Annotated in this window: 58 protein-coding genes, 1 tRNA gene and 1 riboswitch (1 of these 60 running past the window's edge); of the genes, 18 read left to right on the top strand and 41 right to left on the bottom strand. The window is 69.8% G+C overall.

Annotated features, from left to right (window positions below; all coding sequences use genetic code 11):
* From AC1DU4_RS03060 to AC1DU4_RS03050, 3 genes are all read right to left on the bottom strand, one after another.
* Positions 1-44 carry the beginning of an MDR family MFS transporter gene (locus AC1DU4_RS03060; protein ID WP_477837626.1) on the bottom strand. It extends 1,666 nt beyond the left edge of the window, so the window shows 44 of its 1,710 coding nt (coding positions 1-44); the start codon lies at positions 42-44; its stop codon lies beyond the left edge, outside the window.
* A complete protein-coding gene (locus AC1DU4_RS03055; protein ID WP_477837625.1) occupies positions 41-559 on the bottom strand; it encodes a MarR family winged helix-turn-helix transcriptional regulator in 519 nt (172 codons plus the stop codon). Before AC1DU4_RS03055 ends, AC1DU4_RS03060 begins: the two co-directional genes overlap by 4 nt.
* Positions 560-755: 196 nt before the next feature.
* On the bottom strand, positions 756-1,583 hold the full coding sequence (locus tag AC1DU4_RS03050) for a crotonase/enoyl-CoA hydratase family protein (RefSeq protein WP_477837624.1): 828 nt from the start codon (positions 1,581-1,583) through the stop codon (positions 756-758).
* 193 nt (positions 1,584-1,776) lie between these two features.
* Here AC1DU4_RS03050 and AC1DU4_RS03045 point away from each other — a divergent pair, with 193 nt between their 5' ends.
* The gene (locus AC1DU4_RS03045) at positions 1,777-2,289 is read left to right on the top strand and encodes a 2-oxo-4-hydroxy-4-carboxy-5-ureidoimidazoline decarboxylase (RefSeq protein WP_245709110.1); all 513 of its coding nucleotides are present in this window, start codon (positions 1,777-1,779) and stop codon (positions 2,287-2,289) included.
* A 9-nt stretch (positions 2,290-2,298) separates the two neighbouring features.
* Here AC1DU4_RS03045 and AC1DU4_RS03040 read toward each other — a convergent pair whose 3' ends face one another.
* Complete coding sequence (locus AC1DU4_RS03040; RefSeq protein WP_072845552.1) at positions 2,299-2,868, bottom strand: TetR/AcrR family transcriptional regulator; 570 nt, start codon at positions 2,866-2,868, stop codon at positions 2,299-2,301.
* Positions 2,869-3,001: 133 nt separating this feature from the next.
* Here AC1DU4_RS03040 and AC1DU4_RS03035 point away from each other — a divergent pair, with 133 nt between their 5' ends.
* From AC1DU4_RS03035 to AC1DU4_RS03025, 3 genes are read left to right on the top strand one after another with little or no spacing between them, the layout of a single operon-like run.
* The gene (locus tag AC1DU4_RS03035; protein WP_477837623.1) at positions 3,002-4,132 is read left to right on the top strand and encodes an ABC transporter permease; all 1,131 of its coding nucleotides are present in this window, start codon (positions 3,002-3,004) and stop codon (positions 4,130-4,132) included.
* 56 nt (positions 4,133-4,188) lie between these two features.
* Positions 4,189-4,662, top strand: a complete 474-nt coding sequence (locus AC1DU4_RS03030) for a YbaK/EbsC family protein (protein WP_477837622.1) — start codon at positions 4,189-4,191, stop codon at positions 4,660-4,662.
* 43 nt (positions 4,663-4,705) lie between these two features.
* Positions 4,706-5,173, top strand: a complete 468-nt coding sequence (locus tag AC1DU4_RS03025) for a flavin reductase family protein (RefSeq protein WP_083577391.1) — start codon at positions 4,706-4,708, stop codon at positions 5,171-5,173.
* Between the two features lie 18 nt (positions 5,174-5,191).
* Here AC1DU4_RS03025 and AC1DU4_RS03020 read toward each other — a convergent pair whose 3' ends face one another.
* Positions 5,192-5,821, bottom strand: a complete 630-nt coding sequence (locus AC1DU4_RS03020) for a hypothetical protein (RefSeq protein ID WP_477837621.1) — start codon at positions 5,819-5,821, stop codon at positions 5,192-5,194.
* Between the two features lie 156 nt (positions 5,822-5,977).
* Positions 5,978-7,270: an aminotransferase class V-fold PLP-dependent enzyme gene (locus tag AC1DU4_RS03015; protein ID WP_477837620.1), complete on the bottom strand. Its 1,293-nt coding sequence runs from the start codon at positions 7,268-7,270 to the stop codon at positions 5,978-5,980.
* A gap of 101 nt (positions 7,271-7,371) precedes the next feature.
* A riboswitch (SAM riboswitch) is annotated at positions 7,372-7,487 on the bottom strand.
* A gap of 199 nt (positions 7,488-7,686) precedes the next feature.
* Here AC1DU4_RS03015 and AC1DU4_RS03010 point away from each other — a divergent pair.
* From AC1DU4_RS03010 to AC1DU4_RS02995, 4 genes are all read left to right on the top strand, one after another.
* A complete protein-coding gene (locus AC1DU4_RS03010; protein ID WP_477837619.1) occupies positions 7,687-8,307 on the top strand; it encodes a LysE family translocator in 621 nt (206 codons plus the stop codon).
* 167 nt (positions 8,308-8,474) lie between these two features.
* Positions 8,475-9,707 carry a L,D-transpeptidase gene (locus AC1DU4_RS03005; RefSeq protein WP_477837618.1) on the top strand — a complete coding sequence of 411 codons (1,233 nt, stop codon included), beginning with the start codon at positions 8,475-8,477 and terminating at the stop codon, positions 9,705-9,707.
* Between the two features lie 117 nt (positions 9,708-9,824).
* A complete protein-coding gene (locus tag AC1DU4_RS03000) occupies positions 9,825-10,478 on the top strand; it encodes an NAD(P)-dependent oxidoreductase (RefSeq protein WP_477837617.1) in 654 nt (217 codons plus the stop codon).
* A gap of 75 nt (positions 10,479-10,553) precedes the next feature.
* On the top strand, positions 10,554-12,017 hold the full coding sequence (locus AC1DU4_RS02995; RefSeq protein WP_477837616.1) for a DUF222 domain-containing protein: 1,464 nt from the start codon (positions 10,554-10,556) through the stop codon (positions 12,015-12,017).
* A gap of 148 nt (positions 12,018-12,165) precedes the next feature.
* Here the strand turns inward: AC1DU4_RS02995 and AC1DU4_RS02990 are convergent, their stop codons facing one another.
* From AC1DU4_RS02990 to AC1DU4_RS02975, 4 genes are all read right to left on the bottom strand, one after another.
* The gene (locus AC1DU4_RS02990; protein ID WP_477837615.1) at positions 12,166-12,441 is read right to left on the bottom strand and encodes a DUF1905 domain-containing protein; all 276 of its coding nucleotides are present in this window, start codon (positions 12,439-12,441) and stop codon (positions 12,166-12,168) included.
* A gap of 84 nt (positions 12,442-12,525) precedes the next feature.
* Positions 12,526-14,547 carry a CocE/NonD family hydrolase gene (locus AC1DU4_RS02985; protein ID WP_477837712.1) on the bottom strand — a complete coding sequence of 674 codons (2,022 nt, stop codon included), beginning with the start codon at positions 14,545-14,547 and terminating at the stop codon, positions 12,526-12,528.
* 274 nt (positions 14,548-14,821) lie between these two features.
* Positions 14,822-16,351, bottom strand: coding sequence for an acyl-CoA synthetase (locus AC1DU4_RS02980; RefSeq protein WP_477837614.1), 1,530 nt, complete (start codon positions 16,349-16,351; stop codon positions 14,822-14,824).
* 84 nt (positions 16,352-16,435) lie between these two features.
* Positions 16,436-18,067, bottom strand: coding sequence for an acyl-CoA dehydrogenase family protein (locus AC1DU4_RS02975; protein ID WP_477837613.1), 1,632 nt, complete (start codon positions 18,065-18,067; stop codon positions 16,436-16,438).
* Positions 18,068-18,290: 223 nt separating this feature from the next.
* Here AC1DU4_RS02975 and AC1DU4_RS02970 point away from each other — a divergent pair, with 223 nt between their 5' ends.
* The 3 genes from AC1DU4_RS02970 to AC1DU4_RS02960 all read left to right on the top strand — a co-directional run bounded on the left by AC1DU4_RS02970 (position 18,291) and on the right by AC1DU4_RS02960 (position 24,524).
* Entirely contained in the window at positions 18,291-19,088 is a 798-nt protein-coding gene (locus AC1DU4_RS02970; protein WP_477837612.1) for a PaaX family transcriptional regulator C-terminal domain-containing protein, read from the top strand.
* A 202-nt stretch (positions 19,089-19,290) separates the two neighbouring features.
* A complete protein-coding gene (locus AC1DU4_RS02965; RefSeq protein WP_477837611.1) occupies positions 19,291-23,181 on the top strand; it encodes a Pls/PosA family non-ribosomal peptide synthetase in 3,891 nt (1,296 codons plus the stop codon).
* Positions 23,181-24,524 carry a M1 family metallopeptidase gene (locus AC1DU4_RS02960; protein ID WP_477837610.1) on the top strand — a complete coding sequence of 448 codons (1,344 nt, stop codon included), beginning with the start codon at positions 23,181-23,183 and terminating at the stop codon, positions 24,522-24,524. The genes AC1DU4_RS02965 and AC1DU4_RS02960 overlap by 1 nt, the downstream gene beginning before the upstream one ends.
* A gap of 69 nt (positions 24,525-24,593) precedes the next feature.
* Here the strand turns inward: AC1DU4_RS02960 and AC1DU4_RS02955 are convergent, their stop codons facing one another.
* Positions 24,594-25,211: a TetR/AcrR family transcriptional regulator gene (locus AC1DU4_RS02955; RefSeq protein WP_477837609.1), complete on the bottom strand. Its 618-nt coding sequence runs from the start codon at positions 25,209-25,211 to the stop codon at positions 24,594-24,596.
* A gap of 262 nt (positions 25,212-25,473) precedes the next feature.
* Between AC1DU4_RS02955 and AC1DU4_RS02950 the strand changes: the two genes are divergently transcribed.
* A complete protein-coding gene (locus AC1DU4_RS02950) occupies positions 25,474-26,400 on the top strand; it encodes a tyrosine-protein phosphatase (RefSeq protein ID WP_477837608.1) in 927 nt (308 codons plus the stop codon).
* A gap of 19 nt (positions 26,401-26,419) precedes the next feature.
* Here AC1DU4_RS02950 and AC1DU4_RS02945 read toward each other — a convergent pair whose 3' ends face one another.
* The 4 genes from AC1DU4_RS02945 to AC1DU4_RS02930 form a co-directional block, all read right to left on the bottom strand.
* On the bottom strand, positions 26,420-27,652 hold the full coding sequence (locus tag AC1DU4_RS02945) for an MFS transporter (protein ID WP_477837711.1): 1,233 nt from the start codon (positions 27,650-27,652) through the stop codon (positions 26,420-26,422).
* Between the two features lie 62 nt (positions 27,653-27,714).
* Positions 27,715-28,365: a GntR family transcriptional regulator gene (locus AC1DU4_RS02940; RefSeq protein ID WP_477837607.1), complete on the bottom strand. Its 651-nt coding sequence runs from the start codon at positions 28,363-28,365 to the stop codon at positions 27,715-27,717.
* Between the two features lie 108 nt (positions 28,366-28,473).
* Positions 28,474-28,671, bottom strand: a complete 198-nt coding sequence (locus AC1DU4_RS02935) for a hypothetical protein (protein ID WP_072845468.1) — start codon at positions 28,669-28,671, stop codon at positions 28,474-28,476.
* Positions 28,672-28,870: 199 nt separating this feature from the next.
* A complete protein-coding gene (locus AC1DU4_RS02930; RefSeq protein WP_477837606.1) occupies positions 28,871-29,293 on the bottom strand; it encodes a DUF2752 domain-containing protein in 423 nt (140 codons plus the stop codon).
* Between the two features lie 128 nt (positions 29,294-29,421).
* Here AC1DU4_RS02930 and AC1DU4_RS02925 point away from each other — a divergent pair, with 128 nt between their 5' ends.
* Positions 29,422-29,787, top strand: coding sequence for a PH domain-containing protein (locus tag AC1DU4_RS02925; RefSeq protein WP_072845466.1), 366 nt, complete (start codon positions 29,422-29,424; stop codon positions 29,785-29,787).
* Between the two features lie 263 nt (positions 29,788-30,050).
* Here the strand turns inward: AC1DU4_RS02925 and AC1DU4_RS02920 are convergent, their stop codons facing one another.
* Positions 30,051-30,353 (bottom strand): hypothetical protein, encoded by a 303-nt coding sequence (locus AC1DU4_RS02920; protein ID WP_477837605.1) that lies wholly within the window; start codon positions 30,351-30,353, stop codon positions 30,051-30,053.
* Positions 30,354-30,873: 520 nt separating this feature from the next.
* The gene (locus AC1DU4_RS02915) at positions 30,874-31,380 is read right to left on the bottom strand and encodes a hypothetical protein (RefSeq protein WP_477837604.1); all 507 of its coding nucleotides are present in this window, start codon (positions 31,378-31,380) and stop codon (positions 30,874-30,876) included.
* Positions 31,381-32,071: 691 nt separating this feature from the next.
* Between AC1DU4_RS02915 and AC1DU4_RS02910 the strand changes: the two genes are divergently transcribed.
* A complete protein-coding gene (locus AC1DU4_RS02910; RefSeq protein ID WP_477837603.1) occupies positions 32,072-32,224 on the top strand; it encodes a hypothetical protein in 153 nt (50 codons plus the stop codon).
* Positions 32,225-32,258: 34 nt separating this feature from the next.
* Positions 32,259-32,393, top strand: coding sequence for a hypothetical protein (locus AC1DU4_RS02905; protein WP_477837602.1), 135 nt, complete (start codon positions 32,259-32,261; stop codon positions 32,391-32,393).
* A 329-nt stretch (positions 32,394-32,722) separates the two neighbouring features.
* Here the strand turns inward: AC1DU4_RS02905 and AC1DU4_RS02900 are convergent, their stop codons facing one another.
* The 13 genes from AC1DU4_RS02900 to AC1DU4_RS02840 form a co-directional block, all read right to left on the bottom strand.
* Positions 32,723-32,998, bottom strand: coding sequence for a hypothetical protein (locus tag AC1DU4_RS02900; protein ID WP_477837601.1), 276 nt, complete (start codon positions 32,996-32,998; stop codon positions 32,723-32,725).
* 335 nt (positions 32,999-33,333) lie between these two features.
* Positions 33,334-33,681 (bottom strand): terminase, encoded by a 348-nt coding sequence (locus AC1DU4_RS02895; protein WP_477837600.1) that lies wholly within the window; start codon positions 33,679-33,681, stop codon positions 33,334-33,336.
* Positions 33,682-33,886: 205 nt separating this feature from the next.
* On the bottom strand, positions 33,887-34,675 hold the full coding sequence (locus AC1DU4_RS02890) for a hypothetical protein (protein WP_477837599.1): 789 nt from the start codon (positions 34,673-34,675) through the stop codon (positions 33,887-33,889).
* A 9-nt stretch (positions 34,676-34,684) separates the two neighbouring features.
* A complete protein-coding gene (locus AC1DU4_RS02885) occupies positions 34,685-34,912 on the bottom strand; it encodes a hypothetical protein (RefSeq protein WP_477837598.1) in 228 nt (75 codons plus the stop codon).
* On the bottom strand, positions 34,909-35,274 hold the full coding sequence (locus AC1DU4_RS02880) for a hypothetical protein (RefSeq protein ID WP_477837597.1): 366 nt from the start codon (positions 35,272-35,274) through the stop codon (positions 34,909-34,911). The genes AC1DU4_RS02885 and AC1DU4_RS02880 overlap by 4 nt, the downstream gene beginning before the upstream one ends.
* The gene (locus AC1DU4_RS02875) at positions 35,271-35,624 is read right to left on the bottom strand and encodes a hypothetical protein (protein WP_477837596.1); all 354 of its coding nucleotides are present in this window, start codon (positions 35,622-35,624) and stop codon (positions 35,271-35,273) included. The genes AC1DU4_RS02880 and AC1DU4_RS02875 overlap by 4 nt, the downstream gene beginning before the upstream one ends.
* Positions 35,621-35,905: a WhiB family transcriptional regulator gene (locus tag AC1DU4_RS02870; RefSeq protein WP_477837595.1), complete on the bottom strand. Its 285-nt coding sequence runs from the start codon at positions 35,903-35,905 to the stop codon at positions 35,621-35,623. Before AC1DU4_RS02870 ends, AC1DU4_RS02875 begins: the two co-directional genes overlap by 4 nt.
* 130 nt (positions 35,906-36,035) lie before the next feature.
* A complete protein-coding gene (locus AC1DU4_RS02865; RefSeq protein ID WP_477837594.1) occupies positions 36,036-37,280 on the bottom strand; it encodes a hypothetical protein in 1,245 nt (414 codons plus the stop codon).
* Positions 37,277-38,005, bottom strand: coding sequence for a bifunctional DNA primase/polymerase (locus AC1DU4_RS02860; RefSeq protein ID WP_477837593.1), 729 nt, complete (start codon positions 38,003-38,005; stop codon positions 37,277-37,279). The genes AC1DU4_RS02865 and AC1DU4_RS02860 overlap by 4 nt, the downstream gene beginning before the upstream one ends.
* Positions 38,002-38,205, bottom strand: coding sequence for a DUF6011 domain-containing protein (locus tag AC1DU4_RS02855; protein WP_477837592.1), 204 nt, complete (start codon positions 38,203-38,205; stop codon positions 38,002-38,004). Before AC1DU4_RS02855 ends, AC1DU4_RS02860 begins: the two co-directional genes overlap by 4 nt.
* Before the next feature lie 245 nt (positions 38,206-38,450).
* Positions 38,451-38,684 (bottom strand): hypothetical protein, encoded by a 234-nt coding sequence (locus AC1DU4_RS02850; RefSeq protein WP_477837591.1) that lies wholly within the window; start codon positions 38,682-38,684, stop codon positions 38,451-38,453.
* 3 nt (positions 38,685-38,687) lie between these two features.
* On the bottom strand, positions 38,688-38,906 hold the full coding sequence (locus AC1DU4_RS02845) for a hypothetical protein (protein WP_477837590.1): 219 nt from the start codon (positions 38,904-38,906) through the stop codon (positions 38,688-38,690).
* A 2-nt stretch (positions 38,907-38,908) separates the two neighbouring features.
* Positions 38,909-39,106, bottom strand: coding sequence for a helix-turn-helix transcriptional regulator (locus AC1DU4_RS02840; RefSeq protein ID WP_477837589.1), 198 nt, complete (start codon positions 39,104-39,106; stop codon positions 38,909-38,911).
* A gap of 104 nt (positions 39,107-39,210) precedes the next feature.
* Between AC1DU4_RS02840 and AC1DU4_RS02835 the strand changes: the two genes are divergently transcribed.
* The gene (locus AC1DU4_RS02835; RefSeq protein WP_477837588.1) at positions 39,211-39,789 is read left to right on the top strand and encodes a helix-turn-helix domain-containing protein; all 579 of its coding nucleotides are present in this window, start codon (positions 39,211-39,213) and stop codon (positions 39,787-39,789) included.
* On the top strand, positions 39,786-41,039 hold the full coding sequence (locus tag AC1DU4_RS02830) for a tyrosine-type recombinase/integrase (RefSeq protein ID WP_477837587.1): 1,254 nt from the start codon (positions 39,786-39,788) through the stop codon (positions 41,037-41,039). The genes AC1DU4_RS02835 and AC1DU4_RS02830 overlap by 4 nt, the downstream gene beginning before the upstream one ends.
* Before the next feature lie 48 nt (positions 41,040-41,087).
* Here AC1DU4_RS02830 and AC1DU4_RS02825 read toward each other — a convergent pair.
* The 5 genes from AC1DU4_RS02825 to AC1DU4_RS02805 form a co-directional block, all read right to left on the bottom strand.
* Positions 41,088-41,163, bottom strand: a tRNA-Thr gene (locus AC1DU4_RS02825).
* 95 nt (positions 41,164-41,258) lie between these two features.
* Positions 41,259-42,452: a DNA polymerase III subunit delta' gene (locus AC1DU4_RS02820; RefSeq protein ID WP_477837586.1), complete on the bottom strand. Its 1,194-nt coding sequence runs from the start codon at positions 42,450-42,452 to the stop codon at positions 41,259-41,261.
* A gap of 47 nt (positions 42,453-42,499) precedes the next feature.
* Positions 42,500-45,490, bottom strand: a complete 2,991-nt coding sequence (topA, locus tag AC1DU4_RS02815; RefSeq protein WP_477837585.1) for a type I DNA topoisomerase — start codon at positions 45,488-45,490, stop codon at positions 42,500-42,502.
* A gap of 105 nt (positions 45,491-45,595) precedes the next feature.
* Positions 45,596-46,180, bottom strand: a complete 585-nt coding sequence (locus tag AC1DU4_RS02810) for a hypothetical protein (protein ID WP_072845462.1) — start codon at positions 46,178-46,180, stop codon at positions 45,596-45,598.
* A 194-nt stretch (positions 46,181-46,374) separates the two neighbouring features.
* Entirely contained in the window at positions 46,375-46,578 is a 204-nt protein-coding gene (locus tag AC1DU4_RS02805) for a cold-shock protein (protein WP_005248460.1), read from the bottom strand.
* Between the two features lie 308 nt (positions 46,579-46,886).
* Here AC1DU4_RS02805 and AC1DU4_RS02800 point away from each other — a divergent pair, with 308 nt between their 5' ends.
* Positions 46,887-49,298: a DEAD/DEAH box helicase gene (locus AC1DU4_RS02800; protein ID WP_477837584.1), complete on the top strand. Its 2,412-nt coding sequence runs from the start codon at positions 46,887-46,889 to the stop codon at positions 49,296-49,298.
* A gap of 78 nt (positions 49,299-49,376) precedes the next feature.
* On the opposite strand, the gene AC1DU4_RS02795 is transcribed toward AC1DU4_RS02800, so the two are convergent.
* The 6 genes from AC1DU4_RS02795 to AC1DU4_RS02770 form a co-directional block, all read right to left on the bottom strand.
* Positions 49,377-51,836 (bottom strand): lysylphosphatidylglycerol synthase transmembrane domain-containing protein, encoded by a 2,460-nt coding sequence (locus AC1DU4_RS02795; protein ID WP_477837583.1) that lies wholly within the window; start codon positions 51,834-51,836, stop codon positions 49,377-49,379.
* A 9-nt stretch (positions 51,837-51,845) separates the two neighbouring features.
* Positions 51,846-53,654, bottom strand: a complete 1,809-nt coding sequence (locus tag AC1DU4_RS02790; RefSeq protein WP_477837710.1) for an APC family permease — start codon at positions 53,652-53,654, stop codon at positions 51,846-51,848.
* 251 nt (positions 53,655-53,905) lie between these two features.
* Positions 53,906-54,274 carry an Rv3654c family TadE-like protein gene (locus AC1DU4_RS02785; RefSeq protein ID WP_477837582.1) on the bottom strand — a complete coding sequence of 123 codons (369 nt, stop codon included), beginning with the start codon at positions 54,272-54,274 and terminating at the stop codon, positions 53,906-53,908.
* A complete protein-coding gene (locus AC1DU4_RS02780; protein ID WP_477837581.1) occupies positions 54,271-54,627 on the bottom strand; it encodes a TadE family type IV pilus minor pilin in 357 nt (118 codons plus the stop codon). The genes AC1DU4_RS02785 and AC1DU4_RS02780 overlap by 4 nt, the downstream gene beginning before the upstream one ends.
* A gap of 47 nt (positions 54,628-54,674) precedes the next feature.
* Positions 54,675-54,878: a DUF4244 domain-containing protein gene (locus AC1DU4_RS02775; RefSeq protein ID WP_477837580.1), complete on the bottom strand. Its 204-nt coding sequence runs from the start codon at positions 54,876-54,878 to the stop codon at positions 54,675-54,677.
* 60 nt (positions 54,879-54,938) lie between these two features.
* On the bottom strand, positions 54,939-55,364 hold a 426-nt coding region (locus AC1DU4_RS02770; protein ID WP_477837579.1), incomplete at its 5' end, for a type II secretion system F family protein.

The raw sequence follows: 55,364 nt of genomic DNA, 5'->3' as shown, positions 1-55,364 counted from the left end.
GGCGCGGTGTCGGCGACCTCGGACGAGGTGTCGCGGGTGGTCATCGGCCGCTCCGTACGCCCGTGGCCCCGCCGAGTTGTTCCGTCGGCTTCGCCAGGCCGGCCACGAACACCGGCCGCATGCGTTCGTAGTCCGAGACGAACCGGTCCATCAGCCGGGCGAAGTCACGCAGGTCGTCGACGGGCCAGTCCTCGAGCAGTCGGCCGAGACGCTCGTTGCGGGCCGCGCGGATCCGGCCGGCGGCGGCGCGTCCGGCGTCGGTGACCGCGAGGACGCTCGCGCGCCCGTCCGTCGGGTCGGGCTGACGCTCCACGAGCCCTCGGCCCACCAACTGGGCCACCTGCCTGCTCACCGTCGACGGGTCGGTGTACATCACGTCCGCCAGCGCACCGGAGCGCATGGGTCCGTCGCTGAGCAGCCGGAACAGGCAGGCATAGGCCGCCGGGTCGATCCCGACGGAGGCCTTGGCATGGGCGATCGTGCGGTCCCGTACGCGCGAGAGCCGGACCAGGTAGTTGCCGATCTCGTCGGCGAGGGGATCGAGTTCTTCCGGCGTCATCGGACCTTCTTGCTTGCGGCATTCAAGTAGTGGGAAGTTGCAAGTATGTTCCCGGCCGCGGCGGCCGTGCAAGTGTCGGGAATCCGATTACCCGGCCTTGAACAGCGCTCTGCCGGTGGTCGCCACGACCACCGGCAGAGGTGAGAGCCGCACCGGCCCTTCGGTTCACGCGCGACCTCAGGTCACCGACCCGAAATCACCGACCCTTGAACTCCGGGGTGCGCTTCTGGAACACCGCGGCCATGGCCTCGCCGATGTCCTCGGACGCGAGGAAGGCCGCGTTCCACACCGCGACGTACCGCAGGCTGTCGTCGACGGCGGCCGAGCGGCCGTGGTCCAGGACGTCCTTGATGCCGTGCACCACCAGCGGCGGGTTCGCGGCGATCTCGGCGGCGGTCGCGTGCGCGGCGGCCAGGACCGCACCCGCGTCCGCGTACACGTCGTTGACGAGTCCGATCTTCTCGGCCCGAGCGGCGTCGATGTCCTTGCCGGTCAGCGCCAGCTCACGCAGGTGACCGTCGCCGATGATCGCGGGCAGCCGGGCGAAGCTGCCCATGTCCGCCACGATGGCCACCTTGACCTCGCGGATCGAGAACTTGGCGTCGGCGCTGGCGTAGCGGATGTCCGCCGCGGAAATGAGGTCGAGCCCGCCGCCGATGCACCAACCGGCGACCGCGGCGACCACCGGCTTGCGACAGTCGGCAACCGCGTTGATCGCGCGCTGCATCTTCTTGATGTCCTCGTGGAAGGCGGTGCGCGGGGCCGCCTGCGCCTTGTCTCCGAGCACCGGCGCCATCATCGGGGCCATCGCCGGCAGGTCGAGGCCGAACGAGAAGTGCTTGCCGGAGCCCGTGAGCACCACCGCCCGCACCTCCGGGTCTGCGTCGAGTTCGGCGAACACCTCGGGCAGCTCGTTCCAGAAGTCGGGGCCCATCACATTGCCCTTGCCCGGGCCGATCAGCGTCACCTGCGCGACGTGATCCTTGCGTTCGACGGTGAAGGCGTTCCAGGTCTGTTCGGTCATTACTCGAGAGTAACAACCCGGATCTCGCATGTTAAGGCTGCGAAAAATCGGGTCCGGAACCTTTCCAACGGCTTCCCCGTACACAAGCATGGGTTTCGCGAGCACCACGCCCTCCCGGCGAGTCGGCACGGGGCACAGGTGGCGAGCCTCGCGAACGACCCTCCGGATCAAGGCGGTGAAGGTGCACATGTTGATGCATCAGGGAATCGGCCTCGACCGCTTCAACGCGCTGCCGCGAGGGCGCGCGGTGCACGCCTTGTTCGAGTGCTGCTGCTCGCTCGCCTGGTCCGGGCACCTGGCCGACGGCCGGCCCTACCGCTCGTACGCCGACCTGCTCACCCGGGCCGACTCGGAGTTGTTCGCGCTGTCCGACGCCGACCTCGACCACGCCCTGGACTGCCACCCCGGGGTGGCCCGGCGCGTCCACACCACCGCGTCGAGCCTCGAGCAGTGCGCGGTGTGGGCGCCCGACGAGGCGACAATGGCCGCGGTGGTGGCCGCGAGCGGCCGCTACGAGAGCCGCTTCGGCTACCCCTACCTGTGGTGCGCCGCGGGCCGCGACGCCACGGCCCTGCTCGACGACCTCACCGTGCGGCTGTCCAACTCCCCCGAGGCCGAACGCAAGACCATGGCCGGCGAACTGGCGAAGATCAACCGGATCCGGATCGAACGGATGCTGGGACCGGAGGGCGGGTACGGGTACTGACCCGGAGCGTCAGCCTCGTCGCAGGGCGTTGGCGAACAGCCCGGAGACCGCGGCCTGCACCGCAGCGCGGTCCACCTGCTCCGGATCCACGGCGTGCTCGAGCATCAGTCCGGAGATCAGCGCCATCAGCGTGATCGCGGTGTTGCGGGCGTCGACCCGCTCGGCCACCCCCCACTCGGCCGCACGCTCGGCGATCAGTTCCTCGATCTGACCCCGCAGCCGGCGGCGTTCGTGCAGGTAGGCCTCGGCGAGCTGGGGCTCACGGCCGGCCTGGACCCCGAACTCGAGCACCAGCAGGGCCCAACCGGGATCGCCGACCAGCCACGAACTGATCGTCTCGCCGCCCCGGCCCGCGGCATCGGTGGCGCTGAGCCCGGCGATCTCGGCCAGCACCCGGCCCGCGAGTTCGAGGGAGCGCTCGGCGAACAGCTCCGCGAAGAGGTCCTGCTTGGACTCGAAGTTGGAGTACACCGCGCCCTTGGTGAAGCCGGCCCGGTGCGCGATCTCCGCGAGCCGGGCGGCCACGAATCCGCGCTCGGCGAACTCGTCCGCCGCCGCGTCGAGCAGCCGTCGACGCACCACGTCCCGGCCCGGACGCGTCGCCGGACCCGACGGTGACGCAGCCCTCTCTTGACTCACCTCGTTCACGATACTTACGGTATTCAATACCGAGAGTATCGGCAAGCAGCACGTGACAGCGAGGAAGCACCGCATGACGAGCACCGACACCGACGCGCCGCCCACCGGGACCCCACCCACCGGGACCCCACCCATCAGCCACGCCGCCACCAGCCCCGCGGGCACCGGCGACGCGGACACGGGCGCCGAGCCGCACCGGTCGACCAGTCCGACCGACCGCTACAGCACCCGGCAGATCCTGGTCGCGCTGGTCGTCGGGGTCCTGCTGCTGCAGATCGGCTTCATCACCAGCTACGTCGCGGCCTTCCACCAGCCGACACCGCACGACATCCCGATCGCCGTGGTCGCCGAGGCCGGGCTCCCCGAGGGCATGGACCAGCAGGTCGCCGACCGGCTCAACGCGATCGACTCGCGTCCCGTCGAGGCCCGCGTCGCCGCGAACACCTACGAGGTCCGCAATCTCATCGACGACCGCGAGATCATGGGCGCCTACGTGGTCAGCCCCACCGGCACCGACACGCTGATCACGGCCAGCGGCGCGGGCAGCTCCGCCGCGACCGCGCTCGAGAGCGTCTTCACCAAGGTCGACGCCGCCGAGCACCGCGCCTTCGTGGTCCGGGACGAGGTGCCGGTCGGCGTGCACGACAACCGCGGGCTCTCGGGCTTCTACCTGTCCATCGGCTGGGTGGTCGGCGGCTACCTGCTGGCGGCCGCGATCGGGCTGCTCATCGGCGCTCCCCGGACGCGGCGCGAGGCCTGGGTCCACACCGCCGTGATGGCCGGGTACGCGCTGGTCTCGGGGTTCCTCGGCGCCTTCGTCACCACGTACGTGCTGGGCACCTTCAGCGGGCACCTGCTGCCGCTGGCCCTGCTCGGGACCGGCGTCGTGTTCGCCACCGGCATGTTCACCATGGGCCTGCGCGCGGTCGTCGGCATCCTCGCGGTGCCACTGGCGATCCTGATCTTCGTGGTGCTCGGCAACCCCAGCGCCGGCGGCGCCTTCGGGTCCAACGTGCTGCCCAGCTTCTACGCGGCGATCGGGCGCTGGATCACCCCGGGGGCGGGCACCGAGGGCGTGCGCAGCATCGTCTACTTCGCGGGCACCGGGGTGGGCCAGCCCGCCCTCACCCTCGCGATCTACGCGTTGGCCGGCACCGCCGCACTCGTCGGCATGACCGTCTGGCGCACCCGCGGAAGGCGCTGACACGCCGCTGCGCCGACAAGGGATGTGGCGGGTCCGTTTTCGCCCTACCCTGAATCATGGCCAGGTACCTGCACCCGAATGCGGCCCACGTGGCGAAGACCCTCATCGCGCGCGGCCACCACGGCGTGATCGTCACCCAGGACGAGCCCACGCGCACCGCGCAGGACGCGGCGACGGCGCTCGGCGTGCCGGTGGGCGCGATAGCGAAGTCACTGGTGTTCCTGCTCGACGACGAGCCGGTGCTGCTGATCGTCTCCGGCGACCACCAGGTAGACGTCGAGCGCACCGGCAAGCTGCTCGAGGGGACGCTGACCCGGGCACCCGCCAGCGCGGTGCGCCAGCTCACGGGCCAGCCACTCGGCGGCGTCGCACCGGTCGGGCACCCGACCAACCTGCCCACCTACGTCGACACCGCGCTGGACCGCTACGCGGAGGTGTGGGTGGCGGCCGGCACCCCGGACACGGTGTTCCGGACGACGTTCCGCGAGCTCACCCGGATCACCGCGGCGCTCACGATCGACATGGAGTGAGCCGGTGACCGACGGCATCACCGGCGAGCAGTACCGGGCCGCGATGCGGCGGCACCCCGCCGGCGTCGTCATCGTCACCCTCGACGCCGGCTCGGGTCCGGTGGGGTTCACCGCGACGTCGTTCGCGTCGCTGTCCCTCGACCCGCCGCTGGTGTCGTTCAACATCGCGGACACCTCGTCGAGCATCGACGCCCTGCGCGGGGCGGGCTCGCTGGTCATCCACCTGCTCGGCGAGCACCAGCGGCACCTCGCGCAGCGGTTCTCCCGCAGCGCGGAGGAGCGGTTCCGCGACGTGTCGCTGTGGAACCGCCTCGAGTCCGGCGAACCGGTGCTGCACGGGACCCCGATCTGGTTGCGCACCACCGTCCACCAGCTGATCCCCGCCGGCGACCACACCCTGGTGATCGGCCTGGTCACCCGGGTGCACGACGAGGACGACGCGGAGGCCGCCGCGTCGCCGCTGCTCTACCACGACGGCCGTTACCACCGGCCCACGCCGCTCGACGAGTGAGTCTCGTCGACCATCGGGTCAGGACGCGAGTGCCCTTGTCCCCGAGGTGAACCCGAAGGGCGCGAGCACCTCGCCCAGGAGGGGCGACGGTCGGGCCAACCCGCGGTCGCGCAGGATCGGCAGCACATCGTCCACCACCCGGTCGAGCACCCTGGGCAGCACCAGCGGCAGCAGGGTGACACCGTCCGCCACGCCGGCGGCGGCAAGGTCCGCGATCAGTCCGGCGAGACCGGCCGCGGTGCCCACGCAGGAGATGCTGTCGGGCACCCGCGGGGCGCCCGCGTCCAGTTGAGCCAGTTCCCTTCGCGCACTGCGATGGTCGTCGGCGAGCAGTACTTCCACGTCGAGCAGGACGGTCACCGCGTCCGGGTCCCGGCCCTCGCCGGCCGCCTCGGTTCGGATGCGCTCGCGGCGCAGTTGCGCCTCGCGCAGGTCGTGGGCCCGCACCCGCGCCACATCGGCCGGCACGGAGAGCAGGTCCAGGGGCGGGTCGGGCGCCGACGGTTCGGTGAGATCGACCCAGAAGTCGGTGAGCCCCAACGGGACCCGGAACTCGGTGTGGGCCGCGGCGGCCGGGTGGTGACCGGCGCCGGACAACTCCACCGCGACGTGCAGGCGGCGGGTACGGGCAGACTGAAGAACAGACATGGCAGTCCTAGGGTGTGCGTGGGATGAACAGAGCGAGTGGGGAACTCAGCTCCGACACATGCCCGACGCGGTACGGCACAGATCCACGTGCCGACGGCACCACCGGGCGTCACGCGCCACGGTCGTCGCTGTCGTCACGGATGCCATGACGCGATGCTACCCGGACACGCCGCCGCGGCGCGCGGCAACGAACTCGCGCACCGCCGCCACCAGTCGGTCCACGTCTGCGGAGTGACTGCCCAGGCCCAGGCTTGCCCGCACCGCGCCCTCACGCCGACCCAGTCGAGCCAGCAGCGGGTGCGCGCAGAACCGGCCGTCGCGGACGCCGATTCCGTGCAGGTCCGCGAGGTAGGACGCGACCTCGCGCGGCTCGCAGCCCTCGACGGTGAACGTGACGATTCCGACGGAATCCGGTGCGTCGGACCAGATTCGGAGAAGTTCCACACCCTCGACGGCACTCAGGCCCTCGACCAGTCGTTCGCACAGCGCCCGCTCGTGGGCCTGTGCCTGCTCCGCATCGAGGCCGGCGAGCGCCTCGCAGGCCGCCGCCAGCGCGGCAACCCCGAGGACGTTGGGGGTGCCCGCCTCGTGACGCTGCGGCGCGGCCGCCCACTCGACACTGTCGGAGGAGACGTCGCGGGTGGCGCCGCCGCCGGCCAGGTACGGCTCCGCGGCGTCGAGCCAGTCCGCCCGTCCCACCAGCACACCTGCGCCGAAGGGCGCGTACAGCTTGTGGCCGGAGAAGGCGAGGTAGTCGACCCCGAGCGCGACCAGGTCCACGCGGCGGTGCGGCAGCAGCTGGGCCCCGTCGACAAGGATCCGGGCCCCGCACTCGTGGGCGACCTGCGCCAGGCGGGCGATCGGCAGCACCTCACCGGTCACGTTGGACGCCCCGGTGATCGCGAGCAGCGCGGCCGGCTTGGCGCACAGCTCGGCGACGATCCGGCGGATCGTCTCCTCGACGGTGTCCGCAGCTTCCACGACGCGGGCGCCGTTTCGCTTCCAGGGCAAAAGGTTTGCGTGATGCTCGATGTCGAGGACCACGGTGTCGCCGGGCACGCAGCCGGCCAGCAGGTTCAACGAGTCGGTGGTGTTGCGGGTGAAGACCACCACGTCGTCGGATCGCGCACCGACGAACTCGGCGACCACGTCACGGGCGCCCTCGTAGCTGGCGGTGCAGACCTGCGAGGCGTAACCGGCGCCGCGGTGCACGCTGGCGTAGTACGGCAGCAGGTCCTGGACCCGGGCGGTGACCTGCGCGAGGGCGGGCGCGCTGGCGGCGTAGTCGAAGTTGGCGTACGTGCAGGTGCTGCCGTCGGCGAGCGGGACGGACAGTCCGGCGCCGGAGACCTCGGCGAACGGGGCGTCGATCCGCGTGGCGGTGGCTGCACAGGTAGCGGCAGCGGCGTCGGCGGTGTCGGCACAGGTGGGGTCGAGTACGGCAGTCATTGAAGCTTCCCTCTGGTTCAGGGACTCGCGTGCAGCGAAGGCGACGTACCGGCCGGACCGAACGAGTCGGCCGTACCGAGATGTCGCGGGGGTGTGCATCGAGTCCGCGCTTGCCGTGTCCGGTATTGGACTACAGCCAGGTCGTCACCCGGGGCACCCCACCGCGGCGGAGGGTTGCCGGCCAGCAAGCCGGGGCTATCTGCTGGCACTCATGACCTGACCAGAGAATTGCAGCCCGTCCGCCGTCCTGTCAACCCCACCCTCGTGACCTCGCCCACCCCACCGCCGGCGGCCAGCTTCGACAGAACCGAAAACATCTGCACAGCAAGGGTTTTCGCAGGCGCCCCGGAACCCGGGCGCCCGCTGCGGAGAAACCCGTTTGAGTACGGGTCTGCGGATGCGCTTTCCTTCTCGCCATGACCGCCGCCACCCTGCTCAGCTTCGCGGGCGTCTGCCTGCTCCTGTCGATCATGCCCGGGCCGGACTCGTTCCTGGTGCTGCGTTACAGCGTCGGCGGCACCCGCCCGGGCCTCGCCGCGGCGGCGGGCGTCGCCGTCGGCTCCCTGGTGTGGGCGGCCGTGGTCGCTCTCGGACTCGCGGCACTGCTCGAGCAGTCCGCGGCCGCATACCGGGCGCTGAAGATCGCGGGCGGGCTGTACCTGGTCTACCTCGGGGTGCGGGCGCTGCTCCGCCGTCGGGCCGTGGGCGGGGGGCCGGCGGAACCGGTGGCCGCGTCCACGGGTTCGGCGTTCGGCGCCGGAGTGCTGTCCTGCGCCCTGAACCCGAAGGTCGGCCTGTTCTACCTGGCGGTGGTCCCCCAGTTCCTCGGGCACGTGACCTTCGGCGCGGCCATGACCCTCGGCGCGGTCGAGGCCGTTGTCGCGCTACTGGTGATGGGCGGCTTCGCGGTTGCGGCCTCGCGGCTGGTCACCCTGCTGCGACAGCCTCGGGTGTCGGCCCGACTCGAGTCCGCCAGCGCCGGGATCCTGGCGGCGCTCGGCGTCGGCACCCTCGTCTCGGCGGCGGGCCCCGCCTGACCACTCTCGGGCGGAGCCTCGGGCAGTTCGGCTTCTGTGTCTCCACTCTCACCCTCGCCTCAGGAAACGCGCGAGGGGACGGGCGCCGATATCGTTGTACGCATCGGTGCCAGGCACCGTACGCACCGGGCGGCCGCCCTGACCGCCCGAGCAGTTCAGGAGGAATCTTGCTCACGCAGTCACTGCGGCGATCGATCGGCGCGGCGTGCATCGCCCTGGCGACGACCCTCGCCGCCGGGTGCACCATCTCCGCCGACGACAACGGCGACGCCAACGCCTCGCCGACCGCCACCGTCAGCGCCGCCGTCGTCTCGATCACCCCCGCCGATGACGGCGACCCGGTCAGCCCGCTCAGCCCGGTCCGCGTCGACGTCGCCCAGGGCACTCTCACCTCGGTGACGCTGACCAATCCCGACGGCAAGGTCATTCCCGGCATCACCACACCGGACGGCACGTCGTGGAAACCGAGCGAGCCGCTCGGCTACGGCAAGACCTACACCCTCGACGTGGCGGCCGCGGACGCGAACGGCGTCCCCACCTCGAAGAACAGCACCGTCACCACACTCGACCCCGGCAACCAGACCAAGGCGTACCTGCGCACCACCGGCGGCGCCGAGATCCGCGACGGCGGCACCTACGGCGTCGGCATGGTCACGGTGGTGCACTTCGACGAACCGATCGGCGACCGCGTCACGGCCGAGAAGTCGCTGACCGTCACCACCACTCCCCCGGTAAAGGGTTCCTGGTACTGGCTCGACGACCAGAACGTGCACTGGCGGCCGCAGCAGTACTTCGCGCCGGGCACCCAGGTCACGGTGAACGCAGACATCTACGGTGCGCAGCTCGGCAACGGCCTCTACGGCCAGGAGGACGACAAGGTCTCGTTCCGGATCGGCGACTCGCACGTCTCGATCGCGGACGACAACACCAAGATCGTCACTGTGTACGAGAACGGCCAGGTGGTCCGCGAGATGCCGACCTCGATGGGCCGGGGCGGCACCGAGACCATCGGCAACACCACGCTCCACTTCTGGACGCAGCCCGGCGCCTACACCGTGCTGGACAAGGCCAATCCGGTGATCATGGACTCCTCCACCTACGGCCTGCCGATCAACTCGCGGCTCGGCTACAAGGAGACCATCAACTGGGCCACCCGGATCAGCAACGATGGCATCTACCTGCACGAGCTGGAGAGCAGCGTCTGGGCGCAGGGCAACACCAACACCTCACACGGCTGCCTGAACCTCAACCCGGCGAACGCGCAGTGGTTCTACAACTTCTCCCAGCCCGGCGACGTGGTGGAGATCCGCAACACCGGCGGTGAGCCGCTCGACGTGTGGCAGAACGGCGACTGGGGCGTGCCGTGGGACCAGTGGGTCGCGGGGAGCGCGCTGAGCTGAGCCTGGCCCGCGGCCGCGGTTCCGCGCTGAGCCGGGCGCGGCGGCCGCCGCTGTGCTGCACTGGAGGCCCACCCCGGACACCTGCCGGACCGCCGGCAGCGACGACAAGGACGCGGCATGGCACGGATCGTGATCATCGGCGGACACGGCAAGATCGCCCTGCACCTGGCACGGCTCCTCACCGGCCGGGGCGACCAGGTGACCGCGGCCATCCGAGATCCGGCGCAGGTCGCCGATGTCGAGGCCATCGGCGCAGGGGCCGTCGTTGCCGACGTGGAGCACCTCGACACGGAGGCGATCGCCGAGGTCCTCCGGGGCCATGACGCCGTCGTGTGGTCGGCCGGGGCGGGCGGTGGCAACCCGGACCGCACCTATGCCGTCGACCGGGACGCCGCGATCCGCTCGATGGACGCCGCCGCCCGGGCTGGCGTCGACCGGTACGTCATGATCTCGTACCTCGGTGCGCGGGTGGATCACGGTGTCCCGTCGGACAACTCGTTCTTCGCCTACGCGGAGGCCAAGGCGGCCGCCGACGAGTACCTGCGCGGCACCGACCTGTCCTGGACCATCCTCGGACCCAGCGCGCTGACGCTCGACCCGGCCACCGGCCGGATCGAGACGGGCCCGGACCTCGACGCGCGAAGCGTGACCCGAGAGGACGTCGCACGGGTGGCCGCCGCGGCGYTGCTGCGGCCGGGCACCGCGGGCAGGTTCATCGGGTTCAACAACGGGAACACCCCGATCGACGAGGCGCTGGACGCGTTGGGCTGAGGCGCGTCCGACACAAGCCTTTCACCAGGCGAAACATCATTGTGATCGAATGTGCGTGCGAGTAGAATTTGGTGTATGAAACTCGACGCCATGCTCACCGACCCCGCCCGGGTCGAGGCATGGCGACTCGACGAAACCGAGATCCTCGCCGCGGTACCCGAGCTGGTTCAGGACATGCGCAGACGCGACGCGCTCCTCGTTCGACTCGTCCACGAGGCCGACCAGCACTGCCTCCCCGAACACGCCGGCGCCGCCGACACCACCGCCTGGCTCGCCGGCGCCACCCGGATGCACCGTGCCCGCGCCGCCCAGATCGTCCGCCTCTCCCGCGAACTCCCCCTGCACCCGCAGGTGGCCGACGTGCTGAACGAGGGACGGATCGAACTCGGACACGTGCAGGTGATCGTCAACTTCCTCGACCGACTCGCGAAGCTCACCCGCGACTTCGACATCGACCCGGCGCCCGACGGCACGGACTGGGAGAACCCGGACCCCAACAGCGGCAGGGCCGACGACTGCGAGGCCTACCTGCTCATCGCCGCCCAGGTCGAAGATCCCAAGCAACTGCGCGACCGGGCACGCGAGATGGAGATTCTCTTCGAGCGCGACAGCGACCTGCCGTCCGACGCCGAGAACCCGGAACTCAACGAGTTCCACGCCTCCACCACCCTGGGTGGTCGGGTGCTCGTCAAGGGCAGTTTCGACGCCGAGTCCGGCGAGGCCCTCCAGACCGCCCTCTCCGGGCTGTCGAAGCCGCACCCGACCACCGACGAGGACGGCCACCCGATCCGGGACAACCGCTCCGCCGCCAAGCGCCGCGCCGATGCCCTCGGACAGATCATCCGCGGACACCTCGACAACGCACGCGGACCGATGGAGGGCGGCGAACGACCCCACGTCACGGTGACCATCGACGTCGACGCACTGAAGGACGCGGTCGCCGCGACGTCGCCGACACCCGCGACCGGGGCCTGGCCCGGAAACGACTGGGACTACCACTCCGACAACGCAACCGGCCCCGTCGGCGAGCACGAGGGTTGCACCCGCCCCGCCGGTTTCAGGCCACCCCGCCGGTACCGCCGCGGTCGTCACGCCAGCATGCCGTGGGCCGGTCCGATCTCCGCCGCCATCGCGGCCCGCATCTCCTGCGACGCCCAGGTAACCCCGATCTTCGTCGACCGGGGCGGCAACCCACTCGACGTCGGCGTCACCACCCGCATCATCTCCCCGAAACTCCGGAAAGCCCTGGTGGCACGGGACTGCGGCTGCGCGTTCCCCGGCTGCGGACGCCCCGCCGCATGGACCGACGCCCACCCTCCCCCAAGCACTTCGTGCAGGGAGGTGCCCCCATCGTCCACTGGTCCGCCAAAGGCCCCACCGCACTGTCGAACCTGGTGCTGCTCTGCAAGAAGCACCACACGATCATCCACAGGAACCACTGGGCAGTGGCCATCGGCGATGACGGCCACCCATGGTTCACACCGCCGGCCTGGGTGGACCCGTTGCGAAGACCCAGGCCGGCCCACAACCGGCGCGTGATCCACTGGGCCTGACCAGGCACAGGCCTGAACACTCACCCACAACCAGACCGGTTGCGGCCGAGACACACTCGGCCGCAACCGGTCTGCACTGCTTCGACACCCAACCGATGACAGCCCGCGTCGGGGACAGACCTTCTCGCTCGACCTCAGTCCTCCACGATCCGCTCGGTCAGCCGAACCGTCACCGTCGCCCCGGCCTCCTTGCCGATGGCCCGGCGGACATCCGCCTTGACCGGCAGCTTGTGCGTGCCGTCGCCCATAGCCATGAACGAACTGCGGAAGGGGTGACCGTCGACGGTGCCGCTGACCTTCACCAGGCCCCGGGTGCCGAAGAACTCCACCGACTGCGGCCACACCACGTACGTCCAACCGCCCTTGTTCGGGCTCTTCTGCAGTACCGCCGTGAACTCCTGGTCCAACATCGGATCTCCTCCCAGCCTGTCGACCGCCTACCTACGACAGCTTCCACCGAGGTAGACCCGCCGGCGCGCGCAAACTCATCGACCTCAGCGGATCGGCGTGCCGACCGGGACGTTGACGAAGCTGGGCGCGTTCGGATCCAGCACCAGACGCTGCGGCTCCAGGCCGCTCTCGTCGAGCAGCGGCCGAAGCAACAAACCCTTGGGGAAGTTGGCGGCGTACACGTCGACCCTGAGCCGGTGGCCGGGGGCCAGCACCGCATCGGTGGCGGTCAGGCCCACGTCCAACGCGAGCGGCTGCCCGGGAACCACGGGCTGCCGGCTGTCCAGGGTCAGCCGGTAGAACGGGTCCGTGAAGTCTCCGTTCGCCGACTTCCCGCTCTTCGCGTCGTCGATCGCACGCAGCGACGGCGTGAGCTGTCCACTGGTGAGCACCGTCGAAGTCCCGTCCGGCGCAACGTCGTTGAGGGTGGCGGCCCAGTAGCCGTCGGTGGCGTCGAGCACGGTGTTCAGGTGCACGTTCACCGAGCCGGAGATCTCCGTCCGGACGGTGACCGGCTCGCTGGTGAAGCTGAGCGCGTTCTGCTGACTGAACCTCGAGTCCTTGCCGCAGGCGTCGAGTACCGCCGTGATGCCGATCGTCTGCTGCGCGGAGTCCCGTGAGCACAGCGTCGCCAGGCCCGGGGCGACCGTCAGGGTCGCGCCGTCGGCGGGCTTGGTGGCCACCAGGCTGCCGTCGTGGACGCTGCCGTTCGCGGTGCCACTCGACCGCGCGTCGAAGTACATCCGCTGATGCGTCATGCCCGACCGCGGGAACTGGTCGGTGCTGGTCCAGCCGCCGCCCTGCTGGTAGAGGGTGGCCGGGCCGTAGCTGTCGATCCCGTTGTCGATGCCCTTGAGCCAGCGGTCGAACCAGGCGCGCTGCAGCACGTCGAGCCGCGGCGGGTTGCCTGGCTCACCGAACGCGGAGCCGAAACTCAGGTGGTAGGTGTCGCCCATGATCAGCTGCTTCTGGCCGGGCGGCAGCGGGATGGCGTTGTAGATCYKCGGCTCGCTGTTGGCGAAGATGTCGTGCCACCCGCCGTAGACCATCGTCGGGGTGATGATGTTCTCCGGACTCGAGGCCAGGTCGCGGCGCAACGAGCTGTCCTCCGCGAGAAGAGTTTTCAGATCCGGCGTGACGGCGTCGACACTCGGCACGGTGAGGGCGTTGAGCAGCAGCGGCACGAAGGTGAGCGGGTCGGACTGCCGGTCCGCCAACCATTTCCAGTCGAAGGTCCCGTTGAGGAGCGACTGCACGTCCGGAAGCCACTTCGTCCCGTTGACCGCGGCCAGCCACACCGGCATGAAGCCGATGCCGATGCCGCCTCCCGGCGCGACCACGTCACGCAGGATGTCGCCGCCGGGCTCGATCGGGACGATGGCCTTCAGCGCGGCCGGACGCTTGCTCGCGGCCTGCACCTGGTTGATCGCGGAGTAGGACACCCCGTTCATGCCGACCTTGCCGTCGGACCACTGCTGCTTCGACGCCCAGTCGATGGTCTCGAGGGTGTCCTGCTGCTCCCGGGACTGGAAGACCTGCCAGGTTCCCTGCGAGAAACCGGTCCCGCGAACGTCGACGACCACCTGGGTGTAGCCGCCCTGGATCAGCTTGGGGTCGACGCTGAACGTCCGCAGTCCGCCGCCGGAGGCCGTCTTGATCAGGTCGGCGAGACCACTGACCGGGGTACCCGACAGGTTCAGGTTCCGGGCGAAGTCCATGATCGGATCGCCGAGCTGCGGGACCGAGAGCGCCGCGTTCGCGACCGCCGAGACCAGCTTCGTGTACGGGGTCATGTTGACGACGACCGGCGTCTTCGTGTCCACGGCCCGTCCGGACGCGTCCGCCGGCCGGTACACGTTGGCCTTGAGCACCACCCCGTCGCTCATGGTGATCGGCACGTCCCACTCGGTGTGCACGCCGGGGTACTGCTGCGGGCCGTCGGTGGTCTCGGTCCACTGCGTGCCGAGGCTCCCGCCGTCCGGGGTGACAGCCGCGGCCGGGGGTGCGAGGGGCAGCGTCAGCAGTACCCCGACTGCGGTCACCAGCGCGGCCTTTGCCACCTTCACGGTCAACGTCTCTCCCCTGTCGACGAACGGACGGCCCGCTCACCGAGGCCGGAACGACCCGCAATTCGGGCACCAACCTGCGAGGACGGACAGTACCGCGAAACACTAGGCGTGGATTAGCGGTTAACTTTTACACTGTAACGAAGGTCACAGCCGGCCGCCCGGCCGGTCCGCCCGGATCCACTGGCCATCAGAAACCGGACGCGAGCAGGCCCCGAGCAACACTGCTCGGGGCCTGTTTCGACGTACCTGACGGGTCGCTACCGCGGCATCGCTACCGGATGACCGCGCACTCCTGACCCGTTTCGCGCTGACGCAGTTCCGTCTTCCGGACCTTGCCGGTGGCGGTGCGCGGCAGCTCCGAGATGAACTCCACCCGGGTGGGGCACTTGAAGTGCGCGAGGCGCTCCCGGGCATACGACACGAGCGCCTCGGCGGTCACCTCCGCACCCTCCTCCACGACCGCGTAGGCCACCACCGTCTCGCCCCACTTGTCGTCCGGCACACCGATTGTCGCGACCTCGACAATGCCCGGGAACCGGCACAGGACCTGCTCGACCTCGATCGGGTAGACGTTCTCGCCGCCCGTGATGATCATGTCCTTCTTCCTGTCGACCAGGGTGATGAAACCCTCGTCGTCGACCCGTCCCAGGTCGCCGGTGTGGAACCAGCCGTCCCGGAAGGCCTCCGCGGTGGCATCCGGACGCATCCAGTAGCCGACGGCCACATTGGCGCCGCGTACCACCAGCTCACCCACCTGGCCGGTCGGCACCTCCACACCGTTCGGATCGACGATCCGGGTGTCGATCGCGAACAGTGCCCGGCCGACCGAGCCCGCCTTCGTCTTCACGTACTCGGCATCGAGGAACGAGATCCCCGGGGCCGCCTCGGTCATCCCGAATCCCTCCTGGAAGGGCACCCCCAGCTCCGTGTAGAAGTCGATGACGGGCAGCGGGGTCGGCGCACCGGAGGAGAGCGCGAGGTCCAGCGCCGACAGGTCGTACGACGCGAGGTTCGGGATCCGCATCAACGCGGCCCACATGGCGGGCACCATGAGCTGGACCGTCGCACGCTCGCGCGCCATCAACTCCAGCGTCCCGACGGGATCGAACGCCGCCGCGATGACATTGCGAGCGCCCATGTAGAAGAACGGCAGCGTGTGCATGCCCAGCCCGCCGATGTGGAACATCGGTGTCACCGTGACGGTCACGTCGGTCTTGCGCAGGCCGCGTCCCACGGTCGAGGCGACGTTCTGCGCGTTGGCGATGGTGTTGGCATGCGTGAGCATCGCGCCCTTGGGCTGCCCCGTCGTCCCCGAGGTGTACATGATCATCGCGATGTCACGGGGATCGACGTCCATGTCCAGGCGGGTCGAGGCCCCGGACGCGAGGAGTTCCTCGTACGCGGCACCGACCTCGACCACGTGCCGCACCCGGACCCCCGGCTCCTCGAGCGCGACCCGCCCCGCGGCGAACTGCTCGTGGAGGACCAGTACGTCCGCGCCGAGATCGGCCAGGATGTAACCGATCTCGGGAGCGGAGAGCCGGAAGTTGATCGGCGAGAAGATGGCCCCGATCTTCGCGCAGGCGAAGAGTGCCTCCAGCAACTCCACCGAGTTGGCCATGAGCACCGCGACCCGGTCCCCGCGTCGCACCCCGAGCTGGTCGACGAAGGCGTGCGCCAACCGGTTGGTCCTGGTCTCGAATTCCCCGTAGGTCCAGCGCTTGTCGCCGCAGACGAACGCGACACTGTCCCCGTCGAGTTGGGCGCGTCTCGTCGCCCAGCGGCCAATTCCGTTGTCCATGAAGTTCTCCTGAAGATTGCTACGCCGGCGGGGATGGTGGGTCGGTGAGGAAGGTGAGGCGGCGAGAGAGGGTGGTGCGGGCGACTACGGGGTCATCTTCTGCGTCGTGCGGGCCAGGATCGAGGTGAAGTCGACACCGCGCGAGAGCGTGCCGTAGACGCTCCCCCGGTCTCCGGCCAGCCGGGAGCCGATGAAGGCATCCGAGACCGCGGGGTTGCCGTGCCGGGCGAGGAGCGAGCCCTGCAGGACCAGCGCCATCCGCTCGATCATCCGGCGGGCCCCGATCTCGACGTTGTCGGGGCTGGCCAGGTCCGCCTTCACCGAGCGGACGGCCTCGTCGAGCCRCGCGTCCGCGCCCGCGGCGAGGTCCACCTCGTCGAAGAACGCCTCGACGCTCTGCGGGGACTTCGCCATCGCGCGCAGCACGTCCAGCGCCGCGACGTTGCCGCTGCCCTCCCAGATGCCGTTGAGCGGAGCCTCCCGGTAGAGCCGCGGCATGCCGGACTCCTCGATGTACCCGTTGCCGCCCAGGCACTCGAGCGACTCGGCGGCGTGCTGCGGCCAGCGCTTGCAGACCCAGTACTTGCCGATGGCCAGCGCCAGTCGCTGGAACGCGGCCTCGGACTCGTCGCCACGGATGGCACGGTCGTTGGCGCCGGCGAGGCGCATCATCAGGGTGGTGGCGGCCTCGGACTCGACGGCGAGGTCGGCGAGGACGTTGCGCATCAGCGGCTGGTCGATCAGGTAGCTGCCGAACGCCTTGCGGTAGGTCGCGTGGTGCGCGGCGAACGTGACGCCCTGACGCATGCCCGCCGCGGCGCCGGTGAGGCAGTCCAGCCGGGTCATGTTGACCATCTTGATCATGGTGGGGACGCCACGCCCCTCCTCGCCCACCCGCCAGGCCAGCGCGTTGTGGTACTCGATCTCGGAGGAGGCGTTGGACCGGTTGCCCAGCTTGTCCTTGAGCCGCATCAGCTGCATCGGGTTCAGGGTGCCGTCGGGCTGGACCCGGGGCACGAGGAAGCACGTCACGCCCGCCTTGGTCTGCGCGAGGGCGAGGAAGACGTCGGCCATCGGCGCCGAGGTGAACCACTTGTGCCCGAGCAGCCGGTAGCTGCCGTCGGGCTGCTCGGTGGCGACGGTGGTGTTGGCGCGGATGTCGGAGCCGCCCTGCTTCTCCGTCATGGACATGCTCGCGATCAGGCCCGCCTTGGTCAGCGGCGCGCGCAGCCCGACCTCGTAGTTGGCGTTGCTGAGCAGCGGCTCGTAGACGGCGGCCAGCTCCGGGTTTGCCCGCAGCGCCGGGATGGCCGAGTAGGTGGCGGAGATCGGGCAGGTGTGGCCGGCGTCGACGCGCCACGTGTAGAACTTCGCGGCCCGCGCCACGTGGGCGCCCGGCCGCTCGTCGCTCCAGGCCGCGCCGTGCAGGCCGTAACGGACCGAGGTGCGCATCATCTCGTGCCAGGCCGGATGGAACTCGACCTCGTCGGCCCGGTTCCCGTAGCGGTCGTGGGTGTGCAGGATCGGCGGGTTCTCGTTGGCCAGCCGGCCCCATTCCTGCGCCTCGAAGGTGCCACCGAGCCGGCCGAGCTCGTGGACCTCGTCGGCGGCCCAGCCCGCGCCCTCGCGGTCCAGGCCCTCGAGCAACGCCGGATCGTCGGCGGCGTCGAAGTCCACCAGCCGCGGTACCTGATTGAAAACCTCATGGGTCTGCATGGCGCTACTCCTCCGGTCGGGCAAATCTCCGTGGGCCTGGTGTGGCCGTTGTCACAATTGATATTACATATTTCTGACGTTTGTGGAAGATCCGTAATTTTTGTGGCGGTCGTATACCGTTGACCCCCATCGACAGGGGCGGCCCGCAGCACGTGAATCGCCGACGACCTGGACAAATACGACAGATCGAGAACCTGCCGCGGCGGCAGCGGGGAGGAAGGCCATGACCGGGGCAGGGGCGAGCGAGGGTGGGCAACTCTCGCTTCGACGGCTCACCGCACGCTCGGTGGTGCTCAGCGTCCTGCTGAGCCTGCACCCGCCGGCGCTTGCCGTGCGCGACCTCGTCCGGGCGGTCGAGATGTTCGACATCTCCGAGTCCGCGCTGCGGGTGGCACTGACCCGCATGGTCGCCGCGGGCGACCTCGAGCGCGCCGACCACACCTACCGACTCAGCCGCCGACTGCTGGACCGTCAGCGCCGCCAGGACGAAGCGATTGCGCCGAAACTTCTTCCGTGGCAAGGCGACTGGGACATCGCGGTGATCACCACCACCGGCCGGAGCGCCGCAGACCGCGCCGCACTTCGAGCCGACCTCGACCTGCAGCGCCTCGGCGAGGTCCGCGAGGGCGTGTGGATGCGACCGGCGAACCTCAGCCAGGAGTGGCCGCCGCACGTGGACAGTCAGATCCGCAGGTTCACCGGCCGGCCGAACGAGGAGCCGCAGGGCCTGGCCCGCGACCTGTGGGACCTGGACGGCTGGGCCAGGGCCGCCGAGGATCTCCTCGCCCTGTTCGGCGAGGCAAGCCGACGCGTGGATCGCTTCACCGTCACCGCGGCGAGCATCCGCCACCTGCTGCGCGATCCGGCACTGCCGACCGAGCTGCTGCCGTCGACCTGGCCGGGTCCCGCGCTGCGCGCCGCCTGCGCCGCCTACGAGGCCGAATTCCTCGCCCTGCGGGCCACCGCCGTCCACCCCGGGGCCACCGCCTCGACCCCGCGCGCTTCCACCGCCGCCGAGTAGCGGCTCTCGGTCACCGGACGACGGGCCCGCCGTCGGATCTGGCACCGCCGACCCGGGCAATCACCGGCGTAATCTGCACACATGCCGCGGCGCGGTAGCCGAGTCGTTCCGCGCCCGCAGCTGAGAGCTGTTCACCAACTCGACAACTTGCCATGGGATAACGAAGCGACAGCCAGCCGACTTAAGAGAAGGACCCCCGGGTTTGCAACTCCAGTCACAGACGGACCGATCCGAGCTGATCCCTCCGACCTTCCTGCGTTCGTCGTCGGCGCCCGCACCGCGCACCCTCGTCGACATCGTCACCGCGACCGCCGAGACGTTCCCGGACGCACCCGCCATCGACGACGGCCACGTCACGCTGAGCTACGCCGAACTGCTCGACGAGATCCGGGAGGGCGCACGGCGACTCGGCGAGGCCGGGGTCGGCGGCGGCGACCGGGTGGGTATCCGGATGCCGTCCGGCTCCCGCGACCTCTACCTGGCGATCCTGTCCGTGCTCGCGGCCGGCGCGGCCTACGTGCCGGTGGACGCCGACGACCCCGAGGAGCGGGCCGAGTTGGTGTTCGGCGAGGCCCAGGTGACCGCGGTCCTCACCGGGGGCCGGCCGCTGCCGGGCACCGCGCCGAGCCGCGAGGTCCCGGCCACACCGCGCCCGCCGACCCTCGGCGACGACGCCTGGATCATCTTCACCTCGGGCTCCACCGGCACCCCCAAGGGCGTGGCCGTCAGCCACCGCAGCGCCGCCGCGTTCGTCGACGCCGAGGCCCGGATGTTCCTGCAGCAGGAGCCGATCGGCCCCGGCGACCGGGTGCTGGCCGGCCTTTCCGTCGCCTTCGACGCCTCCTGCGAGGAGATGTGGCTGGCCTGGCGGCACGGCGCCTGCCTGGTCCCCGCTCCCCGCGCGCTGGTCCGCAGCGGCATGGACCTCGGCCCGTGGCTGGTCTCCCGCGACGTCAGCATCGTCTCCACCGTCCCCACCCTCGCCGCGCTGTGGCCCGCCGAGGCACTCGAGGCGGTACGGCTGCTGATCTTCGGCGGCGAGGCCTGCCCGCCGGAACTGGCCGAACGCCTCGCCGTCGAGGGCCGCGAGGTGTGGAACACCTACGGCCCCACCGAGGCCACCGTGGTCGCCTGCGCCGCGCCGATGGACGGCGTCGGCCCGGTCCGCATCGGGCTGCCGCTCGACGGCTGGGACCTGGCCGTGGTGGACGCCGACTCCGTCCCGGTTCCGGTCGGCGAGGTCGGCGAGCTGGTGATCGGCGGCGTCGGGCTGGCCCGGTACCTCGACCCCGCCAAGGACGCCGAGAAGTACGCGCCGATGCCCTCGCTCGGGTGGGACCGCGCCTACCGCAGCGGTGACCTGGTCCGCCTGGACCCCGAGGGGCTGCTGTTCCAGGGCCGCGCCGACGACCAGGTCAAGCTCGGCGGCAGACGCATCGAGCTCGGCGAGGTGGACAACGCGCTGCAGAACCTGCCGGGCGTCAGCGGCGCGGCCGCGGCGGTCCGCAAGACCGCCGCCGGGCACTCGATCCTGGTCGGCTACCTGGCCAGTACCGACCCCGACTTCGACGTGGCGGCCGCCCGCACCCTGCTCGCCGAGCAGCTGCCGGCCGCGCTGGTGCCCCGGTTGGCGCTGCTCGACGAGCTGCCCACCCGCACGTCCGGGAAGGTGGACCGGGCCGCCCTGCCCTGGCCGCTGCCCGGCGCCGGACCCGAGGACGCCGCGACCGCCGCCGGACTGGACGGCACCGCCGCCTGGGTGGCGGGGCTGTGGGCGTCGATCCTCGGCGCGCAGATCACCGGTCGCGACGACGACTTCTTCAACAGCGGCGGCGGCTCGCTGGCGGCCGCGCAGCTGGTGACGGCGCTGCGCGAGCGGTTCCCCGAGGTCACCGTCGCCCAGCTCTACGACCATCCCCGGCTCGGTTCGCTGGCCGACTACCTCGACGAGCTGGCCCCCACCGTCGCGGCAGAGCCCCGGATCGTCGCGCCGACCCCGCGGTCCACCCAGTGGGCGCAGGTGGCGCTGACCGTCCCGCTCACCACGCTGACCGGGCTGCAGTGGGTGACGTGGCTGGCGCTGGTGAACAACGTGCTGGCCTGGTTCGTCCCCGTGCCGTGGGCACCGACCGTGTCCTGGTGGTGGGTGCTGATCGCCTTCGCGCTGTTCATCAGCCCGGTCGGCCGGATGGCCCTCGCCGTCGCCGGGTCCCGGCTGTTGCTGCGGGGCCTGAAACCCGGCACCTACCCGCGCGGCGGCCGCGAGCACTTGCGGCTGTGGGTGGCGCACCGGCTCACCGAGGCCAGCGGCGCCGCGAACCTGTCCGGCGCCCCGTGGATGATCTACTACGCGCGGGCGCTGGGGGCGAAGATCGGCCGCGGCGTCGACCTGCACACCCTGCCGCCGGTCACCGGCATGCTCGAGCTCGGCGAGGGCTGTTCGGTGGAGCCGGAGGTGGACCTGTCCGGGCACTGGATCGACGGCGACGTGGTGCACATCGGCGCGATCCGGATCGGCGAAGGCGCGGCCGTCGGCGCCCGTTCCACCCTCCTGCCGGGCACCCGGATCGGCAAGAACGCGGAGGTCGCGCCCGGTTCCGCGGTGTTCGGCCGGGTCAAGGCCGGGCAGAGCTGGGCCGGCTCCCCTGCAGTCAAGGTCGGCAAGGCGACACACCCGTGGCCAGAGCAGCGCCCGCCCCGCGGCACCCGCTGGGTACCCGTCTACGGCGCCACCTCCCTGCTGATCTCCGGCCTGCCGATCCTGGCGCTGGCCGCCGGCATCGTGCTGGTCGGCTGGGGCGTGCACGACGCCGCCGACCTCGGCGACGCGATGGTGCGGGCGCTGGCCTGGCTGCCCGCGGCGACGCTGCTCGCCCTGTTCGTCTTCGCCGCGGTGACGCTCGCGGCGGTCCGCGCGCTCGGCATCGGCCTGCGCGAGGGCTACCACCCGGTGCGCAGCCGGGTCGGCTGGCAGGTCTGGGCCACCGAACGGCTGCTGGACTCCGCGCGCACCTTCCTGTTCCCGCTGTACGCGAGCCTGCTGACCCCCGGCTGGCTGCGACTGCTCGGCGCGAAGGTCGGCAAGAACGTGGAGGCGTCGACGGTGCTGCTGCTGCCGAAGTTCACCACCGTCGCCGACGGCGCCTTCCTCGCCGACGACACGATGATCGCGTCGTACGAACTCGGCGGCGGCTGGCTGCACATCCAGGAGGCGAAGGTCGGCAAGCGCGCGTTCCTGGGCAACTCCGGGATGGCCGGGCCGGGCCGCCGCGTCCCGAAGAACGGTCTGGTCGCGGTGCTGTCCGCCGCGCCGAGCAAGGCGAAGTCCGGTTCGTCGTGGCTCGGCAGCCCGCCGGTGCGGCTGCGCCGGGCCGTCGACACCTCCGACGCGGCCCGCACGTTCGCGCCGCCGATGCGGCTCAAGATCGCCCGGGCGGTGGTCGAGACCTGCCGGTTGATCCCGGTGACGGTCACCTTCGGTATCGGCCTCGGCGTGCTGTTCGCCCTGCAGGCGCTGGCCGGTGCGGCCGGGTTCGCGGTCGCGGCGCTGCTCAGCGGGCTGGTGCTGCTGGTTGCGGGTGCGGTCGCCGGCGCGGTGTCGGTGGCCGCGAAGTGGCTGGTCGTCGGCCGGATCGGCAAGGTCGAGCATCCGCTGTGGAGTTCGTTCGTGTGGCGCAACGAAGTCTCCGACGCGTTCGTCGAGACCGTCGCCGCACCCTGGTTCGCGCGGGCCGCCACCGGGACCGCGGTGCTGAACGTGTGGCTGCGCGGCATGGGCGCGCGCATCGGCCGCGGCGTCTGGTGCGAGTCCTACTGGCTACCGGAGGCGGATCTGGTGACGCTGGGCGACGGCGCGACCGTCGAGCGCGGGTGCGTCGTGCAGACCCACCTGTTCCATGATCGGATCATGTCCATGGACACCGTCACCCTCGGCAACGGCGCCACCCTGGGGCCGCACTGCGTCGCGCTGCCCGCGTCCGGCATCGGCGACGGCGCCACCGTCGGGCCCGCGTCGCTGGTGATGCGGGGCGACACCGTGCCGCCGAGCACTCGATGGCAGGGGAACCCCATCGGCCCGTGGAGCGTGTCCTGATGGTGAAGCCGGGAAAGTTCGCCGCCGGCGGTGCCGGCAAATTCTACGAGGAACCAGTCGACGCGTACCTGCCGCAGAACGGCAACCGCGGCTACCGCGTCTCGCGGTACGAACTGGAACTGACCTACAAGGTGCCCAGCAACCGGTTGGCGGGCAAGGCGTCGATCACTGCGAACGCCACCGAGGTGCGGGCGAAGTTCGCGTTCGACCTCTCCCCCGCGCTCACGGTGTCCAAGGTGACGGTCAACGGCGCACGCCCGGCCAAGTACACCCATCAGCACGGCAAGCTGACTCTCACACCGGCGCAGAAGATCCCGGCCGGCGGGGCGTTGTCGGTGACCGTGCAGTACGCGGGGACCCCCAGCCCGATCCGCAGCATCTGGGGTGAGGTGGGCTGGGAGGAACTGACCGAGGGCGCGATCGTGGCCAGTCAGCCGAACGGCGCCGCGTCGTGGTTCCCGTGCGACGACCACCCCAGTTCCAAGGCCAGCTACCAGATCTCGATCACCACCGACTCGCCCTACTACGCGCTGGCGAATGGCACCCTGCTGCGCAAGCAGACCCGGGCCAGCCACACCACCTGGGTGTACGAGCAGAGCGAGCCGATGGCCACCTACCTCACCACCATCCAGATCGGGCCGTACGAGCGGCGGCGGGTGCCGTCGGACCTGGCCGCGACGCCCATGCACGCGGTGCTGCCACAGCGGCTGCGGACGCGGTTCGAGCACGACTTCGCCCGGCAGCCCGAGATGATGGACACCTTCGTCCGGCTGTTCGGCCCGTACCCGTTCGCGGACTACACGGTGCTCGTCACCGACGACGAGCTGGAAATCCCCATAGAGGCGCAGGGCATCTCGGTGTTCGGCGCCAACCACTGCGACGGTCGGCGTGGCTCCGAGCGGCTGGTGGCGCACGAGCTGGCGCACCAGTGGTTCGGCAACAGCCTGACGCTGCGATCGTGGCGCGACATCTGGCTGCACGAGGGCTTCGCCTGTTACGCCGAGTGGCTGTGGTCGGAGAACTCCGGCGGCCCGTCCGCGCAGGAGATCGCCACCCAGGCCCACCTGAACCTGGGCCTGCTGCCGCAGGACCTGCTGCTCGGCGACCCCGGACCGGAGCTGATGTTCGACGACCGGGTCTACAAGCGCGGCGCCCTGACCCTGCACGCGCTGCGCCAGGCCCTCGGCGACGAGTCGTTCTTCGACCTGCTCCGGCAGTGGACTGCGCGGTACCGGCACTCGAACGTGACCACCGAGGAATTCACCGACCTGGCAGCACATTTCACCGACGTACCGCTGCGACCGCTGTGGGACGCCTGGCTCTGGCACAAGCCGCTGCCGTAGGCGACTTCGCCGCTCGTGCGCACTTTCCGCCCCTGTGGACACCAAAGGCGCGCACGAGCGCCGGGCGCCTCAGTCCGCGAGGATGCCGCGAAGCACGACGTCGGCCAAGGCGTCGGCGAACGGTCCGGGGTCGTCGAGATCACGGACGGACATCGCGTAGATGGCCGCTCCGGCCATGACGTCGAGCAGAACGTCGACATCGACACCGGTGCGTACCTCGCCCCGCCGACGCCCCTCGTCCAAGCGACGCTTCAACTCGGCGCGGACGCCTGCACGCTGCCGCACGACGAGGTCCTCACGCAATGCCTCGTCGGTGCGCACCTCACTCATCAGCGCGGGGGCGGCGGCTCGGGTGGCGGGGGCGCCGAAAAGTGCGACCGCACCGTGCACCAGCGCACGGACCTGCTCCGCCATCGTGCCGTCGACACCGAGCACGGTGTCCACGTCGGCCCCGCGCTCCGTGTCCAGCACCGGATACACCGCGTCGTTGACGATGTGGGCCTTCGACGGCCAACGCCGATAGATCGCCGGTCGCCCGACACCCGCCAGGGTCGCAATCGCGTCGATCGAGGTACCGGCGTAGCCCTTTTCGGCCAACAACTGCCGGGTCGCATCCAGCACCGCCGCGTCGATCGCCGGATCCCGCTGCGGACCCAGCCGACGCCGGGTCTCGAATTCATTCGACAATTTCAAAACCCCATACATCGCACTGTGGTAGCGGCTACATTGTGTCACGCCCTAGTCGTTACACCGTGTATCGACTAGAGGTTTGTGCACACCAGCTCTCCCGCAGTGGCCCGCTCCTGGATGGAGGAGTCGTCGGCCCACCAGCGTTACGGATTCACCGGACCCGCGACGTCGCTCCCTCACCGGTCCAGCGACGCCGGTTTCGGCCGCGCCGCCCGGAATCACTTCGGTCGGCCCGTTCTTGCAGACAGAGAGGCTCCACATGTCCACACGCATCGCGAAGGCCGCCGCCTTGCTCGTCACCGGCGGGCTGCTGTTCGCCGCGCCTGCCACCGCAAATGCACTCGACCTCAGCTCCCTCGGCACCGGCTCGCTCGGCGCGTTGCTCGGCTCGGGCTCGGGCGCTCCGGCCCTGGCCCCCACCCCGAAGCTGGCCTCCGTCGCCAACTTCCGCGACGTCGCCGGCAACGAAGGCGCCGGCTACGTCACCGCCGACGGCGAGCACCTCAAGCGCGGCGTCATCTACCGCGCCAACGGCCTCACCTCGACCAGCGACGCCGACAAGGCGACCCTGCTCGAGCTCGGGCTGACCCAGGTCGTCGACCTCCGCGGCGCATCCGAGATCGCGAACCCGATGGTGGGCGGCGCGGACAAGCTTCCGGAGGGTGTCAAGTACACCCAGGTCCCGATCGAGTTCGGGGACCTGGTCCAGCTCGCCACGACCATCAAGTCGCCGGAGGAGGGCGTCCAGTTCATGGAGGACGCCAACCGCAGCTACGTCACCGACCCCGTGCGCCGGGCCGCATTCACGGAGGTCCTGACGAACTTCGCCACGAGCGAGGGCGTCGACCTCTTCCACTGCTCCTCGGGCAAGGACCGCACCGGCTGGACCACCATGCTGCTGCAGACCATCGCAGGCGTCCCCGCTGAGACCGTCATGAACGACTACATGCTCAGCAACGACTACCTGAAGGAAGCCACCGCGAAGACCCTGGGCATGATCAGCAGCGCGATCAGCCCGCAGGCTGCGCTCAACCTGACTCCCGTCGTCACGGTCGAGAAGAACTTCCTGCAGGCCGGGCTCGACCAGATCACCGAGACCTACGGCACCTTCGACAAGTACCTCACCGAGGGCCTCGGCCTGAGCGAGGAGACCATCGACGCCCTGAAGGACAAGCTGGTCGACTAGGCCTTCTGTCCCAGGCAGGTCAATTCGGTACCTTCGCACGATTCGCGCGCGCATCTCCCCGGGCTCCGGGGAGATGCGCGCGGGACCTTGCCGCCACCAGCACCAGGCTCGACGCCGCGACCACCGCGCCGACGCCGAACAGCATCGGGTAGCTGAAGATTCCGGGCCACTGCGCCACCGCCAGGGCCATCGCCGCGGGCACCGCGAACCCGATGTAGGTCAGCGAGTAGAAGACCGCCGTCAGCCCGGCCAGGTCGTCGGGCCGGGCGATCCGCTGGATCTCCTGCAGCCCCGCGACCAGTGCCATGCCGTAGCCGCTGCCGAGCACCGCCGCGGCGAGCAGCGCCAGYGGCACCGTCAGCCGGTCCGCCGCGACGGCTCCGACCGCCATGCCCAGCACCAGAATCCCCAGCGCGACCAGCACGGCCCGGGCGCTCGACGGGGTGTCGATGCGCCGGCCCAGCGCCTGGATCGCGAACCCACACGCCAGCGCGACCACGCACAGCAGCGACGAGAACGCGACCGGCCGGCCCCCGGTGTGCTCGGCCATCAGCGACGGCATCACCGCATACGCGCAGCTGGCCGCGCCGAACACCCATGGCGCGACCGGTGCGATGACGAACCAGAACCGACGGTGCGCGGCGGCCGGGATCTTGAGGTCCTGGGCCAACGGCGCCCGGTCGGCGGACGGGGTCGCCGGACGACTCTCCGGCGCCCACAGCAACGCGACGCCCGCGGCGAGGGCGAGCACGATGTGCAGCACGTACGCCAGGGCACTCGGCCACGGCGCCCACTGTGCGAGCACCCCGGCCAGGCCGGCGCCGACCGCGAACCCGGCGGTCAGGCTCATCGCGGCCCGGCGCGCACCGGAGCCGCCACCGGCCGCCGTCTCCCACCGGCCGCTCGACAGCTCCTTGAGCCAGCTGCCGCCCACCGCCATGCCGAGCCCGAGTCCGATGCCGCTGAGGATGCGCCCGACGACCAGCAACAGGGTGCTGTCGGCGCCGACTGCCAGTACCAACGAGCCCCCCGCGGCGACGAACGGCGCGGGCAGCATCAGCGCCCGCCTGCCGAGCCGGTCCGAGAGCGGGCCACCGACCAGGAGCGCGGGCACGATGCCGAAGACGTACGCGAACAGGAAGGCGTCCACCACCACCGGCGAGAAGCCGTGGTCGAGCCGGTACATCACCAGGAGCGGGGTGAACTGGTTTCCACCCCAGGCGACCGCGAACATGGCCGCCGCCACCAGCATCCACGGCGGGATCCACCGCCGGCCGGAAGTGGCTGTGTCCCAGCTTTCCTGGACCTGAACGCTCATCGGTCGCCGCCCCGGGGCAGGCCGTGCACCCGGCGCATGTGCTCGCCGACGGCGGTCTCGAACTGCTCGGCCGCACCGGCGTCGATCAGCTCCACCAGCCGCGCGTGGTCGTCGATGATCGACGCCAACTGCAGCGGGTCGCGGGCCAGGGAGCGTGCGGTCATCCGGCGCTGGCGCTCACGCAGACCCGCGTAGAAGGTGTCGAGCAGCGGGTTCCCGCCGGCCTGCACGATCAGCCGGTGGAAGTCGGCGTCGAGCCCGCTGAACTCGGCGACGTCACCGGCCGCGGCGACGGCCCGCTGCTCGTCGAGGCCGGCGCGCAACCGCCGGACCAGTTCGGCGCGCGCGGCGGGCGCCGCGGCGACGGCCCGGACCGCGTCGGCCTCGACCAGGCGGCGCGCGGAGACCACGTGCTCGGCCTCGCCGTCAGCGACCGGAACCACCAGCGCCCCACGCTTGGGGTAGAGCCGCATCCAGCCCTCCGCCTCGAGCCGCAGGAAGGCCTCGCGCACGGGGGTTCGGGAGGTCCCCATCTCGGCGGCGATCTCGCCCTCGCTGATCAGCTCGCCGCCGGGCAACGCGGCGGACAGGATCCGCTCCTTGACCTCGCGGTAGACCTGCTCCGCAGCAGAATGCAACTTAGACACAAGATGTATTTATACGCTCTGGAGGAGACGTAACAGCAGGTGGGTATGGTTTTCGGCAGCCCGACCCTGGCCGGGAAGGAGGCCGCCTCGGCCGGTCGACGACCCAGGTCAGGGCACCCAGTACTTGGCCGCGAGTTCCTCGATCACCGGGTCGCCCTCGGACGCCCCGTCCAGCGCGTTGAGGTCGTCGTCCAACGAGACCAGTCGCGGATCGTCCTCCTCCGCACCACCCGACGCGTACCCCGTGTCCTCGGTGATCTGGCGGAGCATCTTCTCGCGCACCCGAGCCTTCAGCGAATCGCTCATAGTTGAGCATGGCCCCGCCGCGCGGCGCTGTCGAGTCCCGATCGTTCGACGCTCAGTCGTCGTTCTCGTCCTGCTTGCCGAATGCCCGTCGTGCCACCGGGATCAGCGCCACCAACGCACCGACGAGAACGATCACCGAGACGATCTGCAGTGCCATCGAGCCACCTCCGAGATTCGACTGCCGGGCCGGTCGGCGCGGTCAGGTCGGCGCGAGTGCCGCACCCCACGGGGTGTTCCGCAGCACCGTGAACACGGCAAGCACCGCAAGCACCGCGACCGTGGCGGTCCGTCCCGACACGAAGCCCGCACCCTCGACCCCGTTCCAACGACGACGCGCCCATCCCCACCATGCCACGACCGCCACCACGGCCAGCGGCAGGACGAACAGGTTGCTCGACAGCGAGGCCGCAACCTCGCCGTGAACGAGGTCGGCGCTCGCCCGCAGACCTCCGCAGGCCGGGCACCACAATCCGGTCAGTGCGTGGAACGGGCAGACTCCGTAGGCGCCTGGCCGGTGCGGGTCGCGCAGGCACAACAGCGTCGCAGCCGCCGCCGCCCCGAACGCGGCGGCGAGCGGGGCCCGGACCCGTCGCACCCGCGGCCCGTGCTGCGACACCACCATCGGATCACTTCCATTCCACCGGAATCGGCTGCAAGCAGGGTGAGATGACAGTAGTCCGAAGGGGCCGGCCCCCTCCGGACGCTCGACCCCGACACCCGCGGCCGCGAACAAGAAGCAGGAGAACACCCATGACCGAACCGATTTACGACAAGTCCGAACAGCTCAAGCAGGTCCAGCAGGGACTGCTCGACGGCGAGACGGTGATCGCGGTGTACGACTGCATCGGCGCGGGGACCGGATTCATCGGCCTGACGAACCTTCGGGTGGTGATCCAGGACAAGAGCTTCGTCGGCAAGCGGACCGCGATCACGTCCATTCCCTACGGGAACGTGCGGTCGGTGTCGTTCCTGAGCAACAAGTCCTGGGCCGGGCAGTTCTTCTCGTCCAGCAGCATCGCGGTGACCGCGGGACCGGACACCTTCGAGGCCGACTTCCGAGGCCTGGACAAGGCACACCACGTCCACTCGGTGATCCTGGACCGGATCACCCGGTAACACACTTGCCCACAGCTGTGGACAACCCTATGCACATCACCCTCCGAGCTGTGGGCAACCTGTGGATGGTTTGCCGAACTACGCGGATGATATTCGCCTGACCTGCATTGATGCTCTTACTCACACTGTGGATAGATTTGCAAACACGACATTGCCAGCCGGTGAGCACAAGGTGTCGGAAGTGATCACAACGCGGCTCCGGAAGAGTTGTCCACAGCACCCCTGTCGTGGACACCTGCCTGGGGGGCGCGCCACCCGCCGCCTCAGTAACCGTCCGGCGGGGCGCAGTTCTGCCACCACCCGGGACTGCGCTCCGGGTACGGGCAGGCCGTCTCCGGGGGCAGGCTGTCCGGCCCGTTGCCCGTTCCCTCGTCGGGGAACAGGTACGGCCGGTTGTAGTCGTACTGCGGGCCGTAGCCGGGCGGGTTGTGGTCGAAACCTTCCCCTCGGTCCACCGCGAGGGCTGGCGCCACGGCAGTGGTAATCGGCACCACCGCAAGCAGTCCGACGAGTGCGGCCTGCGCCAACAGCCTGGCCGGGCGCCGCGCACCGTGTGAAGTGATCATCGTCGACCCCTCATCCGCAGCCGAATGCCGCGTGAGCCAGGTGCGGCTCGCCTGCTCTCTCGTTTTGTACGTTCGACGGCGGAAATGCCGCCCCCAACAGTCTCGCCCTCGCCGGGGAGGACCGGAAGGGCCGGCCGTGAAATGGCCCGGATGTTCCGGCGGCGCCGACGCCCCCGACGCGGCTCGCGGAGTTGCCGTCGGAAGCCCGGCGCGTACGTTGGGTGAGGCCAGTTGAACTCGAGCCCCGAGCACCGGGGCGAACAACCGAGCACGAGAAAGCCCCTCACCTGATGTTCCAGGTGAGGGGCTTTCTGTGGAGCCGCCTGACGGAATCGAACCGTCGACCTTTTCATTACGAGAACGGCACGCGAGTATCGGAAACTCCCCGAGGTCCCATCAGTGCAGGTAGACGAGTGTGTGCTCGTCGTGGAATCCACCGAATGCTGTCCTTCACCCGGAATCCCGGGACAACATTGGGGACAACATCGGGAGGGACCCGTCTAGCGATACTTCGGCGGCGCTACATCTGGCTGCGAATGGCCTTGATCGTCATGAACATACGATTAGTCCCCTCGATGTCCACAAAGCCCGCATCCGCATAGAACTTCCGAACCCTGCTCGTTCGGTCCGCATCAATGTCATCCACCACCGGATCCACGACGAGGTAACGGCCGCCGGCCGCATCCGAGGCCTGTACCGCCTTGACCATGGCCTCAACGAGAAGGTCTGCGCCGTGCGAAGTACCTTTTTGCGATTCGCAACGGGCCAACTTGCACAACAGGTAGCCGGGATAGCCTTCTTCCCTCGACTTGTTGATCTCCACAATCGTCGTGGGGCACAACGTAAAGAAGCCAGTGACCTGTTGATACTCGTCTTCAGGCTTCATCGATACGTGCGTACGAGACAGTCCCCCGGTGTGCGCTGGCAGGGCTTCCTTGGTCAGCCAACAGTCAAGGGCATCGTCGCCACAACGAAAGAAGCCCGTGTCGTGAGACTTCGTGATCGACTCGTAGACGAACTCAAGCACCTCTAGCGGGTCGCAGCCCGACGAGCGGCAAACTTCTTGCTCAGCTGCTGCGCTACCGGCGTTTCGGCGTTTGCCATCCGACTGAACTGACCAGAAGAGACGTACGTCACATCCGCCCCAGAAGCGCCAAGTGCGGCCTTCTTCTCAAAACGGCGGTCCGACATGACGCCCTCCTTGTTTCTCGACTGGCATACCGTTCCAGCGCCAAGGGGGCCCGGAACTCGCGACGCGCAAGTCTCTGTGCAGGCAGTATTACGAGATACAGAGCGGTTCGCAATGACCTTCCACACGGAGGGCCGGCCCAAATCAGCATCGCCGGGGTGACTCAGGCCCGCGTGAGCCAAGAACGGCCGCCAGGGGTCCATATGGACGCCCTCCCGAGCCTTGTGGATAACTCTGCAGAGAGTATAACGATTTCGTAACTGGGTGCGAGATGGTGCCTCCTTCCTTGACACGCCCGCCAGAACAGCCCTGTCCGCACCGCTGCTGACTGCTCGGCGCCGGCAGCCACGCGTGGCGAAAAGACCCCGCTTGAGAGCCCCGGAGAGCGACGGCCGCCCCACCCGTATACCTCGAGGTGGAGCTGTTCACGGGCAGATGGGGGGCATCACGCCCCCCAACTGCTCCCGGTGGTTAAGCCGAGCGAATCGGGAGATGGAACCGAGCGCGGGCCGGCCGCATCCAAGTAGGTATGACCGACGACCAGCTCGACGCCATCGCTCTTGCTCACCTCGACAACACCCGCGACGCCCTCGCCCGACTCCGGCGGGACCCGGAGTCTGCCGCGGTGCTCGACGCGCTCGACCGGGTCGTCTCCGAGCTGCGCGAACTGGGAACGAAATAGCCCCCACCTCACTCGCATTCGATACCGTCAGGACGTGGACAAAGATGTTGCCTGGACGCCCGCCATGCAGGCCTGGCTCGACGAAACCATGAGCCGCGCAAAGCCTCTTACCGTTCGCCAGCTTGACGTTCTCAGGGCGACGTTCGGAAAGGTCCAGCTCACCGACTAACCCCCGTATTCACTGCGGACCGCGAGCAGATTCGTATACGCGGGCCGCGGCTTCCCTCCGCGGCCCGCATCATCCAGGGTATCGGCTATCGAACGAGCGTGCGAATCGTCCTACGCTCGGAGTATGTCCACCTACATCGAGCCAGCCCCGAACTACTGCCCGAATGGGCATCTGCTCGGGCCGAACCGCTGCCTCGTCGGATGGGAAGCCTGCGCCTGCTCGCCGCGACTCGGGCACCGCACCCACGCCTGCCGTGAGTGCGGCGCCGTCACCCACACGCCGCCATGCAGCGGTGCGCAACCACAGATTGACCGGTGGTCCGAAGCAGATCAGTCGAGCGACGCCGGCCGGTAGTTGCCGTACAACCCGCGGCTATCGCCAGCGAGGTACTGCTCGTGCTGAGCCTGCGCGCGAATCCCCAGAGCCGCGTCTTTCCCTCGCTGCTGACGCACCCGATCACGGCGCTTGTCCACAAGCGTGCTGACACCCATCACGGCAGCCACGATCACGGCCACGAGAACAGCACCACCGAGCAGCACTTTCCAATAGCTGGCGATGAACGCGAGAGCCAGGAACGCAGCTATGAACGCCAGTGCGGTACGCATGGCAACCCCTCCTGTCTATGACCCCCCGCTGCTCCCCTCGGCTGCGGACGCTCAGTGTAGGGCTGGGCACCGACATTCGGGGCCCGATGCGGCCTAGCCTCCGCATCAGATCTTGGACTGATCCCACGGAGCATCGGGCGTCGAGACCACGACTTCCTCTTGTGCCCGAATGGCGTCCCCGCCAGGCCAACCATTGGCCACAGACCACGCTTCACGGGCAGCGCACCACATCCCGTACACACCCTCCTCATGCCAGACATGGCCTTGCCGCTCACACCACAGCATGTAGTCGAGCAACTCCGCGGGCGGCTGGCCGGCGGTCACAGTTCGGCGCTTCACGACACGGCCCCCTGAATCCCGTACACACCGCGGGTCGAGCGGCGCTGCGGCGCTGCCTCCTCCTCGCCGGCCGGCAACCCGAGGGCAGCGACCAGGCGGGCGAACGTGATCCGCTGCTGCCTCAGCTCAGGCAATGCGGGATGCACCCGAACGCCCTGCGAGGACTCGTTCAGCACTCCGTCACGGTCGAGGGCTGACTGCAGCGAGTCGAGTGCATCGGCGGTACGGCAAGCCTGGAGCAATAGAGCGCGCTCGTGCTCAGCCAGCTCGAACGTCGCGAGCGTGTCCGTCCACAGTCGTTTGCCGGCGGTCCGTAGACCGCGTGGGGGCTTCAGTTCGGCCACGGTGGGCCTCCTCTTGATTGGTGTAGGTCGGTTTGGTTCAGGTTCCGGAGGGGGCATTCGCCTATGACCTGAGGTGCGGCGTGAGGCTGTTCGACCCCCCCTCCCCCCTGGGTGTGCAGATCCTCCGAGCGGGCCACACCTCGGCACAGTGAGGCGCGGCCCGCTCGAGGCTCACCGCTGCTGACGGTCAGCGGGAGTTTGTGGGTCAGCGGGTTGTGCTGGCCATGTCTTCGGGGTCGACCATCACGCGCTGGTGTCCGAACTCGCCTCTGACCCAGGTCTCTTCCATCGGCTTGGGCCGACGGTACGGGGTGTAATCGTCGAGCCCTGCCGTGCGGATCATGACGCCCGCTGCGACCAGTGCGCCCCATCGTCCGGTGCGGCCGTCGGTGTTGTCCCATGCCTCCCACACTCGGCGGCGGTGGTGCCCCTCGGTGTCGACCAGGAGGGGAAGATGCGTGTCATGGGTGGTGATGCCAGCTCCGGCGAGGCTCGCGGCTGAGACCAGAGCTGACACCTTGGTGGTGAGGTCGACTGCGGCGAGCGCGGCCTGAGTCCAGGCTTTCCGCTCTCGCTCACCCGCAGTGACCATCGCGTCTGCAGAAGCCTCAGGATCGACGATCGCTGCAGCCTTGGTGAACTTCGCGGCTGTGTCATCGAATGCTGCGGCGAGTGTGAGGTAGTTCTGCTGGGCAACCTTGGCGTACTCGGTGCGCAGCTCGGCGAGCACGGCCCGCTTGGCGGCGTTGGTGACATCTGCCGCTGCTATCGGGGTGGCTGCCTCGGCGAGTGCCAGGGCGTGCAGCTGGGCCAGGTCTGCGGTGCTGTTGGGGTCAGTGAGTGCGGCGGTGAGGCGTGCCTGGTTGTGGTTCTCGAGGTTGCAGTAGTCGCGCCAGCGGTCGGCAAGCTTGGTGTAGTTGGCGGGTACGGTGCCGCCGGCGGTGGCGACGGTGTCGACCTTGGTGGTGAAGTCGGCGAAGGGGTCTCCGAACATGGTGGTCTCCTAGAGGGTGAAGTCGATGGGGCCGGCGAGCTCGGCGCCGATGGCGCGGGCGAGTCCGGTGCTGTCGTTGAGTGCGATCGGGTGCGAGCTCGAGGCGGTGAGCTCGGCCTCGATGAGGGCCTTTACGTCGGCGCGGTTCGGGTTGGCGTCGGCGAGGAGCTGTTCGCGTTCGGCGGGGGTGCAAGCGGACAGGTAGTCGAGTGCCTGCCTGCGGGGACTGTCGGTCATGCTGCGGTTCCTTCCTGATGTTCGGTGACGGCGCGGTGGTCGAGGACCCAGCGTCCGGCGAGCAGTCGGCCCCCGAGTCGGGGTGCGAGTCTGCGGGCGGTGCGGGTGGAGCATCCGAGCATCTGCGCCGCCTCGGTGACGGTGACGTGTTCGATGGGTTCAGTGTCGACGGGTTCGGTTGTGCTGCTGTCCCTTTGGCCCGCATCGGCCAGGGCTCGCGTGAGTGCGTGCAGGCCGTTGGATTCGGGCATTCCGTTGCGCCGGCGGGCGGCACGGGCGACGCCGAGGCAGTAGTCGAGAGCGTCGAGGGCCGGGCCGGTCAGTAGGAGCGCACCGGGCAGGACCGTGATCGGTGGGGTCACCGTAGAACCTCCTCGGCGTTGCGGGCGGCGTCGGCGAGAATCCCCCGGTAGTTGAGGGTCGGGGCGAGCCGGTCGACGGCCTGCAGGGTGGGTTCGAGGATGTTGTGGGCCATCAACCGCAGCGCGCCGGCTGCGACGTATCCGAAGGCGTCGACACCGACCTTGTCGATCCACTTCGCGGACACCTCGTCGAGGGCGTCCGGGTCTCCGCAGTGCTGCGCCATGTCGTAGGCGAGGGCGATGGAGTGGCCCTGCATCTGGTCGAGGTCGAGCATCGCGAGGGGTGCCCCGTTGTCGTCGACGATCATGACGTTGTCGGGCAGCGGGGTGGGGATGATGTTCTCGGTCATGCTGTGGCCTTTCGGGGCGTGTGGAAGTAGGTCTGTGTGTGGAGTTCGCCGGACCAGAGGCCGACGGCCTGGTGTTCGGCGGCGGCGGTGTTGCACGCGGTGCGGACGGGACAGGCGCGGCAGATCCGAGCGGCAGCACCAAGCCGGTGGTTGCGGTCCTCGTCGGTTTCGCCTTCGATCTGGTCGTCGAACATCGGGGCCTTGCCGGCGCACAGTGCGCCCTCGAGGCGGGGGTCGACGAGCGCGGCGAGTAGGTCGGTGGGTTTCGGCCAGTTAGCCATGATTTCTCCATTTCCCCAGGTGGCGGGGTGGACGGGAGGTGACCTAGGTAGGTGGGTAGGTTTTGTTCACCTACCCACCTACTTGCAGGTCAGGGGCACATTCGAGGGGTAGGTGAATTCACCTACCCACCTACCCCGTAAGCCGGTAGCCGTCTCCGGTCTCGTAGATCACGGACTCGTCCACGAGGTCGGCGAGGACGGCATCGAATACGCCCCGCAGCGGGGTATCCAGGTTGTTGCGTAGGTCCTTGCGGGTTGCGGTGCCGCGGCGTTCGAGAGTGCGGATCAGTCGCCCTCGAGCTCGGTTGCAGAGCCGCTCAGCCGCCCGGTCGTCGATGATCTCGGCCTCGTCGGCCTTTGCCGCGGCCCGAGCCCGGTTCGCCGATCTGGTGCGCTCGGCGAGGGTCCGCTCGATATCGCCGCGGGTCCGGTCCGATACCCGCATGATGACGCCGGCCAGAGTCCAGTCCTCCTCGTCGATGACCGTGCGGCCGTCCAGGACCATCAGTCCGGCCGCCACCTTGAGGCGCGTCAACATCCGGTGCCCGTCGAGCGGATCTACAGCTTCACCCCGCAGCGACGCGAGACGGTGCCGGTCCATCGCCCGCGTCGCAGTGTCCGGGATAACGAGCTCGGCGCGGTCGCTGCCCCACCGTGGAACCGTGACGGTCCACGGCTGCGGGCAGTCCGGTGCGGTGTCGGGTGCCTCGGGGTCACCGACCGGCATCCACACGAACCGCTGCGGGGTACCGCCGTCGGCGTCGTGGATCAGTGCGCCAGCCTTGGCGGGCTGGACACCGACGGTCAGGCACGCCCGGTAGGTATGCGCCGGCAACACTGAACGGGTTGCCTTGGAGGCGTTGTTGAATCCGCATGTCTCCCCGGCGTACAACTTCCGCAGCTCCGGCATCAGCGTCGAGCCCTGACGGGAACCGAGAGCGGTGAGGGTGTCGACCTCCGGTGCATCGAACAATGCCCGGGTGCGTTCTCCGGGTTCGTCGTCGTCGAGGCTGGCGGGCCGGAATGTCCGCGCCAAGCCCTCACCGGAGCCGAGCGGGAACTCATCGGTGTCGATGGCGCGGCCATTGTGGTCGACGAACTGCACAGCGGCCCGGCCGGCACCTTGCGATGCACCCTTGCCGGAGCCGGACGCCCCGACGAGCGCAGCGAACAGGTTCAGTGACATTGCCGCGCCGACGGTCGGCGGGGTCGTCACGTTCGGCTCGATGCTGGCGATGGCGCGGGCCAGGACGACAACGAGGACCGACCACGGCCCGGCTCGGCGAGCTCGGGCAAATTCGAGGACGTGCTCGAGGACCGGGCGTGTAGTCCAGAACTGTTCCGCTACAGGCAGTTCCGTCACTGTGACACTCATGCCGCCACCCCAGTCGTCCGCTGGGCAGATCGCAGGCATGTTTCAAACTCGCGTTCGGTCAGACCTGTCGACAGAGCGGCGTCGCGGATCTCGGCCAACACACCCACTGCTCCCCGTTCGAGTGCCCGACACAACGCCCAGAACGTCATCTCGTTACGGCGACCACCGACGGCCTCGGCGACGGTGCGGATCAGGCCGTCCGAGCGCCGTTCGGGGTTGGCGGTCCTCGGTGCCGGCGGTACGAATGCCGGTGGGGTTACAAGCGGGAGCAGTAGTTGTGGGAGGGCTGCGATCGGAAGGTTCCGTTCGATCCGGTACAGCTTCCCGGTGTCGGGGTGAACCGAGCCGGGCATCACGGTGTATCCGGTGCGCCAGGTCTTGAGGTCGATTCCCGGGTGCCCGTGGACCTTGCCGCGGACCTTCCCTGCGTAGCGGAAGTAGGCGTGCCGGCCACCGGAGCCGGTTCGCACCACCAGTGTCTCGAACACCTCGGGCACCTCGAGGGCGTCGAGGTTGCCGCCGTTGCGGGGGTCCTCGTCGAGGACCATGACGCCTTCGCAGGTTCCGCCGTAGTTGGCGTGGGGGTACTTGCGGGCCTGGCGGTTGAGGGTCTCGCGGTCGGTGGTGAAGTCGTGGAATCCGCCAGGCAGGAACGCCTTCTTCCCGTCGAGCGGTCCGAGCTTGAACCCGAGGGTCAGCATGTGCCTGGTTTCGGGATGAGTCATGCCGCACCGTCCTGTGCCCGCTTGGCGCACACGGGGCCTCGGTGCCGGCGGACGGACGCGGGGTTGGTGACCCAGGTCCCGCAGACGTCGCAGCGGACGGCGAGCCGGAATGCGTGGCCGCGGAGTGCGGCACTGAGGAGTTTGTCGGCGGCGTCGACGAGCTTCTCGTCGAACGGCGGATGGTCGAAATTGGATACCATAGGGGGTATCGCCTTTCTGGTGATCCCCCGGGGGCCGGGTCTCATGGGTGAGGGCGGCCGGCCCCTGGGGTTGCGGCTTGCAGAGTCGTTGGACCGGGCCTGCAATTCGCGGCGAGTTCAAGGGCAATGCGGACAGGACCTGTGAACACGCATCGGTTTTTAGGTGCGCCACCTCCGGAAGTCCACGGCAATCCACAGAACGGACTGCCCGCACAAAAGGGCAGCGAGGATCAGCTCGGTGGTGCTCAAGCGAGGGCCTCCCGACGTTCGGCGTCCGTGCGGATCGCGTCTTCGCAGCGCCTCAGCTCGGCCGCGGCCGATTCGGCGAGTTCGCGCAATGCAGCCTGCATCTGATCAACAAGGGCGTGCGCCTGTTCGGGCTCGAGGTACATCGTCATCGGACCGGACCGGATCACGACCTGCCCGAGGTGCTTCGTTGCGCCAGCGGTCACCTGAACTCCGAGTGCGTTGTGTGCCATGACTCAGGCCTCCTCGGTGATGCGGGAGCCGCCGAGGGCCTCGTCGATCAGCTCGCCGATCTGGAGACCGCGGCGGCGGGCCTCGAGGACGAGCTCTACCATCGTCGTCTTCGGGTTAATGGTTGGTATCGTCATGGTCGAGTCTTCTTCCTGGTGGGAGTTGGATTCGTTGCCCGTCCGGTGTTCGAGCACCTGGCGGGCGTTTTCGTTGATGGCCTGCATCGCTACGCGGCCTCGATCCCCAGCAGCGCGAGCAGCTCGCCAGTGGGAATCACGTACCTCGATCCGAGCCGCAAGACCCGCGTAGGGAACTTCCCCTGTTGCGCGAGTGCGTATCCGGTGCTCTTGCCGATGCCGAGCGCGGCGCACGCGGTCTGCAGGTCTGTGCTCACGCCGAGCGCGAGCAGTTGGTCCTTGTTCACTTTTCGCCTCCATTGACTGCTTCTCAGTCGAAACAGTGCTTGCACTGACTGGAACAAATGCGACGGTACACACCGCCTGGAATCCTTGCAAGTAGACCGCTACGGTGACTGATATGACGTCATGGGCAGCGGAGGCTACACAGCGGATCGGCGAAGAGATTCGAGCTAGGCGCGGTGGCCGATCAGCGCAGTGGCTGTCTGACCAGACACGAGACCTCGGGCACCCCATCTCGCGAACAGCCATCTCGGAGTATGAAACGGGCAAGCGGAAGGTGATGCCGGTAACCGACCTCGTCGTGCTCGCCGCGGCCCTCGACGTCCCTCCAGTGCTACTCCTCTACCCCGACGCACCAGACGGTCCAGTCGAGACACTCCCCGGCGCGGACAGCTCAAGCGATGAGGCAATCCAATGGTTCTCCGGCGACAGCCTGCGTCCAACAAGACGAAACGCCGGCGCCTACGTCATTCCGCCGGCCAGCGAAGGCGTAGAACTCATGCGGGAAGTTCGGAAGCGTCGAGAGCTCGGAAACTTCCGACTCCAAGTAGCCGACATACTCGACCGCGCCGGTCGAGGCGGCGAACTCGATAGCGCAACCCGCGAAGCAATCGAACTACTGCGGTACAAGCGGGCCGAACTCAACGCGAAGATCCGCGCCCTCGGCGGGACGGTCGCAGACCAATGACCGGCCGAACCTACCGGGCTTGCGGATGCCGGGATCCGCTGTCCAAGAAGGTGATCGGTGCGACGTGCGAGCGGCTCAAGACGGACGGCAAACACGGCACCTGGTACTACGCCGTCAGTCTCCCCAAGGCCAACGGAGCCTCCAAGAAGCTCCGCAAGGGTGGCTACAAATCGGAACGTGAGGCCAAGAAGGCACTGCGAGACGTCACGGACAAGATCGAGACCGGCGTCCGGGTCGACGGCAAGGAGACTGTCGAACAGTGGCTCACCTCGTGGCACAAGTCGCGGCGAAACGACCTCGCGCCGCGCACCTGGTATCAGTACGGGCACCACATCACCAAGACGCTGGTGCCGAGCATTGGCAGCTTCGCGCTCGAGGATCTCCGCCACGACCACATATCGGACATGGTCGACAAGCTCGAGGTCGACGGCCGCGGCCCGACCGTGATTGCCGCAGTGGTTGCGGTCCTGCGGTCGTCGCTCTCCGATGCGGTCTCTCGCCGACGCCTTCGGTTCAACCCCGCTGAGCATGTCGCGACCCCGAAGGTTCGGCGCGAGGAACGGCAGGTTTGGACGGCCGACCAAGCGGTGCAGTTTTTGGGCCTGGTGGCCGGTGCTCCCCCGTGGCAAGTCGACCCGCTGGCCGGGCTGTTCGAGGTGATGATCGGGACCGGCCTACGCCGGGGCGAGGTCCTCGGCTTGCGCTGGTCGGATGTCGACCTCGAGCGCAATGTCCTGCAGGTTCGGCAAGCTCTCGTCTACGTCGGCGGGAAGCTCACGTTCGGCGCACCCAAGACGAAGGGCTCGGCCGCCGGCGTCGGGCTCTCCGGCCGCGTCGTGACTGCCCTCGAGCAGCAACGCAAACGGCAAGCTGCCGACCGCGCCAAGTGGACTACCGCCTGGTCTGACACGGGCCTGGTGTTCACCCGGGAGAACGGCGAGCCGATCCGGCCCGAGTACCTGTTGCGCGAGTTCCACAAGCTCTCCGAGCTGGCTGGCGTACCTACGGTCCGTCTCCACGACCTCCGGCACCTGGCGGCAACACTGATGATCGCCTCCGGCGCACCACTGGCTGTCGTGTCCAAGACACTCCGCCACAGCCAGATCGGGATCACTGCAGACCTGTACGGGCACCTGACGGCCGAAACGGCTCACGCGGCCGCTCAGGGCCTCGAAACGGTGCTCGCGCAAGCGTCGCAGAGCCGGGACCGAAACCGTCTCGGGACAACATCGGGACAACATCACCCCTAGAAACGACTCTGGCCCTCCCCGCGCGAGCGGAAAGGGCCAGGTCAAGAGTGGAGCCGCCTGACGGAATCGAACCGTCGACCTTTTCATTACGAGTGAAATGCTCTACCGACTGAGCTAAGGCGGCGTGTCCGACCTTGCGATCGAACCAGCAGGAGTCTAGCGGCATCGACCCCGGATACGAAAATTGACCCCCACCCCGGCCCGTTCGGCCAGGCTTGCTCAGTTCAGCGCCGCGCCCAACCGGGCCACCATGGCGGCCACCGCGAACCTGGGCTTGACGTTGACGGCCAGCGCTTCCCGGCAGTCCAGCACGGCCTCGATGCAGCGCAGCAGCGCCTCCGGGCTCCCCGCGGCCGCCATCCTCCGCACCTGGTCCGCCTTGTCCGGGTGGTTCGCCTGCGCGGCCGAGCCGAGCGAGACGGCCAGCGCGTCCCGGTAGAGCCCGGCCAGGTCGATCAGCGCGCGGTCCAGGCTGTCGCGTCCGGTCCGCGTCGCCCGCGACTTCTGCCGCCGTTCGAGGTCCTTGAGCGCCCCCGCCGAGCCGCGGAGCGCGCCCGCGGCGCCCTTGCCGGTGCCGCCCGCGCCCAGTGCGGTGCGCAGCTCCTCGGTCTCCCGCTCGTCCCTCGACGCGCTCATCTCCTTGGCCTCGGCCTCGGCGGCCCGGACCAGCTCGTCGGCCGCCGCGTAGGCGGTGCCGGGCCGGGTGGCCGCGGACGCCAGGCCCAGGGCCTGGTCCCGCCGAGCACGGGCCTCCGAGTCGGTGGCCAGCCGTCTGGCCCGGCCCACGTGTCCCCCGCTGATCGAGGCCGCCAGCCGCGCGGCCTCCGGGTCCAGTCCGTCCCGCTCGCGCAGCACCCCGGCGATCGCGTCGACCGACGGCGTCACCAGCGCCACGTGCCGACACCGCGAGCGCAGCGTCACGGAGATGTCCTGCGGGTCCACCGACGGCGCGCACAGCAGGAACACCGTCCGCTCCGGCGGCTCCTCGACGACCTTGAGCAGCGCGTTCGCCGCACCCTCGGTGAGCCGGTCCGCGTCCTCGATCACCACCACCTGCCAGTAGCCGGTGCTGGGGCGGCGGGCGGCGGTGCGCACGATGGCCCGCATCTCCGCGACGCTGATGCTCAGCCCCTCGGGGACCACCCGGCGCACGTCGGCGTGGGTGCCCGCCACGGTGGTGGTGCAGGCGTGGCATTGCCCGCAGCCCGGGACGCCGGCGTCGGTGCACTGCAGCGCGGCGGCGAAGCACAACGCCGCCACCGAGCGGCCCGAGCCGGGCGGTCCGGTGAACAGCCACGAGTGCGTCATCAGCGAACCCGCGGACTGCGCGCCGCCGCGTGCCGCCGTCGCGGCGCCCGTCAGCTCCGTCTCGACGTGCTCCTGACCGACCAGCCTGTCGAATACTCCTGCCACGCCGCGAGCCTATCGGTCGCCACCGACCGAGCCCGACCCGCGCGCGGTCAGGACTCCGTCGTGGTCGACTTCTTCGCCGGCGCCTTCTTGGCCGCGGTCTTCTTGGCGGCCGTCTTGGTCGCGGCGGCCGTCGTCTTGGTCGCGGCGGTCTTCTTGGCCGCGGCCTTCTTCGCCGGCGCCTTCTTGGCGGGTGCCTTCTTCGCGGCGGCCTTCTTGGTGGCCTTCTTCGGCGCCGGCCCACGGGCCCGGCGGTCCGCGAGCAGCTCGGACGCCCGTTCGTCGGTGATCGACTCCACCTCGTCGCCCTTGCGCAGGCTGGCGTTCGTCTCGCCGTCGGTGACGTACGGGCCGAAGCGGCCGTCCTTGATCACCATCGGCTTGTCGGTCGCCGAGTCGTTGCCGAGCTCACGCAGCGGCGGGGTGGCCGCGGCCTGCCGGCCACGACGCTTCGGCTCGGCGTAGATCTTCAGCGCCTCGTCGAGGGTCACCGTGAACATCTGCTCCTCGTTCGCGAGCGAACGGGAGTCGGTGCCCTTCTTCAGGTACGGCCCGTAACGGCCGTTCTGCGCGGTGATCTCTTCCTTCGACTCCGGGTCGACGCCCACCACGCGCGGCAGCGAGAGCAGTCGCAGCGCGTCCTCGAGCGTCACCGTCGCGACGTCCATGGTCTTGAGCAGCGAACCGGTACGCGGCTTGGGTCCGTCCGCCTTCTTCGCGGCCTTCTTCGCGGGCGCCTTCTTGGCGGGGGCCTTGGTCTTCACCGTGCCCTCACCCGCGTCGGCGGTCTCCGCGACCGGCACCGGGACGATGTCCGGCTCCGGCTCGGGTTCCGGCTCCGGCAGGATCTCGGTCACGTAGGGACCGAAACGCCCTTCCTTGGCGACGATCTCGTGCCCGGTCAGCGGATCCACGCCGAGCTTGCGACCGTCCTGCGGGGTGGCGAACAGCTTCTCGGCGTACTCCGGGGTGAGCTCGTCCGGCGGCAGGTCGTCGGGCAGGTTCGCCCGCTGCGAGATCGGATCACCTTCGGGGTCATCGGGATTGACGACCATGCGCTCGAGGTACGGCCCGAACCGGCCGACCCGCACGTGCACCTCGCGGCCCTCGGAGTCGTCGAAGAGCCGGATCGAGTTGACCTCGCGGGCGTCGATGTCCTCGAGGTTCGTGCCGACCATCTTCTTCAGGCCGCCGGAGCGAGCCACCGAACCCTCGGCGCCGTGCTCACCGCCGAAGTAGAAGCCGGACAACCAGTTTCCGCGCTGTTCGCGTCCACCGGCGATCTCGTCGAGGTCGTCCTCCATGCCTGCGGTGAAGTCGAAGTCCACCAGCCGGCCGAAGTGCGCCTCCAGCAGACCGATTACCGCGAACGCCACCCACGCCGGCACCAGCGCGCTGCCGCGCTTGTAGACGTAGCCGCGGTCCAGGATGGTCTTGATGATCGACGCGTACGTGGACGGCCGGCCGATGCCGAGCTCCTCGAGCGTCTTGATCAGGCTAGCCTCGGTGTAACGGGCCGGCGGGTTGGTGGTGTGGCCGTCCGGGTCCAGCTTGGTGGCCGTGACGGCCTGCCCCGCGACCAGCACCGGCAGCCGGGACTCGGCGTCGTCGGACTGGCCGCCGGCCTCCTCGTCCACGCTCTCCACGTACGCCTTGAGGAAGCCCGCGAACGTGATGGTCCGACCGGACGCCGAGAAGGTGGCCTCCTCGCCAGTTCCCGCGATGCCGGTGATGCGCAGCGTCAGCGTGGTGCCGCGCGCGTCCTGCATCTGCGAGGCGACGGTGCGCTGCCAGATCAGCTCGTAGAGCTTGAACTCGTCGGTGCCGAGCTGGCTGTGCAGCTGTCCCGGGGTCGCGAAGACGTCGCCGGCGGGGCGGATCGCCTCGTGTGCCTCCTGCGCGTTCTTCACCTTGCGGGTGTACTGACGCGGCGAGGGGCTCACGTACTCGGCGCCGTAGAGCTCGGTGGCCTGGGCCCGGGCCGCGTCGATCGCCGACGACGACAGCGTCGTCGAGTCGGTACGCATGTAGGTGATGTGGCCGTTCTCGTACAGCCGCTGCGCGGTGCGCATGGTGCGTTCGGAGGAGAACCGCAGCTTGCGGGCCGCCTCCTGCTGCAGCGTCGAGGTCATGAACGGCGGGTACGGCTTGCGGGTGTACGGCTTGGCCTCGGCGGACGAGACCGTCAGGTCGACGCCGTGCAGCGCGTCGGCGAGCCGACGGGCCTTGGCCTCGTCCAGCACGGTGACGCCGGTGGACTTGAGCGCGCCGTCCGCGCCGAAGTCGCGGCCGGACGCGACCCGCGCGCCGTCGACGCTGACCAGCCGGGCCCCGAAGCTGCGGGGGCTGGCCTCGGCGCCGGCGTCGAGGGTCGCGGAGATGTCCCAGTACTCCGCGGACCGGAACGCCATCCGCTCGCGTTCGCGCTGCACGATGACGCGGGTGGCCACCGACTGCACGCGGCCGGCCGACAGCCGGGGCATGACCTTCTTCCACAGCACCGGGCTGACCTCGTAGCCGTAGAGGCGGTCGAGGATGCGGCGGGTCTCCTGCGCGTCGACCAGGTCCTGGTCGAGCTCGCGGGTGTCCTCGGCGGCGGCCAGGATGGCGGGCTTGGTGATCTCGTGGAAGACCATCCGGCGTACCGGGATCTTCGGCTTGAGCGTCTCGAGCAGGTGCCAGGCGATGGCCTCGCCCTCGCGGTCGGGGTCAGTGGCGAGGAAGAGTTCGTCGGCGTCCTTGAGCAGGCTCTTGAGCTCGGCGACCTTCGACTTCTTGTCGGGGCTCACCACGTAGAGCGGCTCGAAGTCCTGGTCGACGTTGACGCCCAGCCGCGCCCAGGGCTCGCCCTTGTACTTCGCCGGCACGTCCGCGGCCCCGCGCGGCAGGTCACGGATGTGTCCCACCGACGCCTCGACGACGTAGTCCTTGCCCAGATATGGGGCGATCTTGCGGGCCTTGGTCGGCGACTCGACGATCACGAGACGGCGCGTCTGGCCGGTCGAGGAGTCCCCCGCCGTGTCCTTATCCCGAGCTGCCACCTTGCTGCCTGCACCTTCCTCGACTCGAATGGGCGATCACGTGTCAAGTACTAACAGTGACACACCGCGTGCCCCATCCTTGCAGATCAATCCCGTGTCGACTTTCTACACCCGCGGCCACGCGCCGCGCGCCTCCGGCCGGTCAGGCGGCTGCCCGACGTTCTCGACCAGCCGTTGCAGCCGACGGTGCCCCACCACCCGCAGTCCCGGGTGACCGCCACGGGTGCCCATCAGAGTGGGTGCGATGCCGGCCCGCATCAGGGACTGGGCGAGCACCGCGTGGGTGTCTGGGGCGTGCGGGTCCAGTCCCAGCACGAAGCGCTCGCCGTCCGCCTCGGTGTGCCCGGCGGCCAGCGTCCACGCCCGCAGCGCGCGCGGCCCGGGGATCCATCCCGCCGGCACCGCCTTCACCGCGCCCTTGGTCCAGTCGGTCGCCAGCGCGAGGAGCTCCGGGACCGAGGCCGTCCGCACCAGCGGGCTGCCCTCGTCGGATCGGGTCAGCTCGGCGGCCAGTCCGGCCTCCTCGATCAGTTCCGCGATCGCCTCGGCGCGCCACTGCGCGTCGACGACCACCGACACCCTGGCCCGGTCCGCCGCCGCGGCCGCCTGCCCCTGCGCGGCCAGCAGTCCGCCGAGGTCGCGCACGTCGGGCGCGTCCGTGTCGGCAGAGAAGAAGGACAACTGGTTCACAGAATCAGACAGTAGTCCTGACATCGAAGCTAATTCCCCTTTGCCGCAACGAAAATGGTCAGACGTTTACGGATTGGTCAAAGAGATGCGGGATTGGCCGAAGCGTTGCCCTGGATTGCGCCCGGAAAGGACTCGTCCCCCGCCGCCTTCCGGCGACGGGGGACGAGTTCGATCCGTGTTGAGGTACTGACGAATCAGACCGCGCGAACGCCGGTCGCCTGGGGACCCTTGGTGCCCTGGCCGACCTCGAACTCCACGCGCTGGTTCTCCTCGAGGGTGCGGAAGCCGCTGCCCTGGATCTCGGAGTAGTGGACGAAGACGTCAGCGGAGCCGTCCTCGGGGGCGATGAAGCCGAAGCCCTTTTCCGCGTTGAACCACTTCACAGTGCCCTGTGCCATGCTATTCCTTCTCTTTCTAACACCGGATGCGGCAGACGGCGCTCACTGCCTGCCGGGCCGGTTCCGACCGCAGTACCGGTGACTTCCGCAGGCTGATATCCCCCCGAGGAAAAGCATCGAGACGGCGCTCGCAACATCGATCCTGCGAGCGCGTACACGAACACAGAAGCTGCGACCGATCGACAGTCAACCACGCTTCTCGCGAGTGCGACAGCCTAAATCACATAAAGAAATGATCTTGATTTTGACTACTAACTGGTAACGGCGGACAAACTACGCGGCCGACAGTTTCCGTCCACCTCGCGCGAATGCGCTTCCGCCGCACCAGTAGCATTAAAAACCCCAGGTCCGTACAGGTGTGGCCGCGTCGACGAACGAACTCGGAGTACCCAGTGAGCTCACCGGTCCCCGCAGCGGGCAACTTCGGGCGCACACTGCTCGACCGAGTGCTCGCCGGCACCCCCGGCGGGGAGCACCCGCTGACCCACGTCGCCGACCTGCCCGCCCGCGACTCCCAGTACGCGCAGTGGCCGTCGTGGGCGGACCCGGACGTGGTCGGCGCGCTGCGCGCGAGCGGGATCGAGCTGCCGTGGACCCACCAGGCCGACGCCGCGTCGCACGCCGCGGCCGGCTCGCACGTGGTCGTGGCCACCGGGACCGCGTCGGGCAAGTCGCTGGCCTACCAGCTGCCGATCCTCACCGCCCTCGCCGCGGATCCGCGCGCCACCGCCCTCTACCTCTCCCCCACCAAAGCGCTTGGTGCGGACCAGATCCGGTCCGCATCCGGACTGTGCGACGCCGCGGAGTCACTGGCGGACATCTACCCCAACGCCTTCGACGGGGACACCCCCGCCGAGGTCCGGCAGTGGGTGCGCGCCAACTCCCGCTGGGTGTTCACCAACCCGGACATGCTGCACATCGGGATGCTGCGCGCGCACCAGCGCTGGGCCCACTTCTTCCGGAACCTCCGCTACGTGGTGGTCGACGAATGTCACTCCTACCGTGGAGTTTTCGGATCCAACGTGGCACTGGTGCTGCGCCGGCTGCGGCGTATCTGCCGCCGCTACGCCGCCGACCCGGTGTTCATCCTGGCCAGCGCAACCACCGCCGACCCCGGGTCCGCCGCAGCCCGGCTGATCGGCGCCCCCTGCGAGCAGGTCGTCACGGACGGGTCGCCGCACGGGCCGCGGACCGTCGCCCTGTGGGAGCCCCCGCTGCTCGCGGAGGTGACCGGCGAGAACGGCGCGCCGGTGCGGCGTGCGGCGGGCACCGAGGCCGCCCGGATCATGGCGGACCTGATGATCGAGGGGGCCCGCACCCTCACCTTCGTCCGTTCCCGGCGCGGCGCCGAACTGACCGCGATGAACACCAGACACCTTCTGGCGCAGGTGGACCCGGAGCTCGCCGAGCGGGTGGCCGCGTACCGGGCCGGCTACCTGGCCGAGGACCGCCGCGAACTCGAGGCGGCGCTGGCCGACGGCACCCTGCTCGGCGCGGCCACCACCAACGCGCTCGAACTCGGGGTGGACATCGCCGGACTCGACGCCGTGGTGGTGGCCGGGTTCCCCGGCACGGTGGCGTCGTTCTGGCAGCAGGCCGGACGGTCCGGCCGCCGCGGCCAGGGCTCGCTGGTGGTGCTGGTGGCCCGTGACGACCCGCTCGACACCTACCTGGTGCACCATCCCGCCGCCCTGCTCGACAAGCCGGTCGAGGCCACCGTCACCGACCCGTCCAACCCGTACGTCCTCGGCCCGCAACTGCTCTGCGCCGCGCTGGAGCTGCCCCTCAGCGATGCCGAGGTCGCGGAACTGGGTGCGCTGGAGGTGCTCACCGACCTCGCCGCGCAGGGACTGATCCGACGCCGGGCGCACGGCTGGTTCGTCACCGCCGACTCCAACCCCCATGCGTCCGTGGACATCCGGGGCGGAATCGGACTGCAGGTGGCGATCGTCGACGCACAGTCCGGCCGGATGCTGGGCACCGTGGACGGGGGCCGCGCCCCCGCGACCGCGCACCCCGGCGCGGTGCACCTGCACCAGGGCGAGTCGTTCGTGGTGGACAGCCTCGACCTCGAGAACGGGCTGGCGTTGGTGCACGCCGAGACCCCCGAATGGAGCACCAGCGCACGGGAGAACACCGACATCGTGGTCACCGCCGTGCTCGACAGCAGCGAGCACGGCCCGGTCACGGTCGCGCTCACCGAGGTGGAGGTGACCCACCAGGTGGTCGGGTACCTGCGCCGGCTGCCGTCCGGCGAGGTCCTCGACGCCGTGGAGTTGAACATGCCGCCGCAGCGCCTGCACACCCGGGCCGTGATGTACACGGTGACACCGGAACTGATGGAACGCGCGGGGATCCCGGCGGACCGGTTCCCGGGGTCGCTGCACGCCGCCGAGCACGCCGCCATCGGCCTGCTGCCGCTGGTGGCAACCTGCGACCGCGGCGACATCGGCGGGGTCTCGACGGCGCTGCACGCGGACACCGGGCTGCCGACGGTGTTCGTCTACGACGGACACCAGGGTGGGGCCGGGTTCGCCGACCGCGGTCACGCCGAGCTGACGCCGTGGCTGCGCGCCACCCGCGACGCCATCGCCTCGTGCGAGTGCGCCGCCGGCTGCCCGTCGTGTGTGCAGTCGCCCAAGTGCGGCAACGGGAACAACCCGCTCGACAAGGACGGCGCCGTCCGGCTGCTGTCCGCAGTGCTCGACTCGATCTGCTGACCCGCCCCGCTGGTCCCCAATGTCACATTGGGGGTCCCCGGGATACCCGATGTGACATTGGGGAGCGGCCGCAGCGGGTCAGATCAGGTCGTTGCGCTGCAGCCAGTGCAGGATCGGCCAGCCGACGAACACCGGCAGCCAGCAGGTGAGCACGCGGTAGAGCAGGACCGACGGCACCGCGACACTGGCGGGCACACCGAACGCGGCCAGACCACCGATCAGCGCGGCCTCGACGGCGCCGACGCCGCCCGGGGTCGGCGCCGCGGACGCCAGCGTGCCGCCGATCATGGTGACGATGGTGACGGTGATGAACGTGGCGCCCCCGCCGAAGGCCTCGACGCTCGCCCACAGTGCCAGCGCCGCACCGAGAGTGGTGCCCGCGCAGCCGGCGACGATGAGCAGGAACCGCCACGGGTCGCGGGCCAGGTCGAGGAGTTCGACCGTCAGGTCCGCGATCTGCGGACGCAGGTCCTCGCGGAGCCAGCGGCGCAGCTTCGGCACCACCATGAACGTGCCGACGACCCCGAGCAGCAGGCCGGCGATCAGGTACAGCACCGTCCCCTTCGGGATGAAGTGCGACAGGTCGGCGTTGCGGCCGGCGGCGATGCTGAAGACGACCAGCAGCACAATGTGGGTGACCACCTGCACGGTCTGCTGCAGTGCGACCGCCGCGGTCGCCCGCACCCCGCCGAGGCCGTTGTGCTGGAGGAACCGCGCGCTCAGCGCGAGCCCGCCGACTCCCGCCGGGGTGGTGGTGGCGGCAAAGGTGTTGGCGAACTGCATGATCGTCAGGTGCCGGAAGCTGACGGTCTCGCTGGCGCACGCCCACAGCGCCGCGGCCGCCCCGACGTACGTCAGCCCCGAGACCACCAGGCCCAGCAGCGCCCACCACCAGTTCGCCGACTGCAGTTCGGTGATGAAGGTCGGCACCTGGCTGACGAACGGGTAGGCGACGTAGACGAGGCCGATCAGCAGCACCAACTGGATCAGCTGGTTGCGGGTGAAGCGGGTGACCTGTTCGGCCCTGATCTCGCCGGAATTGGTCTGCGTGCGGACCTCCAGCCGGGTCGCCGCCATCAGCTCCTTCGCGTCGGGCACCGCGCCACGGATCCGGCTCGGCATCGCCGAACGGGTGAGCCGGCCGGACGCCGCGATCACCTTCGGGGCGCCGACCGACGCGATGGCCGCCCGTACCGCCGGGGCCACCCCGAACAGGCCGGCGGTCACGAGCAGCAGTTGCGCGACGTCGGAGAGGATCGCCGAGTCGGACGCCCCGACCTCGGACCGCGAGAAGCCGTCGAACAGTGCGCCGCCCGCCTCGGTCCGGATGTTCTCCGGACGCAGGTCGCCGTGCGAGATCTGGCTGCTGTGCAGCCGGTGCAGCCCCTCCCACACCACGTCGAGGCCGCCGGGGTCGTGGCCGTCGACCACCGTCCCGTACGGCTCTGTGTGGGCGTAGAGCATCCAGCCGCGGTCCAGCACCGCCACCGCTGTCGGCGCGCTGGAGGACACCCCGAGCGCCCCGGCGGCGGTCGCCATCAGGGCCCGGTGTTCGACCGAACGGCGCAGTGACGCAAACGGTGCCGGCGTCTCGGAGCTGCGGAAGGTGAGCCAGCGTCCCACCTGCCTGACCAGGCCCTCGCTGCGCTGGTGCTGGCCGTACAGCTCGACCACCACCTGCTCCTGGGTGTCGGTGGCCACCGCCGTCCAGCCCGGGAGGCGGCCGGCGGTACCGAACAGGTCCGGGCCGCCGGCGTCGCGCTCGCCGGACTGCTCGACGCGGCACCGCGCCGAGAGCACCAGTGGCCCCGGCCCGGCCGGGCTGAGCACGGACAGCTCCCGAACCTTCAGGCCGCGGCGGCCGAGCACCCGTACGGCCGCATCCACCGGGACCTCGAGCGCCGGAGTGCCGACGAACAGCACCACCAGGGCTCCGACGAACCACCCGACCGTCAGGCCCAGCATCGCCCGGGCCGGGACGACGGCGCTGACGAAGAGGTGCATGGGCACGAAGCCCAGGAGCAGGATCCACCACAGCCGGCGCCACCGCACCGGCAACCACGGCCCGCACACGGTGAGCACCGCGGCCAGCATCGCGATCCACCTCGAGTCGTCGAGGAACTGCGAGAGGAAGGTGTCCAGATGGGCGCTGAGGTCCAGGTGCCACTTCGGCGCCGCGACCCCGTCCCCGGTGAAGGACAGCGCCACCCCCGCGATCAGGGCGGCGGCGGCGTAGCCGGCCAGCAGCTTCCAGCGTCGACCCACCACGATCCCCACCAGGATGGCGAACGGCAGCGCCACGATCGCCGCACCGTAGAACGAGTAGAACCGGTTGGACAGGTCCGGGGACGCCACCCCGATGAGGTCGGAGATCGACGACTCGACCGACTCCCAGCGGCCGCGGGTGACCAGCGAGACCACCACCACGGCGATCACGCAGACCGCCGCGACGACCACTCGTACCTGGTCGTTGGTTCGCCGGCGCAGCGGCTGCAGCAGGCTGCCGTGCACCGGGATGTCTTGTCCGTCAACGCGCATGGTCTTACATCACCCCACGTGGACGTGCGGTCGACGGGACGGGTCGGATTCGGCCCGTCGGAGCACCTCGCGGGTCACCGGCGCCTCCTCCCCCTGCCCGATGAACAGGAATCGCAACAGGTTGGCGATCGGATCGCCCTCCGTCCATTCGAAGTACACGTGCGGAACCGAACCCGTCCGGTCCCGGATGTCGAGCAGGATCGCCGCGATCGAGTTCGGGATGACCGCACTGTTGACCCACAGGATCCGGTGCTCGTCCCGTTGCCGGCCGTGCACCCGCAGCTTGGTGGCGAACTCCGAGGAGTCCCGGACGTTCACCTCCAGGAAGAGAATCGGCTGGTCCTCGGGCAGGTGGCTCTCCCTGCGCTGTTCCGCGGCCTTGCGCCGGTACTCCGCGGAGTCCCGCTCCCGCGCGTCGTGGGCGACGATGTGGATGGTGCCCCGGGCCGCCTCCTCGACGAACTGCCATGCGGTGGCGTCGTAGCTGACCGACTCCGCCCGCAACTCGAAGGCACGCTGGAACCTGGACGCGAAGGACACCAACAGGATCGCCAGGATGAACAACGTCGCGACCTGCACGCCCTCGGGACGTTCGAAGACGTTCGCCACGGTGGTGTAGAGGAAGATCGCCGCGACGACGCCGAAGCCGACCGACTTACGGCGCTGGCCCCGGCGATGCGCCGAGATGGTGACGGCCACCGCGGCGGAGGTGATCAGGACCAGTACGCCGGTGGCGTAGGCGGCACCCTGCGCGTCGACGCTGGCATCGAAGTACCAGGTGATGCCGAATGCGACGGCCGCGAACACCAGCACCAGGGGCCGCACCGCCCGGGCCCAGTCCGGCGCCATCCCGAACCGGGGCAGGTACCGGGGGACGAGGTTCAGCAGCCCCGCCATTGCGGAGGCCCCGGCGAACCACAGGATCGCGATGGTGCTGACGTCGTAGACCGTGCCGAACACGTTGCCGAGGTACTCGTGGGCCAGGTAGGCCAGGGCACGACCGTTCGCCGCACCGCCGGCCTCGAACTCGTTCGCGGGGATCAGCACCGTGGTGATGAAACTGCTGACGACGAGGAAGGCACTCATGATCAGGGCCGAGGTGGTCAGCAGGTGACGGGCACCCCGGATGCGGCCGCGCGGCGCCGAGTCGGTGTCGGAGGGATCCCCGTTGATCTGCGGCATCACCGCGACGCCGGTCTCGAACCCGGACAGGCCCAACGCCAGCTTCGGGAAGACCAGCAGCGAGATCGCGATCATCATCCACGGGCTGCCGTGCTGGGTGGTCATCGCCGACGTCCAGTCCGTGACCAGCGACGGTGCGGTCGCCACGTGCCACAGCCCGGCGACCATGACCACCAGGTTCAGCGCCAGGTACACCCCGACCAGCGCCACCGCAATCCCGATCGCCTCGGCGAAGCCCTTGAGGAACACGGCCGCGAGCAGGCCCAGCAGCACGAGCGTGACCAGCAGGTTCCGGCCCTGCAGGGCCTCGGGAGCGAACGGGTTCTCCACCAGGTGCGCGGCGCCGTCGGCCGCGGACAGGGTCATGGTGATGATGAAGTCGGTCGCGGCGAACCCGAGCAGCACCAGGACGAAGATCTTCCCGCCCCAGCGCGGCAGCAACCGGGCCAGCATCGCGATGGAACCCGCGCCGCGGGGACTCTCCGCCGCGACGCGGCGGTACACCGGCAGCGCCCCCAGCAACGTCAACGCCACCAGGACCAGCGTCGCCAGCGGGGACAGCACGCCGGCCGCCAACGCCGCGATGCCCGGCTGGTAACCGAGGGTGGAGAAGTAGTCGACTCCGGTCAGGCACATCACCTTCCACCAGGGGTGTTTGTGCTCTTCCTTCGGCGGCGACCGGAACGGACCCTGGTGCCCTGCAGGCTCCTCGGTGATGTCCGCGAGCAGCCAGGAACGCAGGCGCGTCGCGGGTCGGTCCGTGGTCGTCACGCTGCGAATCCTGCCATTGCCCGTACCCGGCGGTAACGGTGATCGGCCCGTGTTGCCCGTCGGACGCTCGACGCGCGGGCAGTGGCACCGCCCGATCGCGCACCCCAGGCCGCGCGTCAGTCCACCGGACCCGCCCGCGCGGCGGCCACCGCCTCGCCCGGTCCCACGGCCACCAGCGGCGCCGTCACCGCGACCGTCACCACCGCGTCCCAGCCCTCGGTCCGGCACTCGCGGACGCGCGCGTGCATGCGGCCCGCGATGTCGTCCGCCGCCGCGCAGGCCGCCTGCTGTCCCCGCCCCAGCGCCGCCGCGGTCGCGAGTGCGCCGAGGTCCGCCGCGGACTGGGCGCGGTGCCGCGCCGACACCGCCGAGCCCAGGCTCACCACCAGGACGGCCACCGAGACCAGTGCCAGCATCGCCAGGCAGGCGACGACGGTCGCCGCACCTCGCTCGCCCGACGCGACCGACCGCCGCCCGGCGGTCACCGGCCGCCGCCCGGCTCGCGGCCCGGTCCGGTATCCGTATCCACCGAGGCCAATTCCTCCAGCGCGGCCACGGCATCCGCGGAGATGCGCACCAGGGGCAGCAGCGCGACGGTCGTGGTGACCGTCGCCGTCACGTACCCGCCCTCCTCGCGCAGTTCCACCCGCGCGCCCCGCGGCGCCATCCGTAATGCCGCCGGGACGGCCTCGTCCCGGTCGCCGCGCGCCACCAGCCGTGCCGACTCCCGCGCGGCGTCGACACACCGCACGTGTGCCGACACCGCCAGGATCGCGCCGAGGCACAGGACCACCACCACGGTGATCGAGGCGAGCGCCAGGGCCGCCTCCACCGTCACCGCACCCCGCTCTCCCCTTCCCCCGGCGCCGTTCTCGCCGGCCCACCTCAGACCGCGGTGTTGAGCGCCTTGTCGATGATGCCGGTCAGCGCCGTCACGATCGAGTCGCCGGTGACGACCGCGTACAGCACCGCACCGAAGGCTGCCGCGGCGATCGTGCCGATCGCGTACTCCGCGGTCGACATCCCCTCCTCGGCCGCCGCGGCCAGCAACAGACGCGTGCGAAGTTCTCGAATCCCCTTGGCCAACAATGCCTTCCCCCTTCTCCGTGACCGTCACGGCGTCTCCGCGACGGAGTTTCCGACCCGCCTTCACAACAGCCCCTCGCCCACTACCCGCGACGCCAGTCCGACAACTACGGGAACGATGCCCAGGCACAGGAAGGCGGGCAGGAAGCACAGCCCGAGCGGACCGCTGACCAGCACGCCGGCCCGTTCCGCGGCCGCCACCCCGCGGTCCTCGACGGCCACCCGCCGCTCGGCCGCGAGTTCCGCCATGGCCGCGGCGAGGGACGCGCCCGAGCGGGCGGACCGCCGGGCGATCCGGGCCAACACCTCGGTGTCCGGGTCCGCGGCGGCCCTGGCCCAGGCGACCTCGGGGTCGGCGCCCAGCGCCARCAGGCTCGCCGCCGAGTCGAGCGCGCCGCCGAGCGGTTCCGGGCTGGTGGGCGCCACCGCCGCCGCGGCTGTGCCGACGGGCAGTCCAGACCGCAGGCACGCGGCCAGCAGGTCGTACCC

Source organism: Rhodococcus sp. P4_F5 (assembly GCF_056401315.1).
This window is presented reverse-complemented; position numbering and strand designations above follow the sequence as displayed.

What these genes read in the sequence shown, in the direction of transcription:
- AC1DU4_RS03055 (WP_477837625.1), bottom strand. Translation starts at nt 559, where the DNA reads ATGACGCCGGAAGAACTCGATCCCCTCGCCGACGAGATCGGCAACTAC.
- AC1DU4_RS03050 (WP_477837624.1), bottom strand. Translation starts at nt 1,583, where the DNA reads ATGACCGAACAGACCTGGAACGCCTTCACCGTCGAACGCAAGGATCAC.
- AC1DU4_RS03045 (WP_245709110.1), top strand. Translation starts at nt 1,777, where the DNA reads ATGCATCAGGGAATCGGCCTCGACCGCTTCAACGCGCTGCCGCGAGGG.
- AC1DU4_RS03035 (WP_477837623.1), top strand. Translation starts at nt 3,002, where the DNA reads ATGACGAGCACCGACACCGACGCGCCGCCCACCGGGACCCCACCCACC.
- AC1DU4_RS03030 (WP_477837622.1), top strand. Translation starts at nt 4,189, where the DNA reads ATGGCCAGGTACCTGCACCCGAATGCGGCCCACGTGGCGAAGACCCTC.
- AC1DU4_RS03025 (WP_083577391.1), top strand. Translation starts at nt 4,706, where the DNA reads ATGCGGCGGCACCCCGCCGGCGTCGTCATCGTCACCCTCGACGCCGGC.
- AC1DU4_RS03020 (WP_477837621.1), bottom strand. Translation starts at nt 5,821, where the DNA reads ATGTCTGTTCTTCAGTCTGCCCGTACCCGCCGCCTGCACGTCGCGGTG.
- AC1DU4_RS03015 (WP_477837620.1), bottom strand. Translation starts at nt 7,270, where the DNA reads ATGACTGCCGTACTCGACCCCACCTGTGCCGACACCGCCGACGCCGCT.
- AC1DU4_RS03010 (WP_477837619.1), top strand. Translation starts at nt 7,687, where the DNA reads ATGACCGCCGCCACCCTGCTCAGCTTCGCGGGCGTCTGCCTGCTCCTG.
- AC1DU4_RS02995 (WP_477837616.1), top strand. Translation starts at nt 10,554, where the DNA reads ATGAAACTCGACGCCATGCTCACCGACCCCGCCCGGGTCGAGGCATGG.
- AC1DU4_RS02990 (WP_477837615.1), bottom strand. Translation starts at nt 12,441, where the DNA reads ATGTTGGACCAGGAGTTCACGGCGGTACTGCAGAAGAGCCCGAACAAG.
- AC1DU4_RS02980 (WP_477837614.1), bottom strand. Translation starts at nt 16,351, where the DNA reads ATGGACAACGGAATTGGCCGCTGGGCGACGAGACGCGCCCAACTCGAC.
- AC1DU4_RS02970 (WP_477837612.1), top strand. Translation starts at nt 18,291, where the DNA reads ATGACCGGGGCAGGGGCGAGCGAGGGTGGGCAACTCTCGCTTCGACGG.
- AC1DU4_RS02960 (WP_477837610.1), top strand. Translation starts at nt 23,181, where the DNA reads ATGGTGAAGCCGGGAAAGTTCGCCGCCGGCGGTGCCGGCAAATTCTAC.
- AC1DU4_RS02950 (WP_477837608.1), top strand. Translation starts at nt 25,474, where the DNA reads ATGTCCACACGCATCGCGAAGGCCGCCGCCTTGCTCGTCACCGGCGGG.
- AC1DU4_RS02935 (WP_072845468.1), bottom strand. Translation starts at nt 28,671, where the DNA reads ATGAGCGATTCGCTGAAGGCTCGGGTGCGCGAGAAGATGCTCCGCCAG.
- AC1DU4_RS02930 (WP_477837606.1), bottom strand. Translation starts at nt 29,293, where the DNA reads ATGGTGGTGTCGCAGCACGGGCCGCGGGTGCGACGGGTCCGGGCCCCG.
- AC1DU4_RS02925 (WP_072845466.1), top strand. Translation starts at nt 29,422, where the DNA reads ATGACCGAACCGATTTACGACAAGTCCGAACAGCTCAAGCAGGTCCAG.
- AC1DU4_RS02920 (WP_477837605.1), bottom strand. Translation starts at nt 30,353, where the DNA reads ATGATCACTTCACACGGTGCGCGGCGCCCGGCCAGGCTGTTGGCGCAG.
- AC1DU4_RS02910 (WP_477837603.1), top strand. Translation starts at nt 32,072, where the DNA reads ATGACCGACGACCAGCTCGACGCCATCGCTCTTGCTCACCTCGACAAC.
- AC1DU4_RS02900 (WP_477837601.1), bottom strand. Translation starts at nt 32,998, where the DNA reads ATGCGTACCGCACTGGCGTTCATAGCTGCGTTCCTGGCTCTCGCGTTC.
- AC1DU4_RS02890 (WP_477837599.1), bottom strand. Translation starts at nt 34,675, where the DNA reads ATGTTCGGAGACCCCTTCGCCGACTTCACCACCAAGGTCGACACCGTC.
- AC1DU4_RS02885 (WP_477837598.1), bottom strand. Translation starts at nt 34,912, where the DNA reads ATGACCGACAGTCCCCGCAGGCAGGCACTCGACTACCTGTCCGCTTGC.
- AC1DU4_RS02875 (WP_477837596.1), bottom strand. Translation starts at nt 35,624, where the DNA reads ATGACCGAGAACATCATCCCCACCCCGCTGCCCGACAACGTCATGATC.
- AC1DU4_RS02870 (WP_477837595.1), bottom strand. Translation starts at nt 35,905, where the DNA reads ATGGCTAACTGGCCGAAACCCACCGACCTACTCGCCGCGCTCGTCGAC.
- AC1DU4_RS02865 (WP_477837594.1), bottom strand. Translation starts at nt 37,280, where the DNA reads ATGAGTGTCACAGTGACGGAACTGCCTGTAGCGGAACAGTTCTGGACT.
- AC1DU4_RS02860 (WP_477837593.1), bottom strand. Translation starts at nt 38,005, where the DNA reads ATGACTCATCCCGAAACCAGGCACATGCTGACCCTCGGGTTCAAGCTC.
- AC1DU4_RS02855 (WP_477837592.1), bottom strand. Translation starts at nt 38,205, where the DNA reads ATGGTATCCAATTTCGACCATCCGCCGTTCGACGAGAAGCTCGTCGAC.
- AC1DU4_RS02850 (WP_477837591.1), bottom strand. Translation starts at nt 38,684, where the DNA reads ATGGCACACAACGCACTCGGAGTTCAGGTGACCGCTGGCGCAACGAAG.
- AC1DU4_RS02845 (WP_477837590.1), bottom strand. Translation starts at nt 38,906, where the DNA reads ATGCAGGCCATCAACGAAAACGCCCGCCAGGTGCTCGAACACCGGACG.
- AC1DU4_RS02830 (WP_477837587.1), top strand. Translation starts at nt 39,786, where the DNA reads ATGACCGGCCGAACCTACCGGGCTTGCGGATGCCGGGATCCGCTGTCC.
- AC1DU4_RS02805 (WP_005248460.1), bottom strand. Translation starts at nt 46,578, where the DNA reads ATGGCACAGGGCACTGTGAAGTGGTTCAACGCGGAAAAGGGCTTCGGC.
- AC1DU4_RS02800 (WP_477837584.1), top strand. Translation starts at nt 46,887, where the DNA reads ATGCGCTTCCGCCGCACCAGTAGCATTAAAAACCCCAGGTCCGTACAG.
- AC1DU4_RS02795 (WP_477837583.1), bottom strand. Translation starts at nt 51,836, where the DNA reads ATGCGCGTTGACGGACAAGACATCCCGGTGCACGGCAGCCTGCTGCAG.
- AC1DU4_RS02790 (WP_477837710.1), bottom strand. Translation starts at nt 53,654, where the DNA reads ATGTGCCTGACCGGAGTCGACTACTTCTCCACCCTCGGTTACCAGCCG.